Genomic DNA, 57671 nt, shown 5'->3' with positions numbered 1-57671 from the left:
AATAATAATTCATGTTTAAAAATAAGGATATATTTTCCTCACTTGCTAAATTCTGTTTTCTTATAAGAAATGCTAAATCATTAATTTTAAAGATTTCTTGATTATCTTTAAATATCAATAATGCTTTATTATTTAACTGAATTGATTTTAATATTTCTTTTAAATTATCATCTTTTGATATTTTATATAAAGGTTTATTAAATTTTCCTATACCCTTTATGTCATCATCGCTGCATACATCATAGGTAAATGTTTTGTCGCCGTAATTATCGACTTCTCTAATAAAAGGGCCAAAATTAAGAGAGGCTCTTTTAGTACTAAAAGCTATATTTAGGACAATATTTTCGCATGTAAATTCTTTAGAATTTACATGATCAATTAATTTTACTTTAGGATCCGTTACGGTAATTTTCCAATTAAAAGGATAGCCTGAAAACTTAACTGCATTATAAGATATTTTAAGATTATCGGATTCAGAATTCTTCATTAAACTTACAACGTTATTTTTTATAGTATATGCAGTTGCAAACCATATTGTAGTAAAGGCTAAAAACACAAAAAGAAGTATTTTACGTATCACTTTTTTAATCCATTATAATTTTATATTACGAGTAGCAGCAGGAAGGCGTACTTTTATGCCGTCTAATTCTTCGGTTAAAATAATTTGACATCCCAATCTAGAAGTATCGGTAAGACCAAAGGCTAAGTCAAGCATATCTTCCTCTGCTTCCGTAGGTTTTTTTAATTTGTTGTAAAATTCTTCTTCTAAAATAACGTGACAAGTAGCACAAGCAAGCGATCCTTCACAAGCTCCCTCAAGGTCTAGATCGTTACTATGGGCAATTTCTAAAATAGAAAGCCCTATCGGTGCTTCTACTGTTTTTTCTTCTCCATCATTTATAATAAATGTTACTTTTATTTTTCCTGACATTCTTCTTATTTTTCCTTATCTAAATTGGTTCGATTATATATAATATTTTATATATAACTGAGGCTATTTAATTTGATTGATATTTTTGCCTTTTAGCAAATCATTAATTATTATATTATACTTTGTATACATAGATTTTTTTATTTTGGATTTAAACTCTTTAATAGAATTATTAATTAAGATCCGATCTCTAGCGTGTACGGCTTCTTTTATATTATCTAATAAAGAATTAATTATAGATATCTCACTTTCAGATAATAAAGTTGTTAATTCCGCTATAGCACGTTCTATGCTAAAGATTAAAGCCTCTGCTTCAATTACTGCTTCTTGTAATAATCTTGTAGTATAATCTATTTTAGCATTTTTATACGCGTTTTCTAACATAATATCAATTTCCGTTTTATCAATACCGTGATTTGGCTTTACTTCTATAGCATGTGATGTATTGCTGATTTTCTCATAAGCAGAAACGGATAATATACCGTCGGCGTCAATAGCAAAAGTAACTTCGGCTCTAATATATCCTGCTTTCATAGGAGGCAGTCCCTTTAACTCAAATCGGGCTAAACTGCGGCAATCGGCAGCCATTTCACGTTCACCTTGCAATATATGAAATTGTATACCGGTTTGATTATCGACATAAGTCGTAAATTCTTTTACTACCGAAATAGGAATCGGAGTATTATGCATGATGATTTTTTCAACTATACCGCCATATAATTCCATACCCAGCGATAAAGGTACTACATCAATCAATAATGAATTTGTATGGGGTGCTATTAAATTTTCTGCTTGTAATGCAGCCCCCCATACAACTGCTTTATCAGGATCGATATCTGATAGAATATCTATTTTAAATGCTTTATATAATTCGTCTTTTATTAAAGGAATGCGGGTTGCACCCCCTACTAAAATAACTCCGTCTATATTTGGATTTCCTGCTTGTTCTAAACACTCTTGAGCTATATTGATAGTACGTCCTACTAAGGGTAAAATTAATTGCTCTAATGTTTGCTTATTAATTGATATATTATCATTATTAAAACTATCTTTATATGTTAAAGTTTCCTTTGCTTTTTTTGCAAGTTGTAAAGTATCTATAGAATTAGGTAAATCAAATTTATTGCAAAGATATTGTGTAATTACTATATCTATATCGTTGCCACCAAGCATATTATCGCCGTTTGTTGCTATAACTTGAAAAATACCTTCTTGTATATTAAGAATAGATACGTCAAAAGTGCCGCCGCCTAGGTCATATACTAAATAACAGCCTTTTTGATTTTTGTTTAAGCCGTAAGCATAGGCAGCTGCAGTAGGTTCGGCAATGAGCCTTAATACTTCAAAACCTGCTATTTTAGCCGCAAGCATTACTTCGCCTCTTGCTGCATTGTTAAAATGTGCAGGTACTGTTATTACTGCTTTAGTTAGATTAGTCTTTAATTGTTCTTCTGCTTGATTTTTTAGGTAAATAAAAATTTCTGCTGCAATTTCAGAGACTCTCAGTTGTTTATTTGCAAAATTTAGCTTAAGCTCACTACTATTTACATCTAGATAATCTTTAACTAACGAAAAAAGTGCCGGAGTATTTAGAATTTCTTTTAATGTTTTACCGAATAGTCTTTTAATAGAACGCAGTCCTTTATTATTACCTATAGTAAAATTGTTACTTGTAAAATCTATAGTAGTTGGGATTAATTCTTTATCATCTATAGATTTAATAACTTTAACTTTTCTATTAGCTGCAATAGCTATTAATGAGTTAGTAGTGCCAAAATCGATACCGACTGCTATTTGCCGTTCTTGCTTAAAATCAGCTTGCTCCGGTTCCCTAATTTCTATTATTTGCATGATTTTATTTTTTCTTGCAGTTTATGCAGCAATGTCCCAATATATTTAAGCTTGCTAGTTTTTATAGTTGCGTCTGATAGATTGTGTTCTTCAAAAGCTTGTTTTAAAGAATCAATTTCAAGCTTTTTCATTAATTCATATTTGTCTTTTATTTTTTCTAAATCACTAAATAAGATAGTATTTTCGATTATTTCCATTTCATCCCAGAATATGCTTAATTCTAGAGGCGAAAGTAAACTACGTGTTTTTTCGTCATCTAAATTTATATTTTGCAAAAGCAGCATATATTCAGCACGCTTTAAGGCATCTTTAAGAGTAGAGTAAGCGTTATTTAATTCAGCCGCAGTAATTAGATTTTGTTCCTTTTCCTGCAAAGTTTTTGTTTTATCGGGATGATATTTTACCTGCATAGCAAAATATTGCTTTTCTAATATCTTTAAATTAATATTATACTCTTGCGGAAGTCCTAATAATTGAAAATAATTTTGCACTTTTCCTTTTTTATAATTCTAAACTGTTCTATCATATATCAAAAATTAAAAAAATACAATTATGGAAGTAGATCTATTACATTTTGAAAAAAAATATCATAACTGTATTGTAGCAGGTATAGATGAAGCAGGTAGAGGACCACTTGCAGGTCCGGTAGTAGCAAGTGCCGTTATAGTAGATAACGCCAATATTATAACGGGCATTAAAGATTCTAAAAAGCTTTCCAAAAAGAAAAGAGAATTACTATATGAACAAATCACTAGTAATTATGTTTGGGCAACTGCTATTATTTCTCATACCGAAATTGATGATATTAATATATTAGAGGCAACTAAAAAAGCTTGTTCTATTACTGTAGCAAATCTTAGCCTTGAGCCAGAAATAGTGTTAGTTGACGGTAATATGCAGTTTAAGGATGAAAGATTTGTCAGTATAATTAACGGTGATAATTTATCATTATCGATTGCTGCGGCTTCTATTGTTGCAAAAGTTACTAGGGATCGTTTGATGCTAGACTTAAGTGCTGAATTTCCCCAATATTTATGGCACAAAAATTCCGGCTACGGTACCAAAGAACATATCGAAGCTATTAATATACACGGCTTATCACCGTATCATCGTAGGAGTTTTAGGTGTTGTTAATGGTATTGCCTGTGTGGACACTGAATCGTCATTGCGAGTAGCCATAGGCTGCGTAGCAATCTCATGAAATAATAACAAACTCCTGAGATTGCTGCGTCAAAACTTACAGTTTTGCCTCGCAATGACTATGACGCTTTTAGTATCCACAACGCACACTATTAACTCAACTCGAGTGCCGCCTCTTCTAGAGTTTTGAGCTGATCACGAAGTTTTATGGCTTGTTCAAATTCAAGATTACTTGCGGCTTTAAGCATTTCTTTCTTTAATTTATCAATATGGATTTTTAGCTTGGCAGGATTATCAAATAAAGTATGAGCTTGTTTTTTATCAAGCTTACTATCGATTTTCTCAAATTCTGCTAAAGCGTGAATAGCACGGTTGATGGTTTTTGGAATTATGCCGTGTTTTTCATTATATTCCTGCTGAATTTGCCTTCTACGCAACGTTTCACTAACGGCTTTATCGATAGATTTAGTCATTTTATCGGCATAAAGTATAACTCTGCCCGCGCTATTTCTTGCAGCTCTTCCTATTGTTTGTATTAACGATACTTCCGACCGCAAAAACCCCTCTTTGTCTGCATCAAGTATAGCAACTAAGCCGCATTCAGGGATGTCAAGCCCCTCCCTTAATAGATTAATACCGACTAAAACATCAATAGTACCTTGTCTTAAGTCTCGTAAAATCTCTATACGCTCTAGAGTATGAACGTTAGAATGTAAATAAGAAGTTTTATATTTTAGCTCCTGCAAATAGGCGGTTAAATCTTCTGCCATTTTTTTAGTTAAGGTGGTGACTAGAACACGAGAACCTTGAGCGATAGTAGTTTGAATTTCGCTAATTAAATCCTCAACTTGGTTAGTAGCGGGTTTGATAATACATTCAGGATCAAGCAGCCCCGTAGGTCTGATAATCAATTCTACAACCGTGCCGCCGGTTTCTTCTAACTCGAACGGTCCTGGAGTTGCAGATACAAACACAGTTTGTGGTCTAAATTTTTCCCATTCTTCAAATTTTAAAGGTCTGTTATCAAGTGCAGAGGGTAGACGAAACCCATGCTCTACCAAAATTTCTTTCCTTGCTCGATCGCCGTTATACATTGCTCTAATTTGCGGTACGGATACATGGCTTTCATCAACAAATAATAATGCATCTTCTGGTAGGTATTCGAATAATGTAGGAGGCGGCTCACCGGCATTACGTCCTGTGAAAAAGCGAGAGTAGTTTTCAACGCCTTTACAGCTGCCGGTTTCCGTTAACATTTCAAGATCATATTGAGTACGTTGATTTAGCCTTTGAGTTTCAAGTGGTTTGTCTTGTGACTTTAAAAACTCTAAGCGTTTTTGTAATTCTTCTTCAATACCTGATATGGCATTATTGACCGTTTCTTGAGGCATCACAAAATGTGAATTACCAAAAACCATAGCGTGATCGAGCTTAGCAAGTTTTTCACCTGTTAGGGGATCAAATTCATGGATATATTCGAGTTCATTACCGAAAAACGATAAACGCCAAGCTTTATCGCTGTAATGTGAGGGGAAAATATCTATGTTGTTGCCTTTAACTCTAAAACAGCCACGCTCAAATCCGATATCGTTACGCTCATATTGTAGATTTATCAAATCGTTTAGTAGCTTATCACGAGGGTAGCTTTGACCAGGCTCTAGATTAACCGTCATTTGGTAATATAAATCGGGAGAGCCAAGCCCGTAAATACAGGAAACGGAAGAAACTACTATAACGTCACGACGCTCTAATAGCGATCTTGTAGCGGCATGACGCATTAAATCAATTTGTTCGTTAATTGATGAGTCTTTTTCTATAAAAGTATCGGTGCGTGCTATATAAGCTTCGGGCTGGTAATAATCATAATATGAGACAAAGTATTCAACGGCATTCTTTGGAAAAAGCGATTTCATCTCTGAATAGATTTGGGCAGCTAAAGTTTTATTATGAGCCATAATAAGAGTAGGACGATTAGTTCTCTCTATAATATTGGCCATAGTAAAGGTTTTGCCTGATCCCGTAATACCAAGCAACATTTGTGAGCGTTTTTTGCTACTTAACCCTGCTATAATTTCATCTATTGCTTTTGGTTGATCGCCTGCCGGTTTATATTCTGAGATAATAGAAAAATTATTCATGCATTTTTACTTGCTTTAAAAACTATAGTTTAAGATAATATATTAAAATCTAACAAAAAAATATAACATTATGAATAAAGCTATATTACATACAATTATTGTTTATACTCTCGCTAGTTGTCCTTATTGTATAAAAGCTAAAGCATTGCTTGATGAGAAAAATGTTGCTTATGAGGAAATTGAAGTAAGTAATTTTACTCAGGAAGAGAAAGAAAATTTTATTAAGAAATCCGGTGGAAAAAAGACCGTTCCGCAGATATTTATAGATAATATGCATGTTGGCGGTTGTGATGCTCTGTTTGATCTTGAAAAAGAGGGAAGGCTAGATAAGCTGTTAGAAAATCAGCCGAAGACGACTTCACCTGCTGCCGGAGCGTAATTAATAAAAGCGTCATTGCAAGGAAATTACGAAGTAATTGACGAAGCAATCTAAGGAGTTTGTTATTATTGCATGAGATTGCTACGCTCCCTACGGTCGCTCGCAATGGCGATTTAGTATCCACGCGAGCAATGCCCGCTTGCAATGATGCTGAAAACTACAAAAACTTCAAAATGTCCAAAAACAAAACTCGCAAAAATTCATGCCATCTACTTCTGCCGTATTTATGGTCGAAGGATTTTGATATACGCCTGCGTATTGTTACCTCTCTTATTTGTCTAGTCATAGCTAAAGTAATAAATATTTTCGTTCCTATTGTTTATAAACATATAATAGATGGGCTAAATAAAAACTTTGCTCTTTCGGTTATTATCGGGATTATTGTTGCATATGGCGGAACAAAAATACTTGTTCAAATTTTCAGTGAATTACGAAATATCATTTTTTCAAAAGTAGGACATCAAGCAACTTGCTTAGTTGCTCTAAATGTCTTTAAGTACATGCATAATTTAAGTATGCGTTTTCACATTACCAGAAAAACAGGGGGCTTAAGTAGGTCAATAGAGCGTGGTACTAAAGGTATTGAAGCGGTACTGCGGTATTCGTTATTTAATATTTTTCCGACAAGCGTAGAAATTATATTAGTAAGCGGGATGTTATGGTATGTTTACGGTATTTGGTTTGCCGTAACTGTTTTAATAACAATGATAGTTTATGTTGGTTATACTTGCCTAATCAGTACTTGGCGTATTTCTTTTGTAAGGGAAATGAACCAAAGCGATAACACCGCCAATAATAGAGCAATCGATAGTTTACTGAATTTTGAGACCGTTAAATATTTCGGTAATGAAGAATATGAGGCGATAAAGTTTAATGAGGCTTTACAAACTTATGAAAAATCAGCTACTAAAACTACTAACAGCCTATCGATTTTAAATATCGGGCAGGATGTTATAATATCCTTAGGGCTTGTTAGCCTTATGATACTTTCAGCAAATGCTATTAACCAAAATAAAATGACCGTCGGCGATTTAATAATGGTTAATACTTATCTATTTCAGCTATCAATTCCGCTTTCAATACTTGGCTTTGCTTATAGAGAAATTAAAAATGCTCTAGTTAGTATGGAAGATATGTTTAAGCTGCTTGATATACCGGCAGAAGTAGATGATGCTTTGAACGCTAAGGAGCTAATTATCTTAAAAGGTGAGGTTAGTTTCGATAATGTTAGCTTTGCTTATAATCAGGAACGTCCGATTTTACATAATATAAGTTTTACGATAAAGAGTGGTAAAACTTTAGCAGTAGTCGGTAGTAGTGGGGCAGGGAAATCGACTATATCACGCTTGCTTTTTAGGTTTTACAATATTAATAGCGGCAATATTACTATTGATGGTCAGGATATAAGAGAAGTCACGCAACAATCGCTGCGTAAATCTATTGGAATTGTTCCGCAAGATACGGTACTGTTTAACGATACGATATATTACAACATCGCATACGGTAATAATGCAGCAAGCTACGATGAAGTTATAGCAGCTTCAAAAAATGCTCATATTCATGAGTTTATTAGCACGTTACCCGAAGGGTATGAGACGCAGGTAGGCGAGAGAGGCTTAAAGCTTTCGGGCGGTGAGAAACAGCGTATTGCAATTGCAAGAACCATCTTAAAAAATCCAGCAATATATGTTTTTGATGAGGCAACAAGTTCGCTTGATACTAAAACCGAAAAGCTAATTCAAGCAAGCCTTAAAGAGATCTCGGCTCACCATACTACCCTTATCATTGCCCATAGACTCTCAACTATTATCGATGCAGATGAGATTATCGTTTTAGATAACGGTTATATAGTTGAGCGGGGTAACCATAAAACCTTGCTACAGCACAAAGGCTATTATGCCGAACTTTGGTATAAACAGCAAGAAGAGGCACATTCTTAAAATTTATCATTATATCAACTATAAGCTTTGTTAAGTGGTTTGGTAAAACCAGCTCGATGTCATTCCCGTGGAGGTTTTGTTGCGTGGATATCAAGTCGTCATTGCAAGCGAACGTTAGTGAGCATGGCAATCTCAGGAATTCTTCTCAAGATTGCTGCGTCAAATTACTATGTAATTTTCCTCGCAATGACGAAAAAACTGATCCACGCAGGAATGACATGGATAGCTAATTGATATTTCAAAAAATTGGCTAAAATCTCTTGCAAGAATCGCGGTGACGTGATGCCGGGGTTTCAAAGCCTCTATCCTAAGCGTTATTATCAGCCGTATAAATGGTATAATCCTCGACTTCCTGGTTGGGGGATAGTAGCTGCGGTGGTTAAAACTTGAGCAATTTAAGTGTAATCACGGGAGCAACTACATGTTCAACAAAAATAATAAATTATTATCTAAAATATTACCGTTCTCTAAGAAAAATAAAGATTTAGAAAAACTAAGATCTAAGTTTAAACAAAGGTTAGCAGAACAGGTAACGGTAGATGAGATAACAAGAATAGAGCAGCGTTCATTATATTTAGAAAGTATAAAATAATTCTAATATATAATAAAGTTTGTTAACTGTTACGATTATGTTATTGCCTAGAAACGGTTGATGTCGTCATTGTAAGCGACTAAAGGCCTTGTTGTATGGCTCGTTTATGTCATTTCCACGCAAGCGGGAATTCAGTAAAAAATGCTAAAACAAAGAAAATTACATAAAAATTTAGTATATAATTTGCTTAAAAAACTAGATTCCTACTTTCGCAGGAATGACATCGGCATCCGTGCAACAATGCCCCGCAGCAATGACATCGGTAACTTAGAAACAATGCCACGATTATAAATACAAGCAATCCTTGAAAGAAATTTATTATGTCTCTATTATTAAATATAATTCATTAAATTTAAGGCTAAGTAATCGTGACTGATAAATCTTCTTCTAATTTAGTACCGGTAAATATCGAAGATGAGATGAAAGTATCTTATCTTGATTATGCTATGAGCGTTATAGTCAGTAGAGCTATACCGGATGTTCGGGACGGCTTAAAGCCGGTACATCGCCGAATTATCTATTCCATGCATGAAGCCGGTAATCATGCTAGTAAACCTTATAGAAAATCCGCTAGAATAGTCGGTGACGTGATGGGTAAATACCATCCGCACGGCGATAGTGCTATTTACGATGCGTTAGTACGTATGGCACAAGATTTTTCCTTGCGTTTACCGCTTGTAGACGGGCAGGGTAATTTCGGCTCGATGGATGGTGATGCGGCGGCAGCAATGAGATATACCGAATCTCGAATGGCCAAAGTTTCGTATAAGCTCGTAGAGGATATCGATAAAGAGACTGTCAGCTTTAACCCTAATTACGATGGTTCTGAAGAAGAGCCTTCCGTACTTCCTGCAATGTTTCCCAATTTATTGGTGAACGGTAGCGGAGGTATTGCGGTCGGTATGGCAACTAATATCCCGCCTCATAATCTTGGTGAGGTTATCGATGCGTGCTGTTTATATATAGATAATAACGATATAGAAATATTAGATTTACTTGAAGTTGTTAAAGGACCGGATTTTCCTACAGGTTCAATGATTTTAGGCATTAGCGGTATTAGATCGGCATATCTTACCGGTAGAGGTAGTATAATTATGCGAGGTCGAGCCGAGATTGAGAATATCGGTAATGGCCGTCAAGCAATTATTATTACCGAAATACCGTATATGGTAAATAAGGCAAGGCTCGTTGAGAAAATCGCTGAAATGGTTAAGGAAAAGCGTATAGAAGGTATAAGTGATTTACGTGATGAATCAAATAAAAACGGTGTAAGGATTTTTATTGAGTTAAAGAAAGACGTAGTTGCTGAAGTAGTCTTAAATCAAATATACGCATGTACGCAGCTACAAACTAGCTTCGGTGTTATTATGCTTGCTCTTAAAGATGGGCTACCGAAAGTGATGAATTTGAAAGAAGTAATTGCAGCTTTCGTTAGTTTTAGGGAAGTAGTAATTACTAACCGTACTATATATTTACTCAATAAAGCAAGAGATAGAGCTCATATTTTACTAGGACTAACTATTGCCGTTAGTAATATCGATGAAATAATACGTATTATTAAAGCTTCAAATGACCCGCATGCAGCTAAACAAGAATTAATGGCTCGTCAGTGGGAAGCATTAAATATCCTACCTCTTGTAAAGTTGGTTGATGATAAAGCAATGTTAAACGAGCAGGGTAAATGTAACTTTACCGAATTGCAAGCTAAGGCAATCTTAGAAATGAGATTGCAACGCCTGACCGCTATGGAGAAAAACAAGCTTGAAGAGGATTTAAAGAACCTCACTACGGAAATCACCGAATATCTTAATATACTCGGCTCTCGTACAAGGTTACTTGAAATTTTAAAGGAAGAGCTCATTAAAGTTAAAGAAGAATTTGCGACTCCTCGTCTTACTTCAATTGAATTCGGCGAATTTGATCAAGATATAGAAGATTTAATTCAGCGTGAAGAAATGGTTGTAACCGTAACGCTTGGTGGGTATATCAAGCGTGTACCTCTAAGTAGCTATCGTGCGCAAAAACGTGGAGGTAAAGGAAGATCAGGGCTTTCAATGCGTGATGAAGATATTACCACGCAAGTTTTTGTCGGTAGTACCCATACTCCTATGTTGTTCTTCTCAAATATCGGTCAGGTTTATAGTTTAAAACTGTATAAACTGCCTTTAAGTAATCCGCAGGGTAAGGGTAGACCGATGGTTAATATATTACCGTTGAAAGCAAATGAGCATATTACGAATATTATGCCGTTACCTGAAAATCAGGATGAGAGGAATAATTTAAACATTATGTTCGCAACTGCCAAGGGTAATATCAGAAGAAGCGATTTATTAGATTTCAAAAAACTTCAGTCGAACGGTAAAATTGCTATTAGGCTTGATGAGGACGATAAATTAATAGATGTAAAACCATGTAAAGAAGACGAGCATATTTTACTTGCTACCAAAGCCGGTAAAGCTTTAAGATTCCCTGTTGAATCGCTGCGTGTTATTAAGAGTCGTACTTCTGATGGGGTACGAGGTATGAAGCTTGCCAAAGAGGATTCCGTAATTTCTATGACTGTGCTTAAAGGTATTAGTAGTACAAAAGAGGATAGAGATGCTTATTTATCCGTGCCGTGGGAGCAGAGATTAGAGATTGCTAAAGGTGAGGCGTTTAATCCTGAAGAACTTGGCGTAAGCTTAACTGCCCCGGCTATTATAGAAATGGCAAATTCCGAAGAATTCATTTTAACCGTAACTGAGAACGGTTTTGGTAAGAGAAGCTCAGCTTATGGCTATAGAATTACTGACCGTGGCGGAAGCGGTATAATCAATATGGATATTAACGACAAAACTGGTTTAGTCGTCGGTGTTATGCCGGTTAAAATAGATGATGAGTTAATGCTGATTACCAATAGTGGTAAGTTAATTCGCTGTAAACTTGAGTCAGTACGTATTACGGGACGTAACACTAGCGGCGTAATCCTATTTAAGCTAGATGATGGTGAAAAAGTCGTGTCTGTCTCTTTAATTGCTGAAACTGCTGAAAGTGAAGAAGATAGTGAGTTAGAGGAAGAGGGATTAGAGCAATCTGAAGAGGTGTAAGGGCTGAGGCGTTGTTATTCCCGCATAGCTCTTAAAAAGCTCTCGATGTCATTCTTGCGAAAGCATTTTGCATAGATACCTAAGTAGTCATTGCGAGGAGGTATTGTTGCGTGGACCGGTAAAACCCACTGTATCACCCCGTGGTCAAGCCACGGGATGACAGAGGTGAAATTGCTTCACGCAACAATGCCTCCTCGCAATGACGTTAATTTATTAATTGATCTGCTTTTAGTTAACAATACCCCACAAAGAACTTCTAGAAAAGTATTGCAACAATAATTTTTCTCTCTATAATAACTGTATATTGAATTTATGAATATGCAAATATTAACTTTCCAGTCTTTTTTTACTACTACAACCGGTCTAAGCCGGTAACAATATCTCATCTTCCTTTTAATTATATCCATCTATTTAAATTAACTAATTATTATTAGGTAAGTTTTATGTTGTGTAAAATGCCACTTATTTTAATGGCTATTATCATAGCTATCATATTGTTAAACCCACTAATGAGTTTAGAAGTACAAAGGTTATTGTATTCAATAAGTCTATCTATTAAATCTATAATTGGATTATTTCTACCTTTAATTATTTTTGGTTTACTTTTTAAATCTGTTGTAATGCTAGCCAAAGATGCAACACGTATAGTTTTCTTAATATTATTACTAGTATGTGGGTCTAATGTTTGTTCTACCTTCATAAGTCATTATGTAGGTATATACATGTATCAATTCGCTTTATCAATGATCTCTCCTATAGAAAATGATAGCTTAAAGCCTTTATGGTTGCTTAATTTTCCTAATATTATTGCTAATGATAAAATCGTATTTAGTAGTATTATCTTAGGCTTTATTCCCTCAAAATTGTGTGCTGAAGTTGCAATTGGATTGGCTTGTAAGCTAGAAGCATTTGTTGCAAAAATATTGCGATTGTTGATCTATATAATTCCCTTATTTATAATGGGCTTTATCGTAAAACTACAGTTTGATTAAGTATTAGATATAATTATTAAAGATTATATGTTCATTTTTATGACGATCGTATTTGCTCAGTTTGGTTATATCTTTCTTGCTTATTTTATTTTAAGTAACTGTTGAGTTAAGGAATTCATAGCTAGCCTTAGTAATATGATGCCAGAGTCTATAAGTGGATTTAGTGCAATGTTTAGTGTTATAAGTATGCCACTTAGTATAATAGGAGCGGCAAATAATACAAATAATAAAGCACTCGCTCGTACCGTTGACCAATAACAGTCAATATTCATCTTGTTGGCGATTGTTTTGCCATACCGATTTTGGCTTATACTATACTAAAAAGTTATGGATTAGCTGAACCTACTTTATTTAATTATTTTATTTTTACTTTTTATTTTGTATTGGCAAAATTTTCAGTAGCAGCTATACCAGGTGGTGGAATTATTGTAATGCTTACTATACTTGAACAATATCTAGGTTTTAATACTAATATGATGTCTCTGATTACAGCTCTTTATATCTTATTTGATCCTGTGATCACTTGTGCTAATATTTTAGGAAATGGTGTTTTTGTTAAACTGATAGATAATATATATAGTGTAACTCAGAAAGCTTAATTTAAGCAAATTTGCATAGAGCAAGTTATGTTCCACCGTGGGCATTAATAAATATTTTAGCAATAGGACGAGGTTTCTCAAAATACTCTAGGTTCTTGCGTGCAGAAAATTAAATTATTTGTATTGTTAGATATTTTTGAGCAAAAATTAATAAGAACGCAAGAGCCTAATATCTCTTTTTCTTTTAAAGTAATTGTTGAATTATCTATATTTGATAAATTAGATATTTGTGTTCCTTGAATTATTATTTTTTACGAAGAATTAGTGAATTTTTTAACCAAATCTCAAATATTAGATAATTGATTTAAAAGATATAATCTTTGTGTGGAAAGTGATATATTGGTAATAAATTATGATGTGGTTATTAATTGCGATTGGTTTAACCGTTGCGGTTCTTATTATAGGAGTAGTATCGATGGCTATCGGAGGAAAGTTTGATAAGAAATTTAGTTCAAAATTAATGACTTTAAGAGTTTTTTTTCAGGCAGTTGCTATATTTTTATTGATTATAATGTATTTTTATAAAGTTAATTTATAAATGTCTGAAAATAACTCAAAAGCTACTTAATCGATTTCTTTAATTTCTTCACGTAATTCTTCCCATTTGTCTAAAATTTCTTCTAATGTAACTTCTGCGACTTTTTGTGCTCCATCTTCAAAGTCCTTTAAATCTCTAATCAGTTTCTCTAGCTTTAATAATGAAATTTTTTTTTCATTATACTGATCGCTACAATGTTCTTCGAGTTGTTCGGCAATTTCTTCAATATCACCCCAATGCATGATTATTCCTCCTTAATTTTATGCAAGCCTTATTTATTAAACATATTATCTGATATTTGCTATTATTTTGTACTAAATATTATTAATTCGACAAATTATTGCAAATAGGTGAGTTTATTATGCAACTATTGCCGGAATTAGGCAGGTTTGTTTTCTTTACATTTTGGTGATTTTATAGTATATTATAAAATATTAAGATTTAATGATTATGTCAATATTACCGATAGTAACGGCACCTGATGAAAGATTAAAGCAGAAATCTCGGCCGGTTTTAGAGTTTACCGATCACACACGAAAATTTATGGATGATATGCTTAACACTATGTACCATGAAGACGGTGCAGGGCTTGCAGCAGTACAAGTAGGGGTATTGAAACGTATTTTAGTAATTGATATAAAAGATCATGATTCGGTAGCAAGACCAAAAGATTTTTATCCGCTTTTTATAGTGAATCCTGAAATAATAGAAAAATCAGAAGAGCTAGTTGCGGTTAACGAAGGTTGTATCTCATTACCGGAGCAACGTATTGAGGTCGCAAGACCGGAATCTATAAAGATTCGGTATTTAGACTATCATGGTAAATCGCAAAAGCTTAAAGCAAATGATTGGCTTGCAAGAGTTATCCAGCATGAGTATGATCATTTAGAAGGTAAGCTTATGATTGATTATTTAAGTAATTTAAAACGAGATGTAGTACTGCGTAAGCTTAAGAAACTCAAAAATAATATAGTGTGAAAGTAATCTTTATGGGAACGCCTGAATTCGCTGTTCCCGCTCTTAAAAAACTTATAACTCATCACGAAGTTAAAGCTGTTTTTACACAGCAGCCTAAAGCTAAGGGCAGAGGACTTAACTTAGCTAAATCGCCAATACATCAATTAGCATTTGAGCATCAAATTCCTATTTATACTCCTTCTACTCTTCGTAATGATGCAGTAATAAATCTAATTAATAAAGTTAATGCTGATATTATAGTTGTTATTGCATATGGTTTTATTGTGCCGAAAGCTATATTAGAAGCTAAGAAATACGGCTGTCTTAATATCCATCCATCCGATTTGCCTCGTCACAGAGGAGCGGCTCCTCTGCAGCGTACTATTATAGAGGGTGACCGGAAAAGTAGTGTATGTATTATGCGTATGGATATAGGGCTTGATACAGGTGATATATTTATGAAAGAAGATTTTGATTTAGAAGAAAGAACAACATTGGAAGAACTGCATAACAAATGTGCAAATCTCGGAGCGGAGTTATTAATGAAAACACTTGCAAATATCGATAATATAGTACCAATAACACAGCCAAGTGACGGTGTTACGTATGCTCATAAATTAACTAAAGAAGAAGGAAAAATTAATTGGCATGAATCCGCATATAAAATAGATTGTAAAATAAGGGGCATGAATCCTTGGCCCGGAGCATATTTTAGTTATAATGATAAAATAATTAAAATCCTTGAAGCAGAATATTTAAATGCGGATCATCACTTTACTTCCGGTACCGTTATTAGCGATAAGCTGGAAATAGCTTGTGGAAGCGGTATATTAAGAGTGAAAAAACTTCAGCAAGAGAGTAAAAAAGCTTTGAATATAGAAGAATTTTTACGTGGTACAAATATTTTAAAAGATACAGTATTAAAATAAGAGTATTATTGTGGGTAAAGATAAAAAAGAAGTTAGGTTTAATGATAATTGAGACGTTAAAGAGTTTACCTCAAAGCTTGAAAAGAATAGTGATATTTATTCTGTAAAAAGGAAAGTCATTAATATAGTAGATGATGAAGTAGAGGATCAAACTAAGCTACTTACGGAAACTCAATTTTTTGTGAAAAAAACTCCACAACATCTCAATATGAAATTAGCGGCTTTATTAATAAAGCAGGCAAACATATAAACAATCCAAAGCAAATAAAAGAAATTTCAAAATTATACGCTCATGCCGTATTTGCTGATTTACAGAAAAATATTTTAGGTACATTTGATAAGAACGGTAATTTAAGTATAACTCAAGATTTTGCAATTGATGAAAATCCAGTCTTTAGAAAAGACTGTAAATTATTGTTGGTTAAAACTCAAAGCGGTTTGGTAAACAGAGAAGGAGAAATGACAGCAGTAAATCATGTTTTACAAAAAGGCAGATTTTTGTTGGAAGATTTAGGCGGTAAGGTAGATACAAAATTAGGGACCGCAAATCTAAACAAAAAGCCGACAAAGCCTACTTTAAAAAGAGGTTAAAATAACTTTAAGCTCTCTCATAAGAAATAAAATTAAAATTATTTGAAATTAGTGTTTGACAAGCTTTCAAAATATAGATATAAAATCATCACACAAAGTTTGAAACGTAAAACTTTGTAGCTGTTTAAAAAGTTGATAAAGCTAAAAACTAAATACACCGCGATAATAAAAATTTATATCGTGAGTAGATGCTGAAAATAATTGTGAAATTAATTCTGTATGCATTGTGTAATCTCAAGTTAAAAGCGTAAGTAAATATAATAAGAGCATTTGGTGGATGCCTTGGCACTAGAAGGCGATGAAGGACGTAATACGCTGCGATAAGCTTCGGGGAGTTGCGAATAAACTTTGATCCGAAGATTTCCGAATAGGGAAACCCACCTAATTTATTAGGTATTGTATAGTGAATACATAGCTATATGAGGCAAACCCAGCGAACTGAAATATCTAAGTAGCTGGAGGAAAGGACATCAACCGAGACTCCGTTAGTAGTGACGAGCGAACGCGGACCAGGCCAGTGGCTTCAAAAAAATAACTAAAACAACATGGAAAGGTTGACCATAGAGGGTGATAGTCCCGTATAGGTAAAAAGTTTGAAGTCCTTGAGTAAGGCGGGACACGTGAAATCCTGTTTGAACATAGGGGGACCACCCTCTAAGCCTAAGTACTCTCTAGTGACCGATAGTGAACAAGTACCGTGAGGGAAAGGTGAAAAGTACCCCGACAAGGGGAGTGAAATAGTATCTGAAACCAAATGCTTACAAGCAGTCGGAGCAAGCGTATTTATATGTCTTGTGACGGCGTACCTTTTGTATAATGGGTCAGCGACTTAGTTTATCTAGCAAGCTTAAGCCGTTAGGTGTAGGCGTAGCGAAAGCGAGTCTGAATAGGGCGTTTAGTTAGATGAATTAGACCCGAAACCGGGTGATCTAGCCATGGCCAGGTTGAAAGCGGAGTAAAATCCACTGAAGGACCGAACCCACTACTGTTGAAAAAGTAGGGGATGAGCTGTGGTTAGGGGTGAAAGGCCAATCAAACTCGGATATAGCTGGTTCTCCGCGAAATCTATTTAGGTAGAGCGTTATAGCGATTACCATCGAAGGTAGAGCACTGAATGAGCTAGGGGGTCCCACAGACTTACCAAACTCAATCAAACTCCGAATGTCGATGAGTACAGCATAGCAGACAGACTATGGGTGCTAAGGTCCATAGTCGAGAGGGAAAAAGCCCAGACCGCCATCTAAGGTCCCTAAATCATGACTAAGTGTTAAAGGATGTGAGAAGACCAAAACAACTAGGATGTTGGCTTAGAAGCAGCCATCATTTAAAGAAAGCGTAATAGCTCACTAGTCTAAATAAGTTTTCTTGCGCCAACAATGTAACGGGGCTCAAGTCATGTACCGAAGATGCGGATTTATGCATTTGGCATAAATGGTAGCGGAGCGTTCCGTAAGCCTGCGAAGGTGAACCGTAAGGTTTGCTGGAGGTATCGGAAGTGAGAATGCTGACATAAGTAGCGATAAAGAATGTGAGAAACATTCTCGCCGAAAGTCCAAGGGTTCTTGCGTAAAGTTAATCTGCGCAAGGTTAGTCGGCCCCTAAGATGAGGCTGAAAGGCGTAATCGATGGGAATCAGGTTAATATTCCTGAACCTGAAGGATGTGACGAAAATAGTAAATTGTACAGTCTTATTGGATTGATTGTGCGGTGAATGTTTTCCAGGAAATAACACCTTCATTATAGACCGTACCCGAAACCGACACAGGTGGACAGGTAGAGTATACCAAGGCGCTTGAGAGAACGATGCTGAAGGAACTAGGCAAATTGCATCTGTAACTTCGGAAGAAAGATGACCTGTATATGGGCAACCATGTGCAGGTGGCACAAGCTAGGGGGTAGCGACTGTTTATTAAAAACACAGGGCTCTGCAAAGTCAATAGACGACGTATAGGGTCTGACGCCTGCCCAGTGCTGGAAGATTAAAAGGAGGGGTGCAAGCTCTGAATTGAAGTCCCAGTGAACGGCGGCCGTAACTATGACGGTCCTAAGGTAGCGAAATTCCTTGTCGGGTAAGTTCCGACCCGCACGAATGGCGTAACGATTTCCCCACTGTCTCCAGTATCGACTCAGCGAAATTGAATTCTCCGTGAAGATGCGGAGTTCCCGCGGTCAGACGGAAAGACCCCGTGAACCTTTACTATAGCTTTGCACTGGTGTTAGGAATCAGATGTGCAGGATAGGTGGAAGACTACGAAGCGAAGGCGTCAGCCTTTGTGGAGTCACCCTTGAGATACCACCCTTTTGGTTCTTGACATCTAACCGAGATCCTTGAATCAGGATCCGAGACAATGCATGGTGGGTAGTTTGACTGGGGCGGTCGCCTCCCAAAGAGTAACGGAGGCGCGCGATGGTTAGCTCAAGTTGGTCGGAAATCAACTTTTAGAGTGTAATGGCATAAGCTAGCCTGACTGCGAGTCTGACAAGACGAGCAGAGACGAAAGTCGGTCATAGTGATCCGGTGGTCCCGAGTGGAAGGGCCATCGCTCAACGAATAAAAGGTACTCCGGGGATAACAGGCTGATGATTTCCAAGCGTCCATAGCGACGAAATCGTTTGGCACCTCGATGTCGGCTCATCACATCCTGGGGCTGGAGAAGGTCCCAAGGGTTCGGCTGTTCGCCGATTAAAGTGGTACGTGAGCTGGGTTTAGAACGTCGTGAGACAGTTCGGTCCCTATCTGCCGTGGGTGTAGGAAGTTTGAGAGGATCTGCCTTTAGTACGAGAGGACCGAGGTGGACGTACCCCTGGTGGACCAGTTGTCGTGCCAACGGCACAGCTGGGTAGCTAAGTACGGAAGGGATAACTGCTGAATGCATCTAAGCAGGAAACCCCCCTCAAAACTAGACTTCCCCATTAGAGCCGTGGAAGACCACCACGTTGATAGGTCGGGTGTGGAAGCACAGTAATGTGTGTAGCTAACCGATACTAATAGCTCGATTGATTTACTTTGCTGTGAGATTACATATGCATATAGTGTTAATGTTATAAGAGTATAGTATCTATTCACAAAATTATCAGGTTAAATAGCTTTTTATCAACTAATAAAAATGTTATTGCATAACTAATGTTATACTGTAGCCCTGCCACGATATCCAGCGAAAATTATTTTGCTGAGTATCGTAGTAAAAGTTAAGATATGATATTAAGAATTTTTTTGAGTTGTGCAACAACATTAACAGCAAACTATAATACAAATCTATCTTTTTAAAAGTTTGTATTGCTAGCTTGGTGGTTATAGCATGAGTGAAACACACGATCCCATCCCGAACTCGAACGTGAAACCTCATAGCGCTAATGGTACTATGTCATAAGGCATGGGAGAGTAAGTCGCTGCCAAGCTTGTAATGCAAATTTTTAATTATCTTTCTTTCTCTATATTAGTAATGTTTACGCATTAAAAAATAAACATCAATTTATTTCCATGGAGTCGCTAAAATCTAACATAGAAATTAAAAAGCTATTTAAAGAAAAAAAATACTGGTCAATTTATTTTAGAGTTACCAAACGGCACAGTAATTAATGAAGGTGGAATTTTAACTCAAGAAGGTTATATTCTACAAGATACTCAAACAAGCTTAGGTGATCAACATAGTTTATTAAAAAAACGAGATATTAATACTGAAAATCCTTTATATTTTAATGGACAATTAGCAGTAATTTCATCTTCTGGTTCTGAAAATTGGTATCATTGGCTGCTACAAATTTTGCCTAGATTAATTGTATTAAAAGAATCAGCTCTTGAATATGATCGTATCTATATTAATAATTTAAAATATTCATGGCAAATTAAGTCATTAGAAATAGTATTAAATTATTTAAATATACCGGAAGATAAGTTTTTTGTAGTAAATAGTGACTGTATAATTCAAGCTACTAGACTAATTGTTCCATCTGTACCGTTTATTCCGGTAAAAGGTACACCTTTGCCTTTATGGTTAAAAAAAGATTTAAGAAATATTTTTATTAAAGATAATGGTAAAGCATACGATAAAATATATCTTTCTCGTAAATACGCTTCTACCAGAAAAATAGTTAATGAAGAGGAATTAATAGAAAAAATTTAGAGATCCGGTTTTAAAGTAATATATCTAGAGCTATCCTTCCCGTATAAACAGGCCCAGCTTTTTAATAAAGCAAAAATAATAGTTGGATCGCACGGATCAGGATTTGCTAACTTTATTTTTGCGGCTCCAAAATGCAAAGTAGTAGAGATTGATCACGGTACAACTCCCTCTAGAAGTTTTTATAAAAGAATGGAAAATTATATGTCATGCGATTATTATCCTTTTTATGTAGATCAGACAACAGAAGAGCATTTAGAAGACAATATAAAGATCAATATTGATGAATTTATTAAGTTTCTTAGAGGTCATCTGTAAATAAATTTTAATTAGTAATTAAAGAGTTTTTTTAGCGAAAATTGAAGTTAATTCTTAAAATCATTATTTAATAAATAAGATTCGCTATTCATTTCATTTAGTCTTGAAGTAGTGCGTTTAAATTCTGCGGCTCGTGCTGAACCTTGATATATTTTATTTGGGTTATCTTCTAGGCTCATAAATAAGAGTATTTTATAGAAATAGGCATTATCGATAAAGTTGATAAATCTAATGGCTGTATTTGTATCGTTAGCATCGATAGTATGAACGTTCCCCACTATAATAACGTTGAAATTTTGGCAAATATTAACATAATCGATATAGCTTAAGTCTCTTGTAAATAATTCATTATAATCTGTTACTAATATTCTTTTATGCACTTTTTGAAAGGATATTTCTCGACCTAGAACCTGTATATTTTGAGAAGCAAGATTATTATCACTAATATCCGTGATAATTTTTTCAAGTTTGTTTTGGTTTTCTAAAGTTAAAGGATAAATTATCCTTGCCTCTTTAACTCTTAACGCCTTATCAAATCGATAATCATGTTGATTATCTAGATATTTAACATAAAATGTATTATTGATTATCTTTATAAAAGGTAAGAAAGATTCTCGTTGTAATCCGTCTTTGTACATATTATTGGGACTCGTGTTAGAAGTTATAAAAATAAAAATATTTTGTTTTATTAATTCATTAAATAATCTACCGATTATCATTGCATCAGTAATATCTTTAATTTCAAACTCATCTATACATAACACTTTAGTTTGTTTAGCATAGTTTTTAGCAATTTTATTGATGATATCTTTCTGATTTGCTGTTTGTAATTTATGCATAGATTTATGAATTTCCTGCATAAAGTTCTGATAATGTATTATTATTTTAGGTGTGGTTAATTCTTCAAAAAAAGAATTCATGAGCATAGTTTTACCGCTGCCCACCGGACCGTATAAATAAATTCCGCTTTTTAAGTTGTTTTGATTAAAGAATTTGAATAAACTTTTAGGCTTATTAAGTGCTGTTGCCAGCTGTTTTAATTCTTCTCGTAAAGCAGTTTGTTTTGAATCTCGTATTAATAAATTAGAGTATTTAATCATCTAAAATATTTTTTATCTAGTTTGTTATAGGTTTTTTCTAAAATGTCGTTCCTAGCTAAAAGCAGGAAGGCTTTGTTACGTGGATCAATTTCACCTCCGTCATCCCGTGGTTTGACCACGGGATCCAGTGAAAAATGCTAACCTTTAGCATTTTTTGTTATTTTTGCTAGATTGCCACGCTCCTTTTAGTTGCTTGCAATGACGGTTGTGATTATCATTTCCTACATAAAAGCGTTGCATCGCCGTAGCTAAAAAAACGCATTGCTTCTTTTATAGCATATTTATATAATTCATGCATCTCTTTAAATCCGGCAAAAGCACATATAAGCATAAATAAAGTCGATTTAGGAAAATGGAAATTAGTAAGCAGCATATCGGCTGTTTGAAATTTAAAACCTGGGGTTATGAAAATATCGGTTTCAAAGCTACCTGCTTTTATGATGCCGTTATTGCAAGAACTTTCAAGTGTTCTAAGTGTTGTAGTGCCGACTGCGATAATACGTTTCCCTTCTTGCTTTGCTTTATTTATGATTTCAGCAGTGTCAGGAGTAATAGAGCAATATTCGGTATGCATTTTATGTTCATGAATATTTTCGGTTTTTACAGGTAAAAAAGTTCCAGCTCCCACATGTAATGTTAAAAATGTAGCTTGTATGCCTTCTGCCTTAAGCTTATCAAGTATATCCTTTGTAAAATGCAAACCTGCCGTCGGTGCTGCAACTGAACCTTCTATTTGGCTATAGACAGTTTGATAGCGGTCGTTGTCGTTTTGAGTGTTTGTCATCCCGTGGTTTGACCACGGGATCCAGTCATTATTTAAATATTTTTTGGATCCCGTGGTCGTAGCCACGGGATGACATAATGAGTGTGAACGCCTAATATAAACCGGTAGCGGCATCTCACCGTATTTATTTAAGAACTCGAATACAGAAATATCATTAAGTTCAAATTTTACTTTAATCTCACCCATTGCAAGTTTTTCGGTAATAATTACCTTATGATTATCAAAATAAAATTCATCATTTACATGAAGCTTTCGAGCTGGTTTAGCAAAAGCCGACCAACTATCATCTGATAATTTTTGATTCAAATTTATTGTAACATTTTTCCCCAAATTTAACTTTGCTTTTATTACCTTACTATTATTAAAGACTAATAAGTCCCCTTCTTTTAAGTAATCTATTATGTTGTAGAATTTGGTTTTAATAGGCGGCGTAACAGCAATTAGTAAATCTGAGTTATCACGTTCACTAGATGGATATTGTGCGATCAGTTCGCTTGGTAAATCAAAGTCAAAATCAGATAGTTTCATTGTTTAAATATTAGTGGCTAAAAAAGTGATTATAACAGCATATGACAATATTTAATATAATATTTTAGTTTATTGATTGCTTACTAATAAATAAACTATTTGTTGATAAAATGATTTTTTTCTGTACGATACAAAATACTATCAATTGAATCATTAAGGGAAATACTATGATAACCGATGATATAATTAGAAATAAATTTCATGAGATATTAAGCAGTAAAGATATAGAAGAACAGCAAAATATGGAATTTAATAATATATATAAAATAAAAAGATATGAATTTTTTAGAGAAAGTTTTGTCAAAGAATTCAAAGCTTTGATTGAAGATCCAAATACAAATATTTCTAGTGTGTCCAATATTACTGCACTGTAGATAAAATAGCAAGATCTCCTGACACTGCTATAGTTAAAGCAATTTGTCAAGGTGATTATGATTTAGTTGATAGTATGTTAACCTCTTTAAATATTGATCCAAATACAGAAGTATATACATTGGAAGGTGAGGCTAAATCTTTTTTATATTTTGCGTGTCATAATCATCAGAAAGGGATAGTAAGGCTTCTACTTGCAAAAGGTGCAAATATAATCCTTGACCACAACAGCGGCATGACCGTTTTTCACACTGCCCTAACAGCTCAACATTTTGATATGGCAGCATTTCTAATTGAAAATGGTGCGGATCCTAATTACGTAAAAGGTGACAATATGACTTATTTAGAAATATGTACGTTCCTATACCTAAATATAGCCATGGTAACTAAATTGCTCGCTTATGGTGCTAATATGGAATTTATCCGTTGTGAAAAAACCGCATTTAAAAGTTTAGTAGACCTAACTAGAGAGCTTAATGATAGGAAGCAGAGTACAGATATGGTAAAAGTATTTGTACAATATGGTGCTAATTCGGATATACTCGATCTTGACGGTCAAATGGTCCGTGACAAGGAAGCAATTTATGAACCTCTGAAAGCTCTTTTAACGCTTGAATCCGTATTTCGTAAGAATGATTACAAGAAAATTAAGGCTATTGACAAGAAAGATTTAGCTGCATTTGTTCAATGGAAAGCAGCAATATTACCGGTTGTAAAAGATATTTCTAAGGATGAGTATATAAAACGCCTATTAGAACTATATAAATTTTCAAATCAAATGAGTTTGGATTCGGATGATTCTATACAACCATTAATAGAATTAGAGGAAAAGATAGCTAAATTGATACCGCCTTTAGAGTTTTTATGCATTTTAAAAATTGAAGATATTATTTATAGTAACGCTACAGATAAGATAGAATTACCTGAGAGTGCAATAAAAGCGATGACAGAGTACGGACTACTGTAAGTTGAAGAAATAGGAAAAATAGTGGCTCATAATGATTTAGTTTCAAGGTTGAGGCTGGTATTATGTCATTCCTGCTTTCGCAGGAATGACATAATACCTGGGTAATACCTCCTCACACTATTAACCCTTTAACTTGAGAGTTCCATAATTTTTGATATAGCTTACTATTTTTTAGTAATTCTGTATGGCTACCGTCATCGATTATACTTCCCTTTTCAAAAACTAAAATTCTATCCATATTGAGTAAAGTAGATAATCTGTGGGCAATGACTATCACGGTTTTATTTTGCATTAAATAATCCATTGATTCTTGAATCAGGCTTTCCGTCTCGCTATCTAAGCTACTTGTTGCTTCATCGAGAATTAAAATAGGAGCATTTTTTAATATGGCTCTTGCTATGATAATTCTTTGACGCTGACCGCCTGATAAGTTATTCCCCCGTTCACCGCACATAGTATCGTAACCGTCCGGTAGATTATCGATAACATCATGAATATGTGCAGCTTTTGCTGCTTCTATAACCTCCTCAAGAGTAGCTTCTTTTTTCCCGTATCTGATATTGTCCAAAATGGTACGATGAAAAAGCACCGGTTCTTGAGGTATAAGGCTAATGGCTTTTCTTAAAGAATCTTGAGTTACGTTTTTAATATTTTGATTATCTATTAAAATCATTCCTTCTTCTATATCATGTAACCTAGTGAGTAAACTAATAAAAGTGGTTTTCCCTGAACCTGAAAATCCAATTAGTCCTATTTTTTGTTTACTCGGTATTAATACCGATTTATTATAAAATAGATTGTTATTATGATGATAATTAAATGTAACATTTCTAAATTCAATAACCCCTTCTTTGATATCTAATGGAGTAGCGTTTTCAATATCAGTTATAATATGCGGTGCCATTAAAGATAAGCCTTGATTAAATGCCCCGACCTGCTCGAACATATCACCGATTTCTTGCGTTAAATCCCAAATATCGTCTGCTACATTTATACATAATGTTAGCACTAATACGCAATCACCTATGCTTATAGATAATTCGCTACGAAGTTTAGATAAATAATAAATCATTATAAAAATCATTATTGAACAAGAAGTCCCAAGAGCATAACGCAATTTGAACATAAAGAATTGCATAGTCTGCTCATCGGCTATGGCATTTTCTACTCTTGTTTCTAGATGTTGACGTTCAAATTTATGGGCTGTAAACATTCTAACCGCATTAATGTTGCTGATTGCATCTACGATACTACCGGCAACAAAAGATTGGCTTCTAGCATAATTTAATGAGTATTTATTGATTTTATCGGAGAAAAGAACACTAAGTCCTAAAAAAACCGTAATCCATAAAATAAATATCGTAGCAAAAACGTAATGTACCGAATATAAAGCAATTAATGCAAATACAATAATAGCGAGTTTACGAAGAATTTTTTCACCGAATATTGAAATAATCATCTCAAACGATCTTGCAGTTTCGGTAATACGATTGCTAATATGTCCTGCTAGATTATCCTGAAAGAATTTATGGCTATGATATTGGGTATAATTATAAAGTTCATTTAGTATTTTCCCTTTTATTACGGGCATAGTCTTGAGATACAAATAATCATATGAACGATATGCTATATTAATACTCTCCCACCAAAGAGCATAAAATACTGCCCAGTAAATCATGGAAGATAAAAGATTATTAGCGTTCTTATCGCTGAAAGATTCTATTAAATCAATGATTTTCTGAAGTAATATACTATCAATCGCCGGAATCATACCGAGTAAAATACAAATTACAGTCAATAAAGTCATTTTAACTTTATCGAATTTTAAAAAATAAATACCTAAGCTAAATGTTGATTTAGATAAAGTAGGGTATTTTATCACGATAATGTACCTCGATTTTAAAATAATGTATTAATTCGTGTTATTTTGGAGCATATTTTAATTTAATTATTTTAAAATATACCTAAAAATATTAAATCTGTGGAAAAATAATAAACAAGCCTTGCTTCTTACCTTAAATAATGCTACAAAATTCAGAAAATAACTTCAACATCATTAGAAATGCAAGAAAAGGAATTATCTAATAATTTTTTAGAAGAACAAGAAAAGTCTAAGGAAGACGATTCTCCGTTCTTTGATGTAAAATATATTTGTCAAGCAAGTTTATTAATTACGGATTCTATCCGAAAAGGGTATGATGTAACGCAATTGCCCAATGGTGATATTAATGTTACAGAAGTAAGAATAGTAAATGTTCATTATAATTGGAACTCCGAAAAAGGAAAATTTGTTAAAACTAATCAGATAGAATTTAATAATAGCAAAGGTTGATAATGAAATCAAATACTGTATACTCGTTTAATTTGAAAAGTTGGCTACGTCGTCCTATAAGTACTGTGGTACTCACGTATTAAGTATACGTTATTACACTGGGAGTATATTGTTATTGTCACAAAGTTTATTATCTTAAAACAGCAGCCTAAATATGGAATTTGATCAAGGATTATTATCAAGGATTCAATTTGCTTTTACCATAAGTTTTCATATAATATTCCCTGCTTTTACTATAGGGCTTGCAAGCTTTTTAGCGGTAATTGAAGGGTTATGGTTGAAAACAAAAAAGCCGGTTTATCAAGAAATATACAAATTTTGGGTGAAGATTTTTGCCGTTACTTTCGGTATGGGGGTAGTTTCGGGTGTTGTAATGTCTTATCAATTCGGTACTAACTGGTCGCATTTTTCAGATAAGGTTGGAAATGTCCTCGGTCCGCTTCTCGGTTTTGAAGTATTTACTGCCTTTTTCCTCGAATCTTCTTTTTTAGGTATAATGTTATTCGGCTTTAATAAAGTCAGTAAAAAAGTACATTTTATTTCTACGTTAATAGTTGCCGTTGGTACTGTAATCTCAGCTTTTTGGATACTTGCAGCTAGTAGCTGGATGCATACGCCTGCTGGTTTTGAACTGCGAGGCGAAGGATTCTTTTATCCTTTAAATTGGCTAGAAATTATCTTTAACCCTTCTTTCCCATATCGCTTTTTCCATATGATTACGGCGGCTTATTTAACTACTTCTTTTGTTATCGGTGGTGTAGCTAGCTTTTATTTACTAAATAATCGTTATAAAGAGCATGCTAAAATTATGCTTTTTATGGCGGTGTTAATGGCGTTAATCGTTGCACCTATTCAAATAGTTATTGGTGATCTGCATGGTTTAAATACTCTTAAATATCAGCCGGTCAAGGTCTCGGCTATGGAAGGTATTTGGAATACAGAAAAAGGGGCAGCTTTTAATCTTATCGGCTTTCCTGACGGGGAAGAAGAAAAAACAAAATATGCTGTAGAAATACCTTATGCTAGTAGTTTAATCTTAACGCATAGTTTAGACGGTGAAGTGAAAGGATTAAAAGAATGGACAAAAGAAGAGCGTCCGCCAGTTGCAGTAGTATTTTTTAGCTTTCGTATTATGGTAGGAATCGGTTGCTTAATGGTATTTATAGGTATTGTAGGGTTATATCTTTACTTGAAGAAAAGATTATATACTACGCATTGGTTTCAATATTGGTATATATTAATGTCACCTTCAGGTTTTATAGCAGTACTTGCCGGTTGGTTTGTAACCGAGGTAGGTAGACAACCTTATATAGTATATAATATTTTAAAAACCGTGGATACGGTATCACCGGTACTCGGCAAATATGTATTTATTTCTCTAATTGCTTTTATAGTAGTGTATGTGATCATTTTCGGAGCGGGTATATATTATATAATGTATTTGATAAAGAAAGGTATAGAAGTGATAGATAATAAAGAAATGTACGGAGAGAGTGGTTTGAATAACCCATTATTAGAAAAGTAATAAGCTTATGTTAAATTTTGCACCTTATATAGATTTACCGCTTGTTTGGGGTGGGCTTATAGCTACCGCTATTTGTTTATATGTTTTATTAGACGGTTTTGATTTAGGAGTAGGAATCTTATTTCCGTTTGCACCTACCGATGATTGCCGTCATAAAATGATCAATTCTATTGCTCCTGTTTGGGACGGTAACGAAACTTGGTTAGTACTTGGCGGCGGTGGTTTATTTGCGGCTTTCCCGTTGGCATATTCGCTATTAATGCCGGCTTTATATATTCCTATTATATTGATGTTACTCGGTCTAATATTTCGTGGTGTAGCTTTTGAATTCCGTTTTAAGGCTCATATAGGTCATCGTTATATTTGGGACTACGCTTTTCATTTCGGTTCTATGCTTACTGTTTTTTGTCAAGGTTTAATGCTTGGTACGTTTGTCCAAGGCATAGAGATAGAAGGACGAGAATTTGTAGGAGGGAGCTTTGATTTTCTTACTCCCTTTTCCGTTATGACGGGGATAGCATTAATATTCGGTTATGCACTATTGGGTGCTACTTGGCTTATTCTGAAAACAGAAAAGACAACACAAGATTGGGCTTATAAATCTGTTTTATATATTTTATTTTACGTTGCACTTTTTATGGGGCTTGTAAGCTTATGGGTTCCTTTCTTAAATAACCACATAAATCATCGTTGGTTTAGTGTACCTAATATTTACTATTTATCTATTGTACCTATTGTAACTGCTTTAATATTTATCAAGTTAATTAAAGCCGTTAAGCAGAAAAAAGAAGTAAAGCCGTTTATTTATACGATCTTGTTATTTTTATTAGGATATTTAGGGCTCGCGATAAGCATATGGCCATATATCGTTCCTTATAAAGTTACGCTTGAAACTGCAGCAGCAGCACCGGAGTCACAGTCTTTACTGTTGATAGGGGCTGGGATATTCCTACCTGTCATACTTGGCTACACATTCTATTGTTATTATATATTCCGTGGCAAATCATCTCATCATCCGATATATTAAAAAATTTAAGAAAATAACCTCTTGTCTCAAAGGATGGCAATGGTTTATTATCCTATGGCTTAGCGGATTATTATCCACATTACTTTTAACTTATGTAGTTAAGCTGGTGTTTAGGGTGATAGTAGGAATATAACCTTGACAAAACGTACTGTTTATAGTACGTTATTAATATTAAGTCTCACTAATTATAAGGAAAAAATAATGGAAATATATAATACAAGTGAAGCAAGAAGTAAGCTTTATAAACTTATAGATTATGTTTCTGATGTACACAAACCTGTTTATATTAAAGGTAAAAGAAATAATGTAGTTATAATTTCAGAAGAAGATTATCGTAATATGGAAGAAACTTTATATTTATTATCTATTCCAAATATGCATAAGTCTCTAATTGAAGGACGAGCAGAGCCTATAGCAAAGTGTAGCGATAAATTAAATTGGTAATTTTTTATAAATGTATATAATTCGTTATACTACACAAGCACAAAAAGATGCTAAGAAAATAGTGCAAGCCGGTTTAAAGAATAAAGTAGAAGTTTTATTAAACATAGTTAGTACTGATCCTTGGAAAATTTACCCTCCATATGAAAAGCTCGTTGGTGACTTTAGCGGTTGCTATTCAAGAAGAATTAATATTCAACATAGGTTGGTTTATGAAGTTTATAAACAAGAAAAAGTTGTAAAAATTCTTAGAATGTATACGTATTATGAATAAGTCATTAACTGAAAAAATCTCAGCATTTATTATTACCAAAAATGAATCCGCAAGGGTAGCACGAGCTATAAATAGCGTAAAAAATATTACTGATGAGGTGATAGTAGTCGATAGCGAAAGTACTGATGATACGGTAGCAATAGCTGAAAAATTAGGAGCAAAGGTAGTAATAAAACCGTGGCTTGGTTATGTAGGACAGAAATCTTTTGCCGAAAGCCTTTGCGTAAATGATTGGGTTCTTAATATTGATGCCGATGAGGAGTTGTCTAAAGAGTTACAAGACGAAATAGAGTATATTTTTGCTTCTCATAATCAAGATCGTTATTTAGCTTATCAAATGAAGCTGTTAATAATGCATCGTAATGACCAAAAGCCACGAATGTTTGCTCCATTTAATAAATGTACTCGGTTGTATAATAAAAAATTTGCAAGCTTTGCAAATACCGTAAATAGTACTACTCATGATTCGGTAATATTTAATAAAGATGTTGATTTTGCAGGTAAAATTTATCTATTAAATGAAGCTGCTTATCATTATTCGGGTACTTCAATTGAGCAGTTGGTCACTAAAGCAAATTTTTATTCTAGCGAGCAAGCAAAAGATTTAGTTAAGCAAGGAAAAAAGCTTTCAAATTTTCGTTTAACAACTGAAATGATATGGTGGTTTTTTAAAGCGTTTTTTATCAGACGCTATTTTGTATTTGGTTTTGACGGTTTTATAGATTCAATAATTTTTGCTTTTGCAAGATTTCTAAGGCTTACGAAGTTAAGAGAGTCATCGCTTAAATCAAAAAACGTCATTGCGAGCGACTATAAGGAGCGTGGCAATCTCATGAAGTAATATAAAATTCCTGAGATTGCCACGTCGATGCTATGCGTCTCCTCGCAATGACGATTTAGAAAATAAAAGATAAATTATGAAAGAAAATTTTAATGTTAGTAAATTAAAAAACGGTTTGACAATTTTAACATATAATATGCCTTATGTTAATTCGGTAGCAATAAATTTAATTGCTAAAGTTGGAGCACGTTATGAGAATGCAGAAGAGGACGGCATATCTCACTTTCTTGAGCATATGGCTTTTAAAGGTACAAAAACTAGAACGGCAAAACAGATAGCGGAAGCGTTTGACTCTATAGGTGGACATTTTAATGCCTATACCGGTCATGAGAATACGGTATATTATGCACGAGTCTTGTCTGAAAATTGTGATAAAGCACTTAATATACTTGCCGATATAATTCAAAATTCTATTTTTGCTGATGAGGAAATAGCTAAGGAATATCAGGTGATCATGCAGGAAATTGCTCATCATCAGGATAATCCAGATGACCTAGTATATGAGAAATTTTATAATAAAGTTTATAGAGAACAACCGTTGGGTAAGTCAATCTTAGGTACTGCTAAAACCCTTGCAACTTTTACGAAAGAACATTTTTTTAATTTTATAGATAAACATTATAATGCTGAAAATCTCTATTTATCAATTGCCGGTAATATTGATCATGATAAAATAGTAATTATAGCGGAACAGTTATTTTCTTCTTTGAAGCAAGGAGTAAAAAGTAGCTTTATTCCAGCAAAATATATAGGTGGGAACGGCTTTATTAATAAGGAGTTAGAGCAAACTAGTTTAGTGCTAGGGTTTGAAGGTACATCATATATTAATTTAGAAAAGCTTTACCAAACCCATCTACTTTCTATAATATTCGGTGGCGGTATGTCATCGCGTTTATTTCAAAGTATTCGTGAGAAATTAGGTTTAGCATATGCAGTAGGTAGTTATAATAGTGCTTATTTTGATAGTGGAGTGTTTACAATTTATGCATCCACTGCACATGATAAATTAGAATTATTATATAGAGAGATTAAAAACGAAATAATAAAAATGACTGAACAAGTAAGCACAGAAGAGATTCTTAGAGCTAAAACACAACTGCGTAGTAATTTACAAATGGCTCAAGAGAAAAATACCTATAAGTCAGAAGAAATAGGTAAAAATTATTCTGTTTTCGGCCAATATATTTCTCCTGAAGAGATTATGGAAATTATCATGAGCATAAAAGCTGATGATATTATTAATACGGCAAATAAAATATTTAGTGGTACTACTACGTCGGCAATTATCGGTCCGAATGATCTTCAGGGATTTTAATGATATGCTTGTGTGGATACCAGAGTCGTCATTGCGAGCGGCCGTAGGCTGCGTGGCAATCTCATGAAATAATAACAAGTTCCTGAGATTACTTCGTAATTTTCTCGCAATGACGAGGAAAATGAATTTTGAGACAAATAAATGAAAAAAAAATTATATGAAGGTTCAAGTAAAATTTTATATTCTGCCGCAGAAGATTTTTTACTTATAATGGCTTTTTCCGATAAGGCTATTTTAGAAACAGGTGAGATTGTTGATATATCAGGTAAAGGAGTACTTAATAATAATATTTCTTCCTTTCTAATGGATAAACTGGAAATGATCGGCATTGAAAATCATTTTATCGAAAAAATAAATATGAGGGAGCAATTAATTCAATATGTTGAGGTTTTCCCGATACAAGTCATAATATCATCAGTAGCGTGCAGTAGATTTGTAAAAGAATTCGGAATTGATGAAGGGTATGTATTTGATAAACCTATCATTGATTTTAAGGTCCGAAGTCGTGAATTTAAATACCCGATAGTTAATGAGTATCAAATATTAAATTTCGGCTGGTTAACTAGGGATGAAATTAAAGCGGTAAAAGAGCAGGCTTTGCGTATATATGATTTTCTAAGCGGCTTATTTATCGGTGTCGGGATTCGGCTTGTTGAGTGTAAATTAGAATTTGGGCGTGTGTTTAACGGTGAAGAATCTATCATTATGTTAACTGATGAAATTAGTCCGGATAATTGTAGATTATGGCATATTAACAGTAATGAAAAATTGGGATTTGAATTGCTTGAAAAAGAACCAAATAAGGTTTTTGAATCATATCAGCTAATAGCTGATCGTTTAAAAGAAAAATAAATATATTTTTTAAGCGATATATGCTATTTTGGACTGTTTAAGGTTTTATTACAAAGTTCGGTTTTTCGTCATTGCGAGGAAAATTACAAAGTAATTGACGAAGCAATCTCAGGAACTTGTTATTATTTCATGAGATTGCCACGCAGCCTACGGCTGCTCGCAATGACGATTAGGTGTCTACGCAGGAACAACATTTCTGATTTTTAATAATTTTTTACAGTAAAAAAGATGAAAATACGATTTATTATAATAAGCTTTATAGCTCTAATCCTAGTAGGGTGGGGATATGCTGCCTATAAATTTGAACATCAAAGTAAAGAAAATATTATCTCTATTCTTGATAAATATGAAGAATATATAACTTATGATGCAATAAAAGTTAATAAATATGGATTTAGTGTTACTTTAAATAAAGTAATGTTAAAACCTATAGATTTTTATTTTGATGAAATAGTTATTAGACATATACCGTTTTTGAATATTACAAGAATTGATTCTTACGGCAATAATGTAAAAATTACTACCGCTCAAGATGAAAAAAATATTTTTTACTCACCTGATCATCATACAACAATTTGGTTTAGAAAATCTTTGTTTAATAGAGAGCCTGATTATTGGAAATTAAGCTTGAGTGACAATAAATCAACGCTTTATAGTTCGCTAGATGCAGAAAAATTAGCAGAGAGTGATATTAGTAATTCTGTAATTACTAATACTAAGACATCGGATAACCTTAATTTGTTAATTTTGGATGGAAAAAATACTGTTTCTTTTATTTCTGAAAAGTACAGAAGAAATTTATATGATAAAATTTTTGAATTTTTGAGAGATCAAATAGCTAATGACTCTGATACTGCTTTCTTTGAGTATGGTTTGACAAAGCTAGATATATTGAATTTACCTATTTCTTACAATTCCAAATTAAAACTAAAATATAGTGATGAGTTAGTAGCACTTGGGAAATTATTAATTCAAAATTTTTCTCTAGATCAAAAGCAAGATAAGAATATGCATGCTGTTATTTTTATGCAGATGTTAGGAGAATTAGTAAAAGGTAAGCCGTTTTTATTTGCTTGTGATATTGAAAGAAAAGGAAAAGTAGAAAGTTATTTATATAAATTAAATATAAAAAAAGATAAAATTTTTGATTTTGCTTTAAATATTAAATCTACTATAGAACCTTCTGAAACATACCAAAAAACGGCAGCTGAAGCTTTAGGAAGCTACTTTAGTAATAGTTTAAACAAAAAAGCTAAGTTAGATAAAATTTTTAAACTAACTAGCCCTATTACTCAAGAAGATGGGGAAAGAGTAATGGGTGTTTTTGCAAAAATAAATAATTCCGAATTTAATTTAAAAGGTGAGTTTGATCCTGAAGCAAAAAAATTATCCGGTAAAACTAATCTTGTAATGGATGATTTTAATTTTGCTATTGATATTGATATGCCTACTATAGATAATCCTCTGAATCTAGAAAGCGTAATAAAATTATCGGATCCGAGTGCGGTTATAAATAATTTTGTGCATTATACTAATAATGCTATTGTACCGGTGCTTAATAAAATAGAAGATTCTAAGGAATTTGCTTTAAATCTAGGAAAACAATCTTCAGTAATAAAGCAATACGGCTTTAGGGCAATAGAAGTTTTTAGTAAAAATTCTGAATTAAAAGACGGTGAATCTTTAGTCGTGTATGTAAAAAGTAAAGACGCCGGACTAACCTTTAACGATAAAGCTATTGATCAGATCCTTAGTGATACAAGAGTATTAGAATTTATGAATGCCATGGCTATGATAGATCAAGACAGAAAGTAGTCTAAGTGTCATTCCTGCTTTTGCAGGAATGAAATAAGAGCTACGAGATAAGGTCTACAAGTAAAAAATTTGAAGAAAAAATAAGTTATAAAAGAATGATTAATATTTCCTTTCCCGATGGGAGTATAAAACAATTTGCAAAAAACATTACCGCCTATGAAGTAGCAAGTGCAATTTCAATGTCACTTGCTAAAGCAGCAATGGTTGCTGAAATAAACGGTGAGCTTCAAGACTTAAGTATCGTAATTGAAAATGATTGCAAGCTTCGTATTTTAACTGCGAAAGATCCTGAATGTCTCGAGATAATAAGGCACGATGCGGCACATTTAACAGCAGAAGCAGTAAAGGAACTATTCCCTGAAACTCAGGTAACGATTGGTCCTGCAATTGAAGACGGTTATTATTACGATTTTGCTCGTGATAAACCTTTTACCACTGATGATTTAGCCGTTATAGAAGCTAAAATGCAAGAACTTTCGCAAAAGAACGAGCAAGTAACAAGAGAGCTATGGGATAGGGATAAAGCCGTAGAGTTTTTTAAATCGATAGGAGAGCATTATAAAGCCGAAATTATTGATTCAATTCCGGCAGGTGAGCCAATTACTTTATACAGGCAAGGCAATTTTATTGATCTATGCCGAGGCCCACATGCTCCTTCTACAGGGGGTGTTAAGCATTTTAAGTTGATGAAAGTTGCAGGAGCGTATTGGCGAGGTGATAGTCGTAATGAGATGTTGCAGCGTATATACGGCACTGCTTGGGCCACGAAGGAGCAGCTAGATAGTTACCTCTTGATGCTTGAAGAAGCCGAAAAGCGTGATCATAGAAAGCTTGGGCGTGAGCTTGATTTATTCCACTTCCAAGAAGAAGCTCAAGGAATGGTATTTTGGCATGATAAAGGCTGGAGTATATATAATACCATTGAGCAGTATATTAGGAAAAAGATTCGTAAAAACGGTTATATCGAAGTTAAGACTCCTGTTTTGGTTGATAAAAGCCTTTGGGAGGCTTCAGGACATTGGGAAAAGTTTCGTGATGATATGTTTGCGTTAGAAACAGACAACAAGACATTAGCTTTGAAGCCGATGAATTGCCCTTGCCACGTGCAGATTTTCAAACAAGGTATCAAGAGTTACCGTGATTTACCTCTTCGTATGTCGGAGTTTGGTTTGTGCCATCGTAATGAGGCATCCGGTGCGTTGCATGGTTTAATGAGAGTGCGGAGTTTAGTGCAAGACGATGCACATATATTTTGTGCTGCGGAACAAATTACCGATGAAACGGTTAATTTTTGTAAATTACTGACTGAAGTTTATAAGGATTTCGGCTTTACTGATATAAAGGTAAAATTCTCTGATCGTCCTGAAATCAGAGCAGGGAGCAATGAAGTTTGGGATAAGGCTGAGAATGCTTTAAAAGAAGCAGTAGAACAAGCAGGGTTTACTTATACACTCAACCCGGGCGAGGGGGCATTTTACGGTCCGAAGCTTGAGTTTGTATTAACCGATGCGATAGGGCGGCAATGGCAATGTGGTACGCTTCAGATGGATTTTGTTTTGCCGGAGCGGTTAGACGCTAGCTATGTTGCAGCAAGCGGAGAGAAAAAAAGACCCGTAATGCTACATAGAGCGATCCTTGGCTCACTTGAGCGTTTTATTGGTATATTGATCGAAGAATATGCAGGTAGGTTTCCGCTTTGGCTTGCACCAGTGCAGGTTGCTATTGCAACTATTACCAGCGATTTGAACGATTATGCTTTGGAAGTGCAGAAAGCTTTAATTGATAACGGGGTAAGAACGGATTTTAATATCTCACCTGATAAAATTAACTATAAGATTCGTGAGTTTTCTAATCAAAAAATACCGATGATTGCAGTAATCGGTAAACAAGAGCAAGAAAATAAACAAGTAGTGATTAGAAGGCTCGGAACTACTGACCAAGAAGTATTATCTGTTAAGCAGTTAATAGCTGTGGTTAAAGAAGAGAATGAGAAATATTTGTAGATTTTAAATCTAAAGGATTATATAAGATAATAATACGTATCATAGGGATATGATATCCTAATTAGGAAAAAATCCTAAGGAGATTATGTGAGAACTATTATTAATATAGCTGATTCGCAAATTAAAATTCTAGATAAACTATCCAAGAAAAAAATATCAAGAGATAAAACTATTGGGCAAGCTTTAACTAGTTACATTGCTAGTAATGATCACAATAATAAGGCATTTGAAAACGCTTTTGGACTCTGGAAAGATAAAAATCTAGATAGTTTAGAATATCAGGCTAAATTACGTAATGAGTGGAACGAATGAAAGCTACCTTTGATACTAATATATTAATAGATTATCTACAATAATGTCATTCCGTTGATCGCACATGGGTGACAACTTAAGGATCGATGTCATTCACGCGAAGGCAGGAATCCAGGGTAAAGCAAGATAAATCGAGCTTTCCAAAAAAATCTTTTAGACCAAGATTTTTTTTATAAATTTTACTTTTCAAATAAAGCTTTAAGGTACTGGATTCCCGCTTTTGCGGGAATGACATAAGAGTCATGCAACAAGGGCACGCAGGTATGATATGAAACGGGCCATGTAATAAGGCCGCTTTTATCTAAGAATTATATTTCTCAACTTATGAAAATCAAAACTTATCCTGTTTCTTTTTTATGGTCTGTTATAAAGCCGTATAAATATTGGTATTTTGTTATGATGCTTGGGCCTATTGCAAGCGGCTTTCATCCTATTATATATAATTATGCCGTAAAGCTTTTGCTTGATTTATTTACCCAAAATGAAAAGATTATATTTGCTCAAAGTTATAAACCGATAATATGGTTTGTAGCAGCACAAGCTATACTTGATGGTGCTTGGCGTGCTCATAGCTTTGCACAACTTAAAGCAATGCCTCATATCTTTCAAGGCATAATTATTATAAAATGCACCAAGCAATCGAGTATCAATTAAGCAAACCGTTATTAATTACCTTGCTTCCCAACTATGTATTGCACTGGGTCTTACTAATATTAAAGTATTTGTTGTCATTAGTACCTTTATGGCTATTGACTTATCGCTTGCTTTACAGTTTTTTACTAAACTTGCTAAAATGGAACAAGATAAGCAAGATTCTTGGTAGCTGATTGTATTATAAACATCTTTTTTTTCGTTTGCAGCAAAGCAGCGAGAATTAAATAAAGTAAATGATTATTACCATAATGTACATATTGCTTTTATTGTGTCCCTTACTTTTTTAGTTACTGAAAATTCGTGGCATGCCACTATGGAACTTAAAGACTTTTTAGAAGATATAGCCGCGTTTCGCTCCGCCTTTACAATAATGCAAATCCCACAAGATATAAAAAATGCTGCTGAATTAAAAATCTTCAAAGGGGAGATTATATTTAAGGATATATCGTTTGCTTATAAAGAGGGGAGTAGTGTATTCCAGTCTCTTAATTTGTATATTAAAGCCGGTGAGAAAGTGGGTATTGTCGGGCATGCAGGTAGCGGTAAATCCACTTTAATTGTATTATTATTGAAAAATTTTAAGCCGGAATTGGCAATATTATAATCGATAACCAAAGCCTTTACGATACTTCCTCTGACAGCCTGTGGGAGCAGATATTATTAATTCCTCAAGATATTATGCTTTTTCATCGCTCAGTAGGTAAGAATAGTGGATATGCAAAAGAGAATGCTTTGCCTTGGGAAATAGAAAATGCCGCCAAAGCTGCAAATATCCATGAATTTATCGAAAGTTTACCGGAACAATATAACACCATTGTCAGTGAGAGAGGAGTAAAGCTAAGTGGCGGACAGAGGCAACGTATAGCAATTGCCCGTGCTATTCTTAAAAACGCTCCGATTTTGGTTTTAGATGAAGCAACTTCAAGCCTTGATAGCCATACAGAGCAAGAAGTACAAAAATCTATTAATACCATGCTTGATATTGAGAATGTAACAATAATTGCTATAGCCCACAGATTATCTACTATCAAGCATATGGATAGAATTATTGTTATGGATAAAGGCAAGATCGTAGAAGACGGCACTTTTAAGGAACTCTGGGAGCATCAAGTTAACGGGTTTTATTAAGAATATGTAAGGTGTCTCTAGGCAACAAAAAGCTAACTATGAAGTTCATAACCTAATAAAAGGCATTATTACATTTATAATCAAATATTTCATGAAATGTTGTTTTGAATTGCCAATCTTTTTTACAAGATGGACAATTTGAATAATTAGAACGTGCATAGGAGTTTCCTGATACCGGTGCTGCTATAGGATAAAAAACTTTCTTTTTTAAACATTTTTGTATTCGCTTACTCATTTTTCTTCCTTTTATAGAAATATCACTATCTAATTCTGCTAATTGTTTTTCCATTAAAGGTTCTAATGTTTATAGCTTGAAAGCCATAAGCTGTAAGCTGCCGCATAATCATTTTGCCAAGAAGTAATTGTGCCTCCGAGATATCGGTCTTCATTTATTATATGTAAAGGTAGATATCTGTAGATATCTCCCCTCATCTGTACGTAATACAAGCTGCTCTTCATAAGCTTTTGACCATGAAATAGGATATAAATAGAGAAATTTTGCATTTTCAATATCAATAGGTGTTTCACTAACATAGTCTGCTGTTATTTTATAACTAATTATTACGCCAATTGCTCTAATTCATCTTTATCTTTCAATGCATGATAGCTTAAATGTGAAGCATGCAAAGCATCTTTATTAGGAATTACTGCATAAAAAACCAATTTATTTTTTATAGGACTAAAAATTCTCCATTATTTAATATATTACCGTTTTGGTATAAAGAACCGATAAAACTACAAAGTAAATGCCAAGCTTTTCCGTAAGCATTTAATAAGAATTGCTTACTTTTATTAAACGATATAGTAACAAGATATATATTAGACATAGTTTAAATAAAATTTATCTATTTAGCTAAGAATGCTGCCTTTTATAATCTAACTTACTTGGAGTTTATTCCTAAAAAAGCTTGCTATTTAGGAATAAACTCCTAAATAGTTATATTAGTATATAAGTAAAGGATAAAAAACATAATTAATTTTAAACATGCTTTAAAGAAAAGTATAAAATACTACTTTTCAAAGAAAAGAGTTATACCCCTAAGGTTTTTTTGCCTTTAGATTGTTCTTGTTCAACTGTTTGAGTATGAGACTTAACTTGAGGAATTGCAAGATCGACTACATGTTCATATCTAACGCCATTTTCAAATAAAACTTGACCGCATTTATTCACTTGAATAACATCTTCTTTAGAGAATTTATTTAAAATAACTTCCGTGATATTATAAAGGAATTTCCAAGATAGTTCTATTCTTTCTTGTAATGTCAGCGTTTTATTTTCTGGTTTTTGACTATTAAGGGCCATATTTGGCGAATCATCAATATTACCTCCTTCAGCAGGTAATATATTTTTTTTACGTGCTACTATTTTCTTATACATTAAAAATATTAATAATAATGCTAAGCAACCTATGGCAATTAAAATATGAGTATTAGAATTAGACATTATTTTGCTCTTCCTTGTTGTTGAGTTAAGTTGTGTGTTTTAGAAAGTATAGTAACCACTGCTTGACCTATATTAACTAAGTTAGCTATATCAGGAGTTAGCTTTGCAATTGCTAAGACCGGAGGCGGTAATAAGTTAGTTTTTATTGTTAGACTTATAACATTTCCGAGTGCTTGACTTCCTGGTATTACTCTTACTATTTTTTTATGTCGCTTGCAATTTTCGTAGCTTTTTCTGCGGCTTGACATAAGGATTCTATCTTTTCGCTACAAGAAGCTTCTGGATTTAATACTTTTAATAATTCTGTTTTAGCTTCATTTAGATTACCAGAAATAGTATTCTTTACAGAGTTTAATTTGTCAATATTTATATCTTGTGGAATTGCACTTTCAATATTACTTTTTAGTTCTGTTATTTTTTCTTCTACTTCATCTTTGCTTTTTGGTATAGCTTGAGCAGCTTTTACAACATTCTCTAGTGAAGCTTGGTTATTAGGGTTTTTATTTGCTATTTCAATAATTTTTCGAGTCGGTTCTTTTGATATTTCTGAAATTGTGGCAACTTTTTTGGCTTTTTCATAGATGTTTTCAAGCTTCTCATGAGATTTAGCTTTTTCCCTTATTTCTTTTATATCATTATGCAATTTTGTTATTTTTGGCAATAATTTTTTCAGAGTCAATAAGATTATTTACTGTTTCAAGTATTCCGCTTGTTTGTATAAATATTCCAAGCATCGGTATTTGAGTCGATATAACCCCGACTAATATGTTGTCTAATGATTCTATAATTTTTTTAGAAGCGCCAGGATAGAGTTTATCTAATTCTTGCTGAAATTTTAAAATGTGTTCTAAAACATTTAAACATTTTTCTACAATAATCCTGTCAAATAAAAAGATATCTTTTGTTTTTAACTGTTCTTGATATGCTTTCTCAAGCGCTTCAGATAAAGTAGTTATAGATTCTTGGATTGTCCTATTAAAAAGTTTTTCTATTTTCGCTACATCGATATTTTCAGTGTGAGATAATTTATTTAAAGAATTTTGTAAAATATAAAATAAATGATCTTCTAAATCTTTTACATTCATTTTCAAAGATTCAGTAAAACCTTTTAATGTTATTAAAAGTCTTTGTTGTTCTTTAGTGAATTCGCTGAAACTAGAAAGATCAATTATTAGACATAAAATTTTATTTTGTTATCAAATATTAATTAATCTTAAAGCTTTATAACCGTAAAATAAAATGTAAAATAGTTATCATTGCCCTTGAGATTAATTTTTGTTATATTACGTGCTAACATTGCTACAATAGATTTATATTTGTTTTATTAGGATATAGGTATATTCTTGAAAGATTAAACTAATCTAACTAACATATTATCAATTATTCAAGAAATTTATGCGTAAATTAACTACATTTATTGTTACATTATTACTAACTAGTTCGGTTGCAGCAGTTGATTTGCAGGGAGCTTTAACTGAAGGATATAAGAATAATGAGGAGCTGAAAGCTGCTAGAATTAAGTTTTTAGACTCGATTGAGCAGTTTCCGCGAGCTTTTTCGGGGTTTATGCCTAGTGCCGGATTACAGATTAATAGACAACATAATAAGACTAAATATAATAAAAAATATGCTGATAGGCTTGGTCTTACTCCAAGGGAAACAGATAGTGATCAAGGTGCATTAACAATTCAACAGTCTCTATTTAATGGTGGTTCTAGCGTTGCGGCTCTTAAAGCTGCTCAAGCAGGATTTAGAGCTGCACGGGGTGCATATTATGCCGGTGAACAAAAAATATTATTAAATTTAATAACTGCGTATCTTGATTGTTTTGAGAGCAAAGCGAAATATGATATTTCCGAAAGTAGAGTTCGCACTAACATACAACAAGTTAACACCGTTGAGGAAAAATTAAGACTTGGAGAAGCAACGGAAGTAGATATAGCAACAGCAAGAGCGGGGCTTGCAGCAGCAGAAACGAATAAACTAGCTGCTTATGCCGATTTTCAAGGAAAAAAAGCAAATTTTATTAGAGTATTTGGAATAGAGCCGACTAATATAACTATGCCTGAGTTACCTCAAATGTTACCTGCTTCATTAGATGAGTTAACTGGAAGAGCTGCTAAGCTCAATCCTGATATTGATTCGGCAAGGCATAATGTAACTGTGGCTAAAGCTTTAGAAATGGTAGAAAAAGGGAAATTATTACCGCAAGTAAGTGTGCAACTGCAATCCGGTAGAACATACTACAATCCACAAGATGATATAAATGCTAGAAATGTAAATGCTATAAATAATAGAAGCTATACTACTACTCTTTCGGTAAATATCCCTATTTATCCTGAGGGAGGAGCTCAATATTCAAGAATCAGATCGGCTAAAAATCAAACAAGAAATAGTGCAGTTCAGCTTGATAGTGTGATAAAGCAGACCCAAGCAGGGGTTGTAAGCGTATGGGAGGGATTTGAAGCATCAAAATCTCGTATTGTTGCCGCTAATCAAGGAGTGGATGCTGCTCAAATATCATATGACGGTACTGTGCAAGAGGAAATAGTCGGATCTAAAACAATATTAGATGTTTTAACTGCCGAAGAAAAATTATACGAAGCAAAAATAACTCGTGTGGATGCGTATAAATCTTCAGTACTTGCAGCATATCAAATGAAATTGTTAACCGGCGAGCTAACGGCTCAAAGTTTAAAACTTAAAGTAAAATATTTTAGTCCTGAAGAAGAGTTTAAGACTATTAAAAAGAAAATGTTTATAGGTTTCTAACGTGAGTAAGGAAAATAAAAAGAACCAAGATATGTTGATAGAAGACATATTAAAATCGATTAAAGGAGTAATAAACGAGCGTAAAAATCCTATTCATGAAAATGATAGCGAAGATGAAGATGTATTAGAGCTAACGGAAATAGTAAATCAAGATGAAGAAGAAAAGTTAATATCAACTAAATCTGCTGAAGAGGTAGGTGATATTTTTAAAAATTTTACCGATACTATTAAAGATAAAAAGCTGGATAATAATATCTCATCTAAAAATGCACTTGAAGAATTAGTTGTTGAGATGTTAAAACCAGAACTTAAAGCTTGGCTTGATAAAAATCTATCTGTACTTGTTAAAGAGTTAGTAGAGATTGAGATAAAGAAATTGGTGCAGAATAGTAAGAGGTAGGGGAGTGAATGTCATTGCTAGCTAAAAGCGGGGGAGGTGTATTGCTTGTTTATGTCATTCCCGTGGAAGCGGGAATCCAGCAATTAAAAGGTATATACACAGTAAGTTTTAATATTAAAAGCTCGATTTATCTCGCTTTACCCTGGATTCCTGCTTCCGCAGGAATGACATCGAACAACCTCCTGCTATCAAATAAATTATTTAATAAGGTATTATATGTTAAATAAATTATGTAAGATATTATTTTTTATAAATCTATTATTAGTGATAGTTCAAAGTTATGCTTCACCTCCGCCCTTACCGCCATCATTACCGGCTGCTGAAGTAGATACTAAAGATAAGGATGTTCGCTCTAGTGCCGATGTTTCTTTTTTTGATAAATTTAAGCAATTTTTTAGTAAACCAAAAAAGAAAGATATACCCCCTAAACAAGCAAATGAACAAACTAAAGCAGCCCATCAAGAAGAACCAAAGTTAGCTTCCCAAGAGCCTAATGACAATGAACAAGCTGAGCCGTTTATAGATGTCGGTAATACAGCATTGCCTAGTGCTACAAGTGATAACGTTCATGCAAATCCCAGTCATGAAAGTAGTGTAAATTTAGCTTATCATGACATTCAGGAATCTAATGAAGCCGAGGCATCTGAACCTTTTATAGATATTGGTAGTGCAACGTTACCTAGTGTTACAAGTAATGAAATGCATGAAGCACAAGTTGCTTCTAATGAGCATAATGATACAAATTTAGCTTCTAATATTATAACTCCTAACGTACCGAGACCGATAGTATCTATGCCTCCAGCTCAAGCAGGAAGTTATGTAGTGTCTCCGCAGCGACCGGTGCAAATATATAAACCAACCAATTTGCTGCCTGTGCATAAGTCTATTCCGCTTAATCCCCCTTCTGATGCTAATAAAGAGGAAGAAAGCGTAGCACCGCCCTCTATACCTAATATGCCTGCTGTTTCTCCGCCTGTGGTTAACCCGCCGGTAACCCAAGATACTACATCAAGCACTATGCCGACAACAGTACCTCCTGCAGGAACTCCGGCAGTACCTAGTAATGTACCTGCACCTTCGGTAATGCCTACAAATCAACCTTCTACACAGCCTATAACACCGACTAGCCCAAATACACCCGTTACTACTCCGTCTAAAGTAATTCCTACAACCGATTCTTCGGCGGAACTCAATAACTCGCAAGAGACATTTGTAGCTGTTTCAGATGTCCCAAAAAAACAAGATTGGAATACGCCGCTTATACCCGTTGTTGTAGTGAAGCTAAAGCAATTTCAGCCTTTAGAGAAGCAAATTAATAATAATCAAACTACAAATAATCAAGAGAAATCACCTCCGGTAAGCTCTCCAAATGTCACGATTCAAAAACAAGATAATAACGTAAATAATGAAACATCGGAGTTGGTAACAAAATTTGTTAAAGATGAAACACAAATGTTACTTTTACCTGATGATGATATAGTTCTTGGTAAACTAACAGAGCAGGCGACTTTAGAGCAGATGGATATGTATGCATATATAGAGCTGTTCCAAAAGAAAGAAGAATGGATAGCAAGTGCCGAAAGAAGAAAAGTTGTAGAGAGTTTTATTAAATATGATAATGATATAAATAAAAAGAAAGATATTTATGCCAATCTATCTTATTGTAGTGCAGTAGAGAATGCTTTTAGAGCAGTGGATAGAAACAATCTTTTTGGGTTGCGTGCGTTACTTGACGTTTATCCTATATTGCAAGAAAAAGGGAGAAGCGGTGAGACATTACTAACTGCTGCTATTTATAACGATAATTACTATTTAGCAAAATTTTTGGTCATGCGAGGTATTAAAATTTCTACTCTAAATGATGAGTGCCAATATCCATTAGATATTGCATTAGCTCAAGGAAACGCTAACATAGCTTGTATGTTAATCAAAGCTAAGGGATATTGATAAGATTATTTTTATCGTCATTGCAAGCGACTGTAAGGAGCGTGGCAATTTCATGAAATAGTATAAAATCCTGAGATTGCTTCGTCAAAACTTACAGTTTTGCCTCGCAATGACGTAGAGTTTTCAAACAATTTCTTTAAAGCTTAATTGCTTTTCTATGTTAAATAGTTTAATTTAGGAGAGAAAATAATTCATTAAATCTCTAATATATGAGTGATTTATTCAGCTTTAACAAAGAAAAGAAAAATAAGCTAGTCGATAATAACTATAGTGCAAAAGATATTGAAGTATTAGAGGGGCTTGAGCCTGTTCGTAAAAGACCGGGGATGTATATCGGGGGTACAGATTCAAATGCTATGCATCATTTAGTATCTGAGGTGCTGGATAATGCTATGGATGAAGCAGTCGCCGGCTTTGCAAGTATCATCACGATAAAAATGCATCATGATCATAGTATTACTATATTTGATAACGGTCGCGGTATCCCTATTGATAATCATCCTAAATTTCCTGACAAATCAGCTTTAGAAGTAATTTTAACTACTCTTCATTCAGGAGGTAAATTCTCAAATAATGTTTATCATACTGCAGGTGGATTGCATGGTGTTGGAATATCGGTAGTAAATGCTTTATCTAAACATTTAGAAATAAAGGTGTATAAACAAGGTAAATTATATAGCCAAAGTTATTCTAAAGGAGAAAAATTAACTGATTTAATATGTGAAGAAGCATCTAAAAGGCTAAGAGGTACATCAATAAATTTCACTCCCGATCCGGAAATTTTTAGTGAAAAATTACATTTTAATCCTAAAAAGATTTATGAGCTTGCAAGGTCAAAAGCTTATTTATATCGCGGTGTTACTATAGAATGGGCATGCGAAGTAGAAGTACCGTCAGATATACCTAAAAAGGCATTAATAAGTTTCCCGAACGGTTTAAAAGATTATTTAAGTTCAAAAATAACTTTAGATAATTTAGTTATTCCGGGAATTTTTGCAGGTAATATAGAGTCTACGCCAGACAGGATAAAACTTGAATGGGCGATTTGTTGGCAAAATAACGATAGTTCGGCATTTATTCAATCATATTGTAATACTGTTCCGACTCCTCAAGGAGGAACACATGAGCAAGGACTTAAGTCGGCTATTTTACGTGGGCTTAAAGCATATGGTGCAATGATAGGGAATAAAAAAGCTGCTAATCTAACTATTGAGGATATTTTAGAAACCGCAAGTGTCGTACTTTCTATTTTTATAGCTGAGCCGTCTTTTCAAGGACAAACTAAGGAAAAATTAGTATCAAACGGTGTAAGTAAACCGGTCGAGAATATAATAAAAGATCATTTTGACCATTTTCTTAGTAGCGATAAAGCTTTAGCTACTAATTTACTTGAGCATGTAATTAGTATTGCTGAGTTTAGAATCAGTAAGAAAAACGAAAAAAATATTTCCCGTAAAAATGCCATTCAAAAATTACGTTTACCCGGTAAACTTGCCGATTGCACACGCACTTCACCTGAAGGGACGGAATTATTTATTGTAGAAGGTGATTCGGCAGGAGGCTCTGCAAAACAAGCACGTAATAGAGAAACGCAAGCAGTATTACCGCTATGGGGTAAAGTTCTAAATGTTGCAAGTTCTACGCTTGAGAAAATCGTTAATAATCAAGCAATACAAGATTTAGAAATAGCTCTTGCCTGCGGTAGTTTAAAGAATTATAAAAAAGAAAATCTGCGTTACGAAAAAATAATTATTATGACTGATGCAGATGTTGACGGTGCTCATATAGCTTCGCTATTAATGACTTTCTTTTTTTTACGAATGCCGAAATTGGTAGAAGAGGGGCATTTATATCTAGCTAAGCCTCCGCTTTATCGTTTAACGCAGTCTAATAAAACTTATTATGCAGGCGATGAAGAGGAAAAAGCTAAGTTAACGGATAAATTATTAAAAGCTAGTAAAGCTAAAATTGAAGTAGGTAGGTTTAAAGGTCTTGGTGAAATGATGCCTGCACAATTAAAGGAAACTACTATGCATCCGGAAAAAAGATCGCTTTTAAAGGTAACTTTAGAAGATTTTCAAAATGTTGATAAAATAGTAGATGATTTAATGGGTAAAAAGCCGGAAAAAAGATTTCAATTTATTTATGAACAGGCTTTAGTTAAAATGGATAAAATTATTAGTGAGCTGGATATTTAATCGTTATTGCGAGGAGCCGTAGGCGACGCGGTAATCTAGTTAAATATCCTGAGATTACTTCGTCAAATTACTTCGTAATTTTCCTCGCAATGACGCTTTGCTTAAAAAACACACATATTTGGAGTATTATGTTATTACGTTTAATTATAACACTATTTTTTATTATAAATTCTATTTGTGCATTTGCAGAAGGAGAAAAAGAAACTGAAAATAAAATATCAAATCAGGAAGCTTATAAGCAATTTCAAGACGTATTTGAACGTATCGAAAAGGCTTATGTACAGGTACCCGATAGGCAAAAAATGATAGATGAAGCAATTAACGGTATGTTAAACTCACTTGATCCTCATTCAAGCTATTATACCGATGAAGATTTAGAAGATATTTTTACTTTTACAAAAGGTGAATTCGGCGGAATCGGTGTTGAAATAATGTATGATAGTGGAGTAATTAAGGTAATATCGCCTATTGACGATTTGCCGGCTTTCAAAGCAGGGCTTAAAGGTGGGGATTATATAGTAGGCGTGAATGACGAGTTAGTCTCTACGCTTGGTCCTAATAAAGCTATAAAAGAGATGCGAGGTACGCCTGGTACTAAGGTTAAATTGTTGATAATTAAGGAAGAAGAGGCAAAACCGCAAGAGCTAGAGCTTACTCGCGAAATAGTAAAAATCAAGCCGATAAAAGCACATTTAGAAAAAAATAATATTGCATATATACGTATAACTACTTTTAATGAGTCAACAATTTCTGAGCTGAAGGCAGCAGTAAAGAAGTTAAAAACTGAGAGTAAAGATGACCTTAAAGGTATAATTCTAGATTTACGTAATAATGCCGGAGGTATACTCGATCAAGCTATTGCTGTTAGTGATTATTTTATTGATTCCGGTGTAATTGTAACAACAAAAGGTAGAACTACATCAAGTAATAGCGAAACTAAAGCAAATGAGTTTTCGTTAAAAGCTCCCAAAGTACCTATGATAGTTTTAATAAACGGTAATTCTGCATCTGCCTCGGAAATAGTTGCCGGAGCTTTGCAAGATCATAAAAGAGCAATAATACTTGGCACTAAGTCTTTCGGTAAAGGATCAGTTCAGGCTTTAACGCAAATCAATTCTAGGGCTGCCGTAAAACTGACTATATCTAAATATTACACCCCAAGCGGTCGTTCTATTCAAGCAGAAGGAATAGAGCCTGATATTTTAATTGAGCCGGCGAAAGTTGAGTATCCAGAAGTGAAAAAAATAGATAAGCGTTTTTCTGAGAGTTCTTTAAAAAATTATTTGAAGAATGATAATGAAAAAAACAAAGATAGCAAAAAAGAAACAAAAGCCAAAAATAATAAACAAGAAGAGAATGAATTATCGGAATTATACAAAAAAGATTATCAATTTGCTCGTGCTTATGATGTAATTACAGGGTTGATTATTAATAAGAAGCTGGAAACAAAAGAGAGAGTTAAACAAGAAGATAAGTAGAGAGGATAATATCATTTTCGGTTGTGCTGCATGTATAGATTCTTCGTCATAAGCTACGGAAAAACTGTAAGTTTTGTACGTATGCAATCTCAGGAACCCTGGTTTATGAGATTGCCACGCTCCTTTTAGTCACTCACAATGACGATTTGGTATGCGAGCAAGCCTTCCGCAGGGATGACATCAGTTGAGTTAAAAATAACTACTAGGTCTTATAATTAATAAGTATATAGTAAGATCGTCATTCATTATATTGTTTCTTAATATTGTCATAAATATGATGTTTTATCGTTATTTTATGATAAAAGAAATGATAGTAAAACAAGTGGCTTTGGAACATACTAAAATTGTAGAACTTTACACTGATAATATTTGGAATACTCATCAGAACGTAATCAGTAAATTACACAAATTCGATTATTTAAAACTATTACAAGATCAAGATTTTATTAATTTTGCAAAGATTACCGCTCAATGGTTCACCAATCTTAATATTAATATTTCTCTCTACGATCTCAAAGGTAATAAATTCATCACTAGTAATATGTTACATATGTATAGTGTAGACAATTATAAAGATGATAGTTTGGTTGAGATAGTTACCGCAAAAATCGATAAATTTTTTTTAAAATCCTTTACTTCAAAAGCTCCGCTTCGAGATGCTTTTGAAGGTATTACAAGTCATATATTATTACCAAGGGTAATAATAGAAAATGAAAGTGATTTAACAGTGGAAGAGGCTTCTTTTGTTACTAGCTATATCCCTGTTATAAATAATAATTTAGATTTTCCCGTAGATGCAGTATTTGAGATTAACACTAATATTACCAGCCAGTGGCAAAATATAACCTCTCTTGAGCAAAAGGTTTTTATAACTTTTATCATTATTTTTATAATATTCTGCACTATAATTATTAGTAATAATAACTATGCTAGACAAATTATTGAGGAGCAGCTTGAAACAAATAGAAATTTAAAAGCTCAAATAGTAAAAGTAGAAAAAACCAGCTCTTCAAATACAAAGTTTTTTGCTAATATTAGTCATGAATTGCGTACACCGCTTAATGCTATAATAGGCTTTTCTGAAATTCTTATGTCGGAAAGAGATGCAGAAAAAAGTAAAAATTATATTAAAGATATAAATGATGCCGGTAAGCATTTGCTTAGTATGATTAATGATATTTTAGATCTTTCTAAAGCTTCTGCCGATAAATTAAAAGTAGATAGTATAGATCTTGATTTAAATAAATTAATTAGTTCTTCGCTGATACTTGTTAAGCCTCGTGCCGATCAAGCCGAAGTGGCTTTAATTAGCAGATTACCGAAAGAGCATGTGGTTATAAAGGCTGATCCAAAAAGGCTAAAACAAGTATTCTTAAATCTTTTATCAAATGCCGTGAAATTTACAAATTCCGGAGGCAGTGTTACTATTGCACTTGAAAAAGATGAGTTAGCAAAATTAGTATATATAAAAGTTATAGATACCGGTATCGGTATTGAGGAAAAAGATATCCCAAAAACTTTATCGGCGTTCGGTCAAATTGATAGTGAGCTTAGTAGAAAATATGAAGGTACCGGTCTTGGGTTGCCGCTTACTAAAAAGCTGGTTGAACTTATGAACGGTAAATTTGATTTGCAAAGTAAGATAAATGAAGGTACCACCATAACAATAACTTTTACATATGACTGTAGTATTGAAATATAAAAAATTGTGTGGAATATTAAAAAAATTTCGGTATTATAAAAAAATTATAAATTTTTAAAAAATATATGAAACTGATTGTCTTATTATTTACTTTTTTATTTTCTATGTTTTCTTTCGGAGAAAGCGAAACTATTAAAGGAAAGCCTTTAAAATATGCAGCAAATAATGATTTTGAAAATAGACTAGATGAACAGGAACAGGAAATCAGAAGGCTAATCGGTAAAGTTGAGGTTTTACAGCATAAAATTGATATGCTAACACAGAACTCAAATATTTCAAATCAAGAAGAAAATACTGAAGTTTTAGAAGCCGGTGATTCAAAAAAACAAGATGTTTTTGATATAGCTTTGCTTAAAGATATGCCGGATAATGCGCCTAAAAAACCTATTGCGGTTAATAAGGATATAGCTCCTGATAAGCAAGCCTACGATTTGGCTCTTGCTGCTTATAAAGATAATAAACTTACTGAAGCAAAAGATAAGTTTAAAAATTTTATCCAAAAATATCCTAACAGTTCGCTAATTAGTAATGCTTATTTCTGGTATGGGGAATGCTTTTTTAAACAAAAAGACTATAACGGGGCAGCGGTTAACTATTTAAAAGGCTATAAAGAGTTACCGAAAGGTGCAAAATCTTCTGATGGGTTATTGAAGTTAGCACTTTCCTTAGGCGAACTAAAAAAAACTCAGGAAGCATGTAATATGCTTGCTAAGTTTGATAAGGAATTTCCAACTAATAGAACTGCTGCATCCAAGAAAATGGCAGAAGATGCTAAGATTAAATTTGGCTGTAAAAATAAATAAAAATAATAAAATATGACTGATATTTTGGATGAAGTACTGAGTGATCAAAATGAAGAAAAAAGGTTAATTTTTTTCAAAAAGCTTTTACCTATAATAATAATCATTTCTATAATAGCTATTACTATAATGGTTGTTATTAATAATAATAAAGATAAAAGAATTAAAAATAACCAAAAAAACGGAGATATTCTTGTTAAGACTGTTGGTTTGGAAACAACAAAAGATAATGAAGAATTAGCTTTTAATACTTTAGAGAATTTAGTTACTACTAGTAATACTAAAATCAAAGAAATAGCTGCATTAGAACAAGTAGCCATAAAGATTTCAGAAAAAAAATATTCAGAAGCGAAAGACCTGCTTAATAAAATTATTGAAAATAAAGAATATTCCGAAATTTCTACTTCTTATGCACGTATTTCATGGTGTAGTCTTGTTATTGATGATCACAATCTAGATATTCAAGATAAAGAGAAATTGACCAAATATTTAAACTATTTTGATGACGAGAAAAAACCTTTTTGGGCTACAGCAACTATTATAAAAGCTATGTGGGATATTAAGAATAATATGAAACCGCAAGCAGAAAAAAATCTAAAAAATTTATTAATTTCAAATAATGTATCTGATCTAATAAAAGATCAGGCTAAAGCATTGCTTGTAAATTTAAATAAATAATAATTCGTACTTAAGGAAAAATATGACAAAAAAAATAGCACTTCTGTTATTACCGTTTATTTTAATTTCATGTAACGGGCTTGGACCAAAAAGGGTAAAAAATATTGTTGAGTTGACTCCTAAATTAGCAATGCAGACTCATGAGCCTATATATTTAGATTCTAATGCAAATATATATGCATTTAATGCAAATATGCTTAAGAATAAACAGTATAGTTTCGCTAGAAGTAAAACGATTACCGAGCCGGTTTTTATAGGCGATATGATTTATGCATTGGATATTAGATCGAATATTTCTGCATTTTCTATAGAGAAAAATAAGATTATTTGGTCTTATAATTTAAGTAGACATAAAAAAGATAATTATATAGGCGGCGGCATTTTACACCATAACGGAAAATTATACGTAACATACGGTTCAAGATTGTTAGTAGTGTTAGATGCAAAATCAGGTTATGAAATAATTAGAAAAGAACTTCCGGATATTATTAGAATTAAGCCTATTGTGCTCAATGATAATACTGTCTTAGTGCAAACTATCAGTAATCAAACTATTGCTTTAAATGCAGAAACTTTAAAAACCGTATGGGAACATGAAAGCCTAGCGGAAGTTTTGTCGGCTAGTTACTTTATGACGCCGATAGTACAGTATGACAATGTAATAGTAACTTATAATTCCGGGCAAATACTTGCCTTAAATATAACAAACGGTGAAGTAAAATGGAATTTTGAGTTTGCAAATCTTAATGATCGTACAGCTATACCGAATTTTGACGAATCAAGTATTTTATGTACTCCAGTTCATGATAATATGAATCTGTATATAGCAACCGGTCTTGGTAAGCTTATTAAGCTTAATGTAGCAACCGGCAGTGTGATTTGGCAGGTAAATGCCGAGGATATTCAATCAATGTCTTTAATCGGTAATAGCCTATTTGTAACAAATAATGCTAGACAAATAGCAGCATTTAATCCTGAGACAGGGAAAGTAAAGTTTGTAGCTGATTTAAATGATGGACAAGATCCTAAGAAACTAAAATCTGCTGCTTTTTTAGTACCTTTTGTTGGAGTTAATAATAACAATAAGCGAAGTTTAAATGTTATTTCCGTTAACGGTGTTTTATATAGTTTTGATGTTGATAATAATGGATTAAACATGATACCTCATATTGTCAAAATTATAAAAAATATTCGTTATTATGGGCTAAGAGCAAATAATAATTTATATTTTTCTACCGATAGAAAAATAATATTCGGAAGTAAATAAATTATATTTAGCTTGACAGATAGCGGGTATTAATGCTATTAAATATGTTGCTTGATTCTTTAATTTTAAATTCTAATTAAAAAGATACTATTGTGAAAACTTACTCGGCAAAGCCATCGGAAATTGAAAAGAAATGGTGGGTCATAGACGCAAAAAATATTGTACTAGGACGACTCGCTAGCAGAGTTGCTAATATGCTACGCGGTAAGCATAAGCCTAGCTTTACACCTCATTTAGATTGTGGTGATAATATAATCATAATAAATGCGGAGCATGTAAAATTAACAGGTAAAAAAGCAAATCCCAAAGACGGAAAAATATATTACAGATATACAGGATTTCCAGGTGGGATAAAAGATACTACGGCAGGTAAAATCTTAAATGGTAAACACCCTGAGAGAGTTATTAAAATAGCCGTAAAAAGAATGATTACAAGAAATGTTTTAGGTGCTAAGCAAATGAGTAATTTGTATGTTTATGCAAATGGTGATCATCCTCATATGGCACAGCAACCTACTGTTTATGATTTTGCAAGCCAAAATCCAAAAAATAAAAAGTAATAGAATATGCCCGAGTTAAAAATTAAAACAGAAAAAGTAGAGAAGCGGTTCACTAAAGAACCTTTAGTATTAAAAACTCCTAAAGAAAAAATAGATAATTTAGGCAAGTTTTATGCTACAGGTAAAAGAAAAAATGCTATAGCACGAGTATGGCTTAAAGTAGGAAAAGGAAAAATAGTTGTTAATAAAAAAACAATAGCCCAGTATTTTCCTTCTGAAACTTATGTGAAAACTATCTTACAGCCGTTTGTCTTAACAAAAACTATTGATCAGTATGATGTAATTTGTACTGTTAGAGGTGGAGGAATTTCAGGACAGAAAGGTGCTATTTTACATGGAATTTCTAAAGCTTTAGATAAAGCTGCTCCAGATTTTCATGCTATTTTGCGTAAAGGCGGTCTTTTAACACGTGATTCTAGGGTAGTAGAGCGTAAGAAATACGGACAACGTAAAGCACGTAAGAAAACACAATTCTCTAAACGTTAAGATAAAATTTGAGAAGTTGCTAGTCAATTGTTGCATGGATCAATTTTTTTATTGTCATCCCGCGACTTGATCGTGGAATCCAGCTTAAAATATTTAAATTAATTAGTATTTTAAGTTATTTTTTGGGGGGTACCGTGGTCAAGCCGCGGTACGACACTAAGTATATTTTCCAAGTCATGCAACCGCAATTATATAAACACTTTTCCTCTGGCGGGGTAGCTCAGCTGGTTAGAGCGACGGAATCATAATCCGTGTGTCGGGGGTTCAAATCCCTCCCTCGCTACCATTCATCCGTCTTTTTGATAGTTCTATAGTAAACTGATTTGAACTTTGTGCTTCGTTGTTCATCCTCTCGTCTATTATATATATAGGTAGGTTCTACCTTCGTGCCTGTCACAAAATGGGGGTGAGTTTACTACTGTTAACAGTCCCATGGTTTTTAATAAAATTTTGTATAAGATAAATATTAGACTTCTTGCATAACCTATTTTATAAAGAGGAATTTGAAGGAGGCACGGAACATAGAACCGGAGCGTAGCCAAATCTATGTAAGGATTCGAGTACCGGATCGACATACAAATTACCTTTAGAAAGATATTATGCAAGGAGTCTATTTTATATTAGGTTCTGTGAAGATCTCTAAAACGATTTGATTTGCACTAAAAAATATTTCAAAATAACAAATCAATTAGAAATCTTTACAAAGCCTAGCATTTTATGAAATTGTATATGCTAAATCCTTACTTAAAGGGTTCGTGTATCTGAAAGATATCGACCCTACAATTATTCAAAATATGCATTATTATTCAGATGAAAATTTTGTTGGTAAAAAGGTAGATGGTTATAAAGCACCGGAAGCAATTTTAACCATAGAAGCTGTTAAGGCTCTTAAAGCAGTACAAGCTGAGATACAAAACGATGGTTATTCACTGATTATATGCATATAGACCACAAAAAGCTGTACAACATTTTTTAAGATGGAGCAAAGATAATATTGATCAAAAAAATAAGGAAAGTTTTTACCCATATATAGATAAGTCTAAATGTTTTATATTATATAGCTGAAAGATCTAGTCATAGTAGGAGTACTGTAGATTGATCAATAATAAAGCTTCAGAAGGAAGTTAATAATAATCCTGAAGTCATTATTAAGAGAAAGCTGAAAGACGCGCGTGTTATAATCCTCTTTAGATGACAATACGGTAGACATGTATACTTCTTTTGACTTATTTGATGAAGCTTTATCTCATGACAGTAAATTAATTGATAAGCAATATATAGCAAAACGTAATTATTTACGTTCTAAGATGCAAAAACATAATTTTAAAGCATGTAAAATTGAGTGGTGGCATTATACAACTTGCAGATGAGCCTTATAAAGATCAATATTTTAACTTTGATATAGAAAAAAACTATGACAGTATTAAGTGAGAAAAGATGCATACCATGTGAGGGTGGAGTTCCGTCACTTGAGAAAAAAGAAATTGATAAGTGATTAGTTCAATTTTATAAAAGCTATGGAATTTGCAAATAAGATAACTGACATTGCAGAGCAGGAAGCACATCATCCCGATTTAACTATATCTTGGGGAGCATGTAGTGTGGAAATATGGACTAATAAAATCGATGGTCTTATGGAAAACGACTTTATATTGGCTGCAAAGATAGAAAGTAAAATCTAATTATTTTCAGGTTGAATTACTGAAGTGAAAAGAATAATAGCAAAAATCACACAAGTATCAACAGCTAAACGATGGTTTCTTATTAAATTAATTGAATTATAATAATAATCTTAATAATATTTAATAATAAGACATGTTATAATAAACATAAAGTAACGTTATGCCAAATTATCATATTAAATTTTTACCAAATATAGTTAATTTAATCGGTTATTTTTGTAGACTTATCTTATTACCAAATTTAATACCAGCTGATTCTAGTGAAAATAGTTATGACCAAAGCCTTGATAGAAATAAGGTATATTCTGTACATTTAAAACCTTTTTCTAATACTTCCATATTTTTTAGATGAGCATCCTGATCATACCTTTGTACATATTGCTGATAAAAAATATATTTTATGTGGATTGGTTAGAGAGCTAAAATTTGTGTTTGAAGATATAAATTCATGATTTTTAATGCCGGAAACTCAAATTGATACGGTTAATTGGGAAACTGAAACAACAAATCACTGTCTAAGTAATTTTATTATAAACTTATTTTATATAAGAGAAGTAAAAGATTTTATTGCTAATATAACTATATCTAATCTAGCAAATGCATTTACTGCACATATAATCGGTGATAATAATTATAACCTAATAAAGAATAATAGTACATATTATATGATTGAATCTAGTTGCGATAAAGATATTAGTTTATTGTCTAGAGGAACAAATGAGAGTGCTGTATTTACTTTAGGCAATGATATGGATATTTCATTATTTAGTGCTATAAATGAATGAATTGGAGGTGATAAAGAGGTAAATAGTGCTGCTCTACAAGTACTATATATATATAAAATTTTTACTGAATTAATGATTCAAATTCTTTTACGACGGCTTG

Annotated in this window: 60 protein-coding genes, 1 tRNA gene, 2 rRNA genes and 5 pseudogenes (2 of these 68 running past the window's edge); 51 read left to right on the top strand and 17 right to left on the bottom strand. The window is 33.3% G+C overall.

What is annotated here, in order from left to right; genetic code table 11:
* The 4 genes and pseudogenes from GCO76_RS03645 to hscB all read right to left on the bottom strand — a co-directional run.
* Window positions 1-580: pseudogene (locus GCO76_RS03645) on the bottom strand (RP198 family tick cell line-upregulated protein) (it extends 510 nt beyond the left edge of the window).
* 12 nt (window positions 581-592) lie between these two features.
* Window positions 593-931 carry a ferredoxin family 2Fe-2S iron-sulfur cluster binding protein gene (locus GCO76_RS03640; protein WP_004996492.1) on the bottom strand — a complete coding sequence of 113 codons (339 nt, stop codon included), beginning with the start codon at window positions 929-931 and terminating at the stop codon, window positions 593-595.
* A gap of 63 nt (window positions 932-994) precedes the next feature.
* Window positions 995-2782, bottom strand: a complete 1788-nt coding sequence (gene hscA / locus GCO76_RS03635; RefSeq protein WP_410956197.1) for a Fe-S protein assembly chaperone HscA — start codon at window positions 2780-2782, stop codon at window positions 995-997.
* Window positions 2773-3273 (bottom strand): Fe-S protein assembly co-chaperone HscB, encoded by a 501-nt coding sequence (gene hscB / locus GCO76_RS03630; protein ID WP_103897668.1) that lies wholly within the window; start codon window positions 3271-3273, stop codon window positions 2773-2775. Before hscB ends, hscA begins: the two co-directional genes overlap by 10 nt.
* 61 nt (window positions 3274-3334) lie before the next feature.
* On the opposite strand from hscB, the gene GCO76_RS03625 reads away from it, so the two are divergent.
* Window positions 3335-3916 carry a ribonuclease HII gene (locus tag GCO76_RS03625; RefSeq protein ID WP_410956196.1) on the top strand — a complete coding sequence of 194 codons (582 nt, stop codon included), beginning with the start codon at window positions 3335-3337 and terminating at the stop codon, window positions 3914-3916.
* Between the two features lie 158 nt (window positions 3917-4074).
* On the opposite strand, the gene uvrB is transcribed toward GCO76_RS03625, so the two are convergent.
* The gene (uvrB, locus tag GCO76_RS03620; protein WP_410956195.1) at window positions 4075-6060 is read right to left on the bottom strand and encodes an excinuclease ABC subunit UvrB; all 1986 of its coding nucleotides are present in this window, start codon (window positions 6058-6060) and stop codon (window positions 4075-4077) included.
* A gap of 70 nt (window positions 6061-6130) precedes the next feature.
* Between uvrB and grxC the strand changes: the two genes are divergently transcribed.
* The 4 genes from grxC to gyrA all read left to right on the top strand — a co-directional run bounded on the left by grxC (window position 6131) and on the right by gyrA (window position 12057).
* Window positions 6131-6439, top strand: coding sequence for a glutaredoxin 3 (grxC, locus tag GCO76_RS03615; RefSeq protein WP_410956194.1), 309 nt, complete (start codon window positions 6131-6133; stop codon window positions 6437-6439).
* A gap of 173 nt (window positions 6440-6612) precedes the next feature.
* A complete protein-coding gene (locus GCO76_RS03610) occupies window positions 6613-8379 on the top strand; it encodes an ABCB family ABC transporter ATP-binding protein/permease (protein ID WP_410956193.1) in 1767 nt (588 codons plus the stop codon).
* Between the two features lie 421 nt (window positions 8380-8800).
* Window positions 8801-8971, top strand: a complete 171-nt coding sequence (locus GCO76_RS03605) for a hypothetical protein (RefSeq protein ID WP_004996471.1) — start codon at window positions 8801-8803, stop codon at window positions 8969-8971.
* 368 nt (window positions 8972-9339) lie between these two features.
* Window positions 9340-12057: a DNA topoisomerase (ATP-hydrolyzing) subunit A gene (gene gyrA, locus GCO76_RS03600; protein ID WP_410956192.1), complete on the top strand. Its 2718-nt coding sequence runs from the start codon at window positions 9340-9342 to the stop codon at window positions 12055-12057.
* 430 nt (window positions 12058-12487) lie between these two features.
* On the opposite strand, the gene GCO76_RS03595 is transcribed toward gyrA, so the two are convergent.
* Entirely contained in the window at window positions 12488-12757 is a 270-nt protein-coding gene (locus tag GCO76_RS03595) for a hypothetical protein (protein ID WP_410956191.1), read from the bottom strand.
* Between the two features lie 22 nt (window positions 12758-12779).
* On the opposite strand from GCO76_RS03595, the gene GCO76_RS03590 reads away from it, so the two are divergent.
* The 5 genes from GCO76_RS03590 (at window position 12780) to GCO76_RS03570 (ending at window position 14186) form a co-directional block, all read left to right on the top strand.
* Window positions 12780-13049: a transporter gene (locus tag GCO76_RS03590; RefSeq protein WP_410956190.1), complete on the top strand. Its 270-nt coding sequence runs from the start codon at window positions 12780-12782 to the stop codon at window positions 13047-13049.
* A gap of 168 nt (window positions 13050-13217) precedes the next feature.
* Window positions 13218-13307, top strand: coding sequence for a transporter (locus tag GCO76_RS03585; protein WP_410956189.1), 90 nt, complete (start codon window positions 13218-13220; stop codon window positions 13305-13307).
* Window positions 13308-13351: 44 nt separating this feature from the next.
* Window positions 13352-13648 carry a cation:dicarboxylate symporter family transporter gene (locus tag GCO76_RS03580; RefSeq protein WP_410956188.1) on the top strand — a complete coding sequence of 99 codons (297 nt, stop codon included), beginning with the start codon at window positions 13352-13354 and terminating at the stop codon, window positions 13646-13648.
* A gap of 99 nt (window positions 13649-13747) precedes the next feature.
* Window positions 13748-13888, top strand: a complete 141-nt coding sequence (locus GCO76_RS03575) for a peptide deformylase (protein ID WP_103897230.1) — start codon at window positions 13748-13750, stop codon at window positions 13886-13888.
* A 112-nt stretch (window positions 13889-14000) separates the two neighbouring features.
* Window positions 14001-14186 (top strand): twin transmembrane helix small protein, encoded by a 186-nt coding sequence (locus GCO76_RS03570; protein WP_014013979.1) that lies wholly within the window; start codon window positions 14001-14003, stop codon window positions 14184-14186.
* A gap of 26 nt (window positions 14187-14212) precedes the next feature.
* On the opposite strand, the gene GCO76_RS03565 is transcribed toward GCO76_RS03570, so the two are convergent.
* Window positions 14213-14428 carry a Fe-S cluster assembly protein IscX gene (locus tag GCO76_RS03565; RefSeq protein WP_410956187.1) on the bottom strand — a complete coding sequence of 72 codons (216 nt, stop codon included), beginning with the start codon at window positions 14426-14428 and terminating at the stop codon, window positions 14213-14215.
* A gap of 208 nt (window positions 14429-14636) precedes the next feature.
* Here GCO76_RS03565 and def point away from each other — a divergent pair, with 208 nt between their 5' ends.
* The 7 genes and pseudogenes from def to GCO76_RS03530 all read left to right on the top strand — a co-directional run bounded on the left by def (window position 14637) and on the right by GCO76_RS03530 (window position 21102).
* Window positions 14637-15164, top strand: coding sequence for a peptide deformylase (def, locus tag GCO76_RS03560; protein ID WP_410956186.1), 528 nt, complete (start codon window positions 14637-14639; stop codon window positions 15162-15164).
* Entirely contained in the window at window positions 15161-16072 is a 912-nt protein-coding gene (gene fmt, locus GCO76_RS03555) for a methionyl-tRNA formyltransferase (protein WP_410956185.1), read from the top strand. Before def ends, fmt begins: the two co-directional genes overlap by 4 nt.
* Before the next feature lie 174 nt (window positions 16073-16246).
* Window positions 16247-16663 carry a hypothetical protein gene (locus GCO76_RS03550; protein ID WP_410956471.1) on the top strand — a complete coding sequence of 139 codons (417 nt, stop codon included), beginning with the start codon at window positions 16247-16249 and terminating at the stop codon, window positions 16661-16663.
* A gap of 249 nt (window positions 16664-16912) precedes the next feature.
* Window positions 16913-19673 (top strand): 23S ribosomal RNA (locus GCO76_RS03545).
* 274 nt (window positions 19674-19947) lie between these two features.
* Window positions 19948-20062, top strand: a 5S ribosomal RNA gene (gene rrf / locus GCO76_RS03540).
* Window positions 20063-20427: 365 nt separating this feature from the next.
* Window positions 20428-20871, top strand: a pseudogene (locus GCO76_RS03535) (glycosyltransferase family 61 protein); the annotation flags it as partial.
* Window positions 20872-20976: 105 nt separating this feature from the next.
* Window positions 20977-21102 carry a hypothetical protein gene (locus GCO76_RS03530; RefSeq protein WP_323811190.1) on the top strand — a complete coding sequence of 42 codons (126 nt, stop codon included), beginning with the start codon at window positions 20977-20979 and terminating at the stop codon, window positions 21100-21102.
* A 47-nt stretch (window positions 21103-21149) separates the two neighbouring features.
* Here the strand turns inward: GCO76_RS03530 and zapE are convergent, their stop codons facing one another.
* Both zapE and queA read right to left on the bottom strand, forming a co-directional pair.
* Window positions 21150-22202 carry a cell division protein ZapE gene (zapE, locus tag GCO76_RS03525; protein ID WP_410956184.1) on the bottom strand — a complete coding sequence of 351 codons (1053 nt, stop codon included), beginning with the start codon at window positions 22200-22202 and terminating at the stop codon, window positions 21150-21152.
* A 214-nt stretch (window positions 22203-22416) separates the two neighbouring features.
* Entirely contained in the window at window positions 22417-23514 is a 1098-nt protein-coding gene (gene queA, locus GCO76_RS03520; protein ID WP_045805349.1) for a tRNA preQ1(34) S-adenosylmethionine ribosyltransferase-isomerase QueA, read from the bottom strand.
* Window positions 23515-23681: 167 nt separating this feature from the next.
* Between queA and GCO76_RS03515 the strand changes: the two genes are divergently transcribed.
* Both GCO76_RS03515 and GCO76_RS03510 read left to right on the top strand, forming a co-directional pair.
* A complete protein-coding gene (locus GCO76_RS03515) occupies window positions 23682-23888 on the top strand; it encodes a hypothetical protein (RefSeq protein WP_410956183.1) in 207 nt (68 codons plus the stop codon).
* Window positions 23889-23962: 74 nt separating this feature from the next.
* Window positions 23963-24853, top strand: coding sequence for an ankyrin repeat domain-containing protein (locus GCO76_RS03510; protein ID WP_410956182.1), 891 nt, complete (start codon window positions 23963-23965; stop codon window positions 24851-24853).
* A gap of 112 nt (window positions 24854-24965) precedes the next feature.
* On the opposite strand, the gene GCO76_RS03505 is transcribed toward GCO76_RS03510, so the two are convergent.
* Entirely contained in the window at window positions 24966-26735 is a 1770-nt protein-coding gene (locus GCO76_RS03505) for an ABC transporter ATP-binding protein (protein WP_410956181.1), read from the bottom strand.
* Between the two features lie 180 nt (window positions 26736-26915).
* Between GCO76_RS03505 and GCO76_RS03500 the strand changes: the two genes are divergently transcribed.
* The 14 genes from GCO76_RS03500 (at window position 26916) to GCO76_RS03435 (ending at window position 39372) form a co-directional block, all read left to right on the top strand.
* The gene (locus GCO76_RS03500) at window positions 26916-27185 is read left to right on the top strand and encodes a DUF2671 domain-containing protein (protein WP_014013989.1); all 270 of its coding nucleotides are present in this window, start codon (window positions 26916-26918) and stop codon (window positions 27183-27185) included.
* A 154-nt stretch (window positions 27186-27339) separates the two neighbouring features.
* A complete protein-coding gene (locus GCO76_RS03495) occupies window positions 27340-28710 on the top strand; it encodes a cytochrome ubiquinol oxidase subunit I (protein ID WP_410956180.1) in 1371 nt (456 codons plus the stop codon).
* A 7-nt stretch (window positions 28711-28717) separates the two neighbouring features.
* Complete coding sequence (gene cydB / locus GCO76_RS03490) at window positions 28718-29737, top strand: cytochrome d ubiquinol oxidase subunit II (protein ID WP_410956179.1); 1020 nt, start codon at window positions 28718-28720, stop codon at window positions 29735-29737.
* 201 nt (window positions 29738-29938) lie between these two features.
* Entirely contained in the window at window positions 29939-30181 is a 243-nt protein-coding gene (locus GCO76_RS03485; RefSeq protein WP_014013992.1) for a type II toxin-antitoxin system Phd/YefM family antitoxin, read from the top strand.
* 10 nt (window positions 30182-30191) lie between these two features.
* A complete protein-coding gene (locus GCO76_RS03480; protein WP_410956178.1) occupies window positions 30192-30452 on the top strand; it encodes a Txe/YoeB family addiction module toxin in 261 nt (86 codons plus the stop codon).
* Window positions 30445-31293 (top strand): glycosyltransferase family 2 protein, encoded by an 849-nt coding sequence (locus tag GCO76_RS03475; protein WP_410956177.1) that lies wholly within the window; start codon window positions 30445-30447, stop codon window positions 31291-31293. The genes GCO76_RS03480 and GCO76_RS03475 overlap by 8 nt, the downstream gene beginning before the upstream one ends.
* A 76-nt stretch (window positions 31294-31369) precedes the next feature.
* Window positions 31370-32608: a M16 family metallopeptidase gene (locus GCO76_RS03470; RefSeq protein WP_103897225.1), complete on the top strand. Its 1239-nt coding sequence runs from the start codon at window positions 31370-31372 to the stop codon at window positions 32606-32608.
* 141 nt (window positions 32609-32749) lie between these two features.
* Window positions 32750-33460 (top strand): phosphoribosylaminoimidazolesuccinocarboxamide synthase, encoded by a 711-nt coding sequence (locus GCO76_RS03465; protein WP_410956176.1) that lies wholly within the window; start codon window positions 32750-32752, stop codon window positions 33458-33460.
* 228 nt (window positions 33461-33688) lie between these two features.
* Complete coding sequence (locus GCO76_RS03460; protein WP_410956175.1) at window positions 33689-35275, top strand: phosphoribosylaminoimidazolesuccinocarboxamide synthase; 1587 nt, start codon at window positions 33689-33691, stop codon at window positions 35273-35275.
* 95 nt (window positions 35276-35370) lie between these two features.
* Window positions 35371-37278: a threonine--tRNA ligase gene (thrS, locus tag GCO76_RS03455; protein ID WP_410956174.1), complete on the top strand. Its 1908-nt coding sequence runs from the start codon at window positions 35371-35373 to the stop codon at window positions 37276-37278.
* An 87-nt stretch (window positions 37279-37365) separates the two neighbouring features.
* Complete coding sequence (locus tag GCO76_RS03450; RefSeq protein ID WP_103897223.1) at window positions 37366-37590, top strand: hypothetical protein; 225 nt, start codon at window positions 37366-37368, stop codon at window positions 37588-37590.
* 324 nt (window positions 37591-37914) lie between these two features.
* Complete coding sequence (locus tag GCO76_RS03445) at window positions 37915-38244, top strand: ABC transporter ATP-binding protein (RefSeq protein WP_410956173.1); 330 nt, start codon at window positions 37915-37917, stop codon at window positions 38242-38244.
* Between the two features lie 514 nt (window positions 38245-38758).
* Window positions 38759-38848: a hypothetical protein gene (locus GCO76_RS03440; protein WP_158306280.1), complete on the top strand. Its 90-nt coding sequence runs from the start codon at window positions 38759-38761 to the stop codon at window positions 38846-38848.
* Between the two features lie 38 nt (window positions 38849-38886).
* Window positions 38887-39372, top strand: coding sequence for an ATP-binding cassette domain-containing protein (locus GCO76_RS03435; protein ID WP_410956470.1), 486 nt, complete (start codon window positions 38887-38889; stop codon window positions 39370-39372).
* A 52-nt stretch (window positions 39373-39424) separates the two neighbouring features.
* Here GCO76_RS03435 and GCO76_RS03430 read toward each other — a convergent pair whose 3' ends face one another.
* The 6 genes from GCO76_RS03430 to GCO76_RS03405 form a co-directional block, all read right to left on the bottom strand.
* The gene (locus tag GCO76_RS03430) at window positions 39425-39661 is read right to left on the bottom strand and encodes a DUF2310 family Zn-ribbon-containing protein (RefSeq protein WP_410956172.1); all 237 of its coding nucleotides are present in this window, start codon (window positions 39659-39661) and stop codon (window positions 39425-39427) included.
* A gap of 382 nt (window positions 39662-40043) precedes the next feature.
* Complete coding sequence (locus tag GCO76_RS03425) at window positions 40044-40199, bottom strand: hypothetical protein (protein WP_410956171.1); 156 nt, start codon at window positions 40197-40199, stop codon at window positions 40044-40046.
* 203 nt (window positions 40200-40402) lie between these two features.
* Window positions 40403-40816 carry a DUF2660 domain-containing protein gene (locus GCO76_RS03420; RefSeq protein WP_410956170.1) on the bottom strand — a complete coding sequence of 138 codons (414 nt, stop codon included), beginning with the start codon at window positions 40814-40816 and terminating at the stop codon, window positions 40403-40405.
* Window positions 40816-41064, bottom strand: a complete 249-nt coding sequence (locus GCO76_RS03415) for a hypothetical protein (RefSeq protein ID WP_410956169.1) — start codon at window positions 41062-41064, stop codon at window positions 40816-40818. Before GCO76_RS03415 ends, GCO76_RS03420 begins: the two co-directional genes overlap by 1 nt.
* Window positions 41013-41477: a hypothetical protein gene (locus tag GCO76_RS03410; protein ID WP_410956168.1), complete on the bottom strand. Its 465-nt coding sequence runs from the start codon at window positions 41475-41477 to the stop codon at window positions 41013-41015. The genes GCO76_RS03415 and GCO76_RS03410 overlap by 52 nt, the downstream gene beginning before the upstream one ends.
* A complete protein-coding gene (locus tag GCO76_RS03405) occupies window positions 41452-41901 on the bottom strand; it encodes a hypothetical protein (RefSeq protein ID WP_410956167.1) in 450 nt (149 codons plus the stop codon). The genes GCO76_RS03410 and GCO76_RS03405 overlap by 26 nt, the downstream gene beginning before the upstream one ends.
* Before the next feature lie 310 nt (window positions 41902-42211).
* Here GCO76_RS03405 and GCO76_RS03400 point away from each other — a divergent pair, with 310 nt between their 5' ends.
* From GCO76_RS03400 to GCO76_RS03315, 18 genes and pseudogenes are all read left to right on the top strand, one after another.
* Entirely contained in the window at window positions 42212-43588 is a 1377-nt protein-coding gene (locus tag GCO76_RS03400; RefSeq protein WP_410956166.1) for a TolC family protein, read from the top strand.
* 1 nt (window position 43589) lies between these two features.
* Window positions 43590-43988, top strand: coding sequence for a DUF2497 domain-containing protein (locus tag GCO76_RS03395; RefSeq protein ID WP_410956165.1), 399 nt, complete (start codon window positions 43590-43592; stop codon window positions 43986-43988).
* Window positions 43989-43996: 8 nt separating this feature from the next.
* Window positions 43997-44215, top strand: a complete 219-nt coding sequence (locus GCO76_RS03390) for a hypothetical protein (protein ID WP_410956164.1) — start codon at window positions 43997-43999, stop codon at window positions 44213-44215.
* The gene (locus tag GCO76_RS03385; protein WP_410956163.1) at window positions 44205-45935 is read left to right on the top strand and encodes an ankyrin repeat domain-containing protein; all 1731 of its coding nucleotides are present in this window, start codon (window positions 44205-44207) and stop codon (window positions 45933-45935) included. The genes GCO76_RS03390 and GCO76_RS03385 overlap by 11 nt, the downstream gene beginning before the upstream one ends.
* A 209-nt stretch (window positions 45936-46144) precedes the next feature.
* Entirely contained in the window at window positions 46145-48133 is a 1989-nt protein-coding gene (gene parE / locus GCO76_RS03380) for a DNA topoisomerase IV subunit B (protein ID WP_410956162.1), read from the top strand.
* A gap of 128 nt (window positions 48134-48261) precedes the next feature.
* Window positions 48262-49611 (top strand): S41 family peptidase, encoded by a 1350-nt coding sequence (locus GCO76_RS03375; protein ID WP_103897202.1) that lies wholly within the window; start codon window positions 48262-48264, stop codon window positions 49609-49611.
* A 274-nt stretch (window positions 49612-49885) separates the two neighbouring features.
* Entirely contained in the window at window positions 49886-51313 is a 1428-nt protein-coding gene (locus GCO76_RS03370; RefSeq protein WP_410956161.1) for a sensor histidine kinase, read from the top strand.
* Window positions 51314-51378: 65 nt separating this feature from the next.
* Window positions 51379-52116, top strand: a complete 738-nt coding sequence (gene ybgF / locus GCO76_RS03365; protein ID WP_103897204.1) for a tol-pal system protein YbgF — start codon at window positions 51379-51381, stop codon at window positions 52114-52116.
* A gap of 12 nt (window positions 52117-52128) precedes the next feature.
* Window positions 52129-52791 (top strand): DUF2659 family protein, encoded by a 663-nt coding sequence (locus GCO76_RS03360; protein ID WP_014014015.1) that lies wholly within the window; start codon window positions 52129-52131, stop codon window positions 52789-52791.
* A 22-nt stretch (window positions 52792-52813) separates the two neighbouring features.
* Window positions 52814-54058, top strand: coding sequence for an outer membrane protein assembly factor BamB (locus GCO76_RS03355; RefSeq protein WP_410956160.1), 1245 nt, complete (start codon window positions 52814-52816; stop codon window positions 54056-54058).
* A 92-nt stretch (window positions 54059-54150) separates the two neighbouring features.
* On the top strand, window positions 54151-54618 hold the full coding sequence (gene rplM / locus GCO76_RS03350; protein ID WP_410956159.1) for a 50S ribosomal protein L13: 468 nt from the start codon (window positions 54151-54153) through the stop codon (window positions 54616-54618).
* 6 nt (window positions 54619-54624) lie between these two features.
* Window positions 54625-55104, top strand: coding sequence for a 30S ribosomal protein S9 (gene rpsI, locus GCO76_RS03345; RefSeq protein ID WP_410956158.1), 480 nt, complete (start codon window positions 54625-54627; stop codon window positions 55102-55104).
* A 209-nt stretch (window positions 55105-55313) separates the two neighbouring features.
* A tRNA-Met gene (locus GCO76_RS03340) sits at window positions 55314-55390 on the top strand.
* Between the two features lie 436 nt (window positions 55391-55826).
* Window positions 55827-55976 (top strand): annotated as a pseudogene (locus tag GCO76_RS03335) (D-alanyl-D-alanine dipeptidase); the annotation flags it as partial.
* Window positions 55977-56312: 336 nt separating this feature from the next.
* Window positions 56313-56474 carry a M15 family metallopeptidase domain-containing protein gene (locus GCO76_RS03330; protein ID WP_103897210.1) on the top strand — a complete coding sequence of 54 codons (162 nt, stop codon included), beginning with the start codon at window positions 56313-56315 and terminating at the stop codon, window positions 56472-56474.
* A 44-nt stretch (window positions 56475-56518) separates the two neighbouring features.
* A pseudogene (locus tag GCO76_RS03325) lies at window positions 56519-56786 on the top strand (4a-hydroxytetrahydrobiopterin dehydratase).
* A 160-nt stretch (window positions 56787-56946) separates the two neighbouring features.
* A pseudogene (locus GCO76_RS03320) lies at window positions 56947-57238 on the top strand (hypothetical protein).
* 6 nt (window positions 57239-57244) lie between these two features.
* Window positions 57245-57571, top strand: coding sequence for a hypothetical protein (locus GCO76_RS03315; protein ID WP_410956157.1), 327 nt, complete (start codon window positions 57245-57247; stop codon window positions 57569-57571).
* A gap of 61 nt (window positions 57572-57632) precedes the next feature.
* Here GCO76_RS03315 and GCO76_RS03310 read toward each other — a convergent pair whose 3' ends face one another.
* On the bottom strand, window positions 57633-57671 hold the 3' portion of the coding sequence (locus GCO76_RS03310; RefSeq protein WP_004996360.1) for an RNA pyrophosphohydrolase. 447 nt of this gene lie beyond the right edge of the window; 39 of the gene's 486 nt are visible here — the last part of the coding sequence; its start codon lies off the right edge, out of view; it ends in the stop codon at window positions 57633-57635.

The organism is Rickettsia koreansis (assembly GCF_046532895.1).
GTDB lineage: Bacteria > Pseudomonadota > Alphaproteobacteria > Rickettsiales > Rickettsiaceae > Rickettsia > Rickettsia rickettsii.
Note: the sequence above shows the minus strand (reverse complement) of the source record. Positions and strands in the feature narration are given on the sequence as shown.

Coding starts and splice junctions, on each gene's coding strand:
- GCO76_RS03640 (WP_004996492.1), bottom strand. CDS start 931: ATGTCAGGAAAAATAAAAGTAACATTTATTATAAATGATGGAGAAGAA.
- hscA (WP_410956197.1), bottom strand. CDS start 2,782: ATGCAAATAATAGAAATTAGGGAACCGGAGCAAGCTGATTTTAAGCAA.
- GCO76_RS03625 (WP_410956196.1), top strand. CDS start 3,335: ATGGAAGTAGATCTATTACATTTTGAAAAAAAATATCATAACTGTATT.
- uvrB (WP_410956195.1), bottom strand. CDS start 6,060: ATGAATAATTTTTCTATTATCTCAGAATATAAACCGGCAGGCGATCAA.
- grxC (WP_410956194.1), top strand. CDS start 6,131: ATGAATAAAGCTATATTACATACAATTATTGTTTATACTCTCGCTAGT.
- GCO76_RS03610 (WP_410956193.1), top strand. CDS start 6,613: ATGTCCAAAAACAAAACTCGCAAAAATTCATGCCATCTACTTCTGCCG.
- GCO76_RS03605 (WP_004996471.1), top strand. CDS start 8,801: ATGTTCAACAAAAATAATAAATTATTATCTAAAATATTACCGTTCTCT.
- GCO76_RS03595 (WP_410956191.1), bottom strand. CDS start 12,757: ATGAAGGTAGAACAAACATTAGACCCACATACTAGTAATAATATTAAG.
- GCO76_RS03590 (WP_410956190.1), top strand. CDS start 12,780: ATGTATCAATTCGCTTTATCAATGATCTCTCCTATAGAAAATGATAGC.
- GCO76_RS03585 (WP_410956189.1), top strand. CDS start 13,218: ATGTTTAGTGTTATAAGTATGCCACTTAGTATAATAGGAGCGGCAAAT.
- GCO76_RS03570 (WP_014013979.1), top strand. CDS start 14,001: ATGATGTGGTTATTAATTGCGATTGGTTTAACCGTTGCGGTTCTTATT.
- GCO76_RS03565 (WP_410956187.1), bottom strand. CDS start 14,428: ATGCATTGGGGTGATATTGAAGAAATTGCCGAACAACTCGAAGAACAT.
- def (WP_410956186.1), top strand. CDS start 14,637: ATGTCAATATTACCGATAGTAACGGCACCTGATGAAAGATTAAAGCAG.
- GCO76_RS03530 (WP_323811190.1), top strand. CDS start 20,977: ATGGAAAATTATATGTCATGCGATTATTATCCTTTTTATGTAGATCAG.
- zapE (WP_410956184.1), bottom strand. CDS start 22,202: ATGATTAAATACTCTAATTTATTAATACGAGATTCAAAACAAACTGCT.
- queA (WP_045805349.1), bottom strand. CDS start 23,514: ATGAAACTATCTGATTTTGACTTTGATTTACCAAGCGAACTGATCGCA.
- GCO76_RS03515 (WP_410956183.1), top strand. CDS start 23,682: ATGATAACCGATGATATAATTAGAAATAAATTTCATGAGATATTAAGC.
- GCO76_RS03510 (WP_410956182.1), top strand. CDS start 23,963: ATGTTAACCTCTTTAAATATTGATCCAAATACAGAAGTATATACATTG.
- GCO76_RS03500 (WP_014013989.1), top strand. CDS start 26,916: ATGCAAGAAAAGGAATTATCTAATAATTTTTTAGAAGAACAAGAAAAG.
- GCO76_RS03495 (WP_410956180.1), top strand. CDS start 27,340: ATGGAATTTGATCAAGGATTATTATCAAGGATTCAATTTGCTTTTACC.
- cydB (WP_410956179.1), top strand. CDS start 28,718: ATGTTAAATTTTGCACCTTATATAGATTTACCGCTTGTTTGGGGTGGG.
- GCO76_RS03485 (WP_014013992.1), top strand. CDS start 29,939: ATGGAAATATATAATACAAGTGAAGCAAGAAGTAAGCTTTATAAACTT.
- GCO76_RS03480 (WP_410956178.1), top strand. CDS start 30,192: ATGTATATAATTCGTTATACTACACAAGCACAAAAAGATGCTAAGAAA.
- GCO76_RS03475 (WP_410956177.1), top strand. CDS start 30,445: ATGAATAAGTCATTAACTGAAAAAATCTCAGCATTTATTATTACCAAA.
- GCO76_RS03470 (WP_103897225.1), top strand. CDS start 31,370: ATGAAAGAAAATTTTAATGTTAGTAAATTAAAAAACGGTTTGACAATT.
- GCO76_RS03465 (WP_410956176.1), top strand. CDS start 32,750: ATGAAAAAAAAATTATATGAAGGTTCAAGTAAAATTTTATATTCTGCC.
- GCO76_RS03460 (WP_410956175.1), top strand. CDS start 33,689: ATGAAAATACGATTTATTATAATAAGCTTTATAGCTCTAATCCTAGTA.
- thrS (WP_410956174.1), top strand. CDS start 35,371: ATGATTAATATTTCCTTTCCCGATGGGAGTATAAAACAATTTGCAAAA.
- GCO76_RS03445 (WP_410956173.1), top strand. CDS start 37,915: ATGAAAATCAAAACTTATCCTGTTTCTTTTTTATGGTCTGTTATAAAG.
- GCO76_RS03430 (WP_410956172.1), bottom strand. CDS start 39,661: ATGGAAAAACAATTAGCAGAATTAGATAGTGATATTTCTATAAAAGGA.
- GCO76_RS03425 (WP_410956171.1), bottom strand. CDS start 40,199: ATGTCTAATATATATCTTGTTACTATATCGTTTAATAAAAGTAAGCAA.
- GCO76_RS03420 (WP_410956170.1), bottom strand. CDS start 40,816: ATGTCTAATTCTAATACTCATATTTTAATTGCCATAGGTTGCTTAGCA.
- GCO76_RS03415 (WP_410956169.1), bottom strand. CDS start 41,064: ATGTCAAGCCGCAGAAAAAGCTACGAAAATTGCAAGCGACATAAAAAA.
- GCO76_RS03405 (WP_410956167.1), bottom strand. CDS start 41,901: ATGAATGTAAAAGATTTAGAAGATCATTTATTTTATATTTTACAAAAT.
- GCO76_RS03400 (WP_410956166.1), top strand. CDS start 42,212: ATGCGTAAATTAACTACATTTATTGTTACATTATTACTAACTAGTTCG.
- GCO76_RS03390 (WP_410956164.1), top strand. CDS start 43,997: ATGTCATTGCTAGCTAAAAGCGGGGGAGGTGTATTGCTTGTTTATGTC.
- GCO76_RS03385 (WP_410956163.1), top strand. CDS start 44,205: ATGTTAAATAAATTATGTAAGATATTATTTTTTATAAATCTATTATTA.
- parE (WP_410956162.1), top strand. CDS start 46,145: ATGAGTGATTTATTCAGCTTTAACAAAGAAAAGAAAAATAAGCTAGTC.
- GCO76_RS03375 (WP_103897202.1), top strand. CDS start 48,262: ATGTTATTACGTTTAATTATAACACTATTTTTTATTATAAATTCTATT.
- GCO76_RS03370 (WP_410956161.1), top strand. CDS start 49,886: ATGATGTTTTATCGTTATTTTATGATAAAAGAAATGATAGTAAAACAA.
- ybgF (WP_103897204.1), top strand. CDS start 51,379: ATGAAACTGATTGTCTTATTATTTACTTTTTTATTTTCTATGTTTTCT.
- GCO76_RS03360 (WP_014014015.1), top strand. CDS start 52,129: ATGACTGATATTTTGGATGAAGTACTGAGTGATCAAAATGAAGAAAAA.
- GCO76_RS03355 (WP_410956160.1), top strand. CDS start 52,814: ATGACAAAAAAAATAGCACTTCTGTTATTACCGTTTATTTTAATTTCA.
- rpsI (WP_410956158.1), top strand. CDS start 54,625: ATGCCCGAGTTAAAAATTAAAACAGAAAAAGTAGAGAAGCGGTTCACT.
- GCO76_RS03330 (WP_103897210.1), top strand. CDS start 56,313: ATGTATACTTCTTTTGACTTATTTGATGAAGCTTTATCTCATGACAGT.
- GCO76_RS03315 (WP_410956157.1), top strand. CDS start 57,245: ATGCCGGAAACTCAAATTGATACGGTTAATTGGGAAACTGAAACAACA.